This is a genomic window from Mesorhizobium sp. M0437 (assembly GCF_040321335.1).
In the GTDB taxonomy this organism is placed as follows: Bacteria; Pseudomonadota; Alphaproteobacteria; order Rhizobiales; family Rhizobiaceae; genus Mesorhizobium.
The window spans coordinates 108,249-165,919 of sequence record NZ_JAMYRK010000007.1; the positions used below are offsets into that span (position 1 = coordinate 108,249).

50 protein-coding genes and 1 pseudogene (2 of these 51 cut by a window edge) are annotated in these 57,671 nt (G+C 62.5%); 32 read left to right on the forward strand and 19 right to left on the reverse strand.

Annotated features, from left to right (window positions below):
- Nucleotides 1-506, forward strand: the 3' portion of a protein-coding gene (locus tag NKI72_RS07205) for a TIGR01459 family HAD-type hydrolase (protein WP_352503369.1). It extends 355 nt beyond the left edge of the window; only the last 506 of its 861 coding nucleotides appear in the window; the start codon falls outside the window, past its left edge; it ends in the stop codon at nt 504-506.
- 9 nt (nt 507-515) lie between these two features.
- Nucleotides 516-1,499 carry a bifunctional riboflavin kinase/FAD synthetase gene (locus tag NKI72_RS07210; protein ID WP_352569769.1) on the forward strand — a complete coding sequence of 328 codons (984 nt, stop codon included), beginning with the start codon at nt 516-518 and terminating at the stop codon, nt 1,497-1,499.
- Nucleotides 1,500-1,577: 78 nt separating this feature from the next.
- Here NKI72_RS07210 and NKI72_RS07215 read toward each other — a convergent pair whose 3' ends face one another.
- The gene (locus NKI72_RS07215) at nt 1,578-2,132 is read right to left on the reverse strand and encodes an HdeD family acid-resistance protein (RefSeq protein ID WP_352474525.1); all 555 of its coding nucleotides are present in this window, start codon (nt 2,130-2,132) and stop codon (nt 1,578-1,580) included.
- 340 nt (nt 2,133-2,472) lie between these two features.
- Nucleotides 2,473-3,033: a DUF2165 family protein gene (locus tag NKI72_RS07220; RefSeq protein ID WP_352831792.1), complete on the reverse strand. Its 561-nt coding sequence runs from the start codon at nt 3,031-3,033 to the stop codon at nt 2,473-2,475.
- Between the two features lie 238 nt (nt 3,034-3,271).
- On the opposite strand from NKI72_RS07220, the gene NKI72_RS07225 reads away from it, so the two are divergent.
- Nucleotides 3,272-4,177 carry an alpha/beta hydrolase gene (locus NKI72_RS07225; protein WP_352831790.1) on the forward strand — a complete coding sequence of 302 codons (906 nt, stop codon included), beginning with the start codon at nt 3,272-3,274 and terminating at the stop codon, nt 4,175-4,177.
- Nucleotides 4,178-4,375: 198 nt separating this feature from the next.
- On the forward strand, nt 4,376-5,179 hold the full coding sequence (locus NKI72_RS07230; protein ID WP_352831789.1) for a MipA/OmpV family protein: 804 nt from the start codon (nt 4,376-4,378) through the stop codon (nt 5,177-5,179).
- Between the two features lie 3 nt (nt 5,180-5,182).
- On the opposite strand, the gene NKI72_RS07235 is transcribed toward NKI72_RS07230, so the two are convergent.
- On the reverse strand, nt 5,183-5,617 hold the full coding sequence (locus NKI72_RS07235; RefSeq protein ID WP_352850004.1) for an RES family NAD+ phosphorylase: 435 nt from the start codon (nt 5,615-5,617) through the stop codon (nt 5,183-5,185).
- A gap of 3 nt (nt 5,618-5,620) precedes the next feature.
- On the reverse strand, nt 5,621-6,022 hold the full coding sequence (locus tag NKI72_RS07240; protein ID WP_352831787.1) for an Xre family toxin-antitoxin system antitoxin: 402 nt from the start codon (nt 6,020-6,022) through the stop codon (nt 5,621-5,623).
- A 336-nt stretch (nt 6,023-6,358) separates the two neighbouring features.
- Here NKI72_RS07240 and ileS point away from each other — a divergent pair, with 336 nt between their 5' ends.
- Nucleotides 6,359-9,349, forward strand: coding sequence for an isoleucine--tRNA ligase (gene ileS, locus NKI72_RS07245; RefSeq protein ID WP_352831785.1), 2,991 nt, complete (start codon nt 6,359-6,361; stop codon nt 9,347-9,349).
- A gap of 195 nt (nt 9,350-9,544) precedes the next feature.
- Nucleotides 9,545-10,225, forward strand: coding sequence for a hypothetical protein (locus NKI72_RS07250; protein ID WP_352458053.1), 681 nt, complete (start codon nt 9,545-9,547; stop codon nt 10,223-10,225).
- A gap of 72 nt (nt 10,226-10,297) precedes the next feature.
- On the opposite strand, the gene NKI72_RS07255 is transcribed toward NKI72_RS07250, so the two are convergent.
- A complete protein-coding gene (locus NKI72_RS07255) occupies nt 10,298-10,750 on the reverse strand; it encodes a nucleoside deaminase (RefSeq protein ID WP_352831783.1) in 453 nt (150 codons plus the stop codon).
- A gap of 76 nt (nt 10,751-10,826) precedes the next feature.
- Between NKI72_RS07255 and NKI72_RS07260 the strand changes: the two genes are divergently transcribed.
- From NKI72_RS07260 to NKI72_RS07280, 5 genes are all read left to right on the forward strand, one after another.
- The gene (locus NKI72_RS07260) at nt 10,827-12,728 is read left to right on the forward strand and encodes a pseudouridine synthase (RefSeq protein WP_352831781.1); all 1,902 of its coding nucleotides are present in this window, start codon (nt 10,827-10,829) and stop codon (nt 12,726-12,728) included.
- Nucleotides 12,709-13,263 carry a 16S rRNA (guanine(966)-N(2))-methyltransferase RsmD gene (rsmD, locus tag NKI72_RS07265; RefSeq protein WP_352475003.1) on the forward strand — a complete coding sequence of 185 codons (555 nt, stop codon included), beginning with the start codon at nt 12,709-12,711 and terminating at the stop codon, nt 13,261-13,263. Before NKI72_RS07260 ends, rsmD begins: the two co-directional genes overlap by 20 nt.
- 97 nt (nt 13,264-13,360) lie before the next feature.
- Entirely contained in the window at nt 13,361-14,725 is a 1,365-nt protein-coding gene (locus tag NKI72_RS07270) for a M16 family metallopeptidase (RefSeq protein WP_352850005.1), read from the forward strand.
- Nucleotides 14,726-14,915: 190 nt separating this feature from the next.
- A complete protein-coding gene (locus tag NKI72_RS07275; RefSeq protein WP_352831854.1) occupies nt 14,916-16,274 on the forward strand; it encodes a M16 family metallopeptidase in 1,359 nt (452 codons plus the stop codon).
- Nucleotides 16,271-17,134, forward strand: coding sequence for a patatin-like phospholipase family protein (locus NKI72_RS07280; RefSeq protein WP_352770851.1), 864 nt, complete (start codon nt 16,271-16,273; stop codon nt 17,132-17,134). The genes NKI72_RS07275 and NKI72_RS07280 overlap by 4 nt, the downstream gene beginning before the upstream one ends.
- Before the next feature lie 168 nt (nt 17,135-17,302).
- Here the strand turns inward: NKI72_RS07280 and NKI72_RS07285 are convergent, their stop codons facing one another.
- The 4 genes from NKI72_RS07285 to NKI72_RS07300 form a co-directional block, all read right to left on the reverse strand.
- Nucleotides 17,303-17,839, reverse strand: coding sequence for a dihydrofolate reductase family protein (locus NKI72_RS07285; RefSeq protein ID WP_352831777.1), 537 nt, complete (start codon nt 17,837-17,839; stop codon nt 17,303-17,305).
- 221 nt (nt 17,840-18,060) lie between these two features.
- Nucleotides 18,061-19,791, reverse strand: a complete 1,731-nt coding sequence (locus tag NKI72_RS07290; RefSeq protein ID WP_352850016.1) for an adenylate/guanylate cyclase domain-containing protein — start codon at nt 19,789-19,791, stop codon at nt 18,061-18,063.
- A gap of 195 nt (nt 19,792-19,986) precedes the next feature.
- Nucleotides 19,987-20,199, reverse strand: coding sequence for a dihydrofolate reductase family protein (locus tag NKI72_RS07295; protein WP_352831775.1), 213 nt, complete (start codon nt 20,197-20,199; stop codon nt 19,987-19,989).
- Nucleotides 20,200-20,576: 377 nt separating this feature from the next.
- The gene (locus NKI72_RS07300; protein ID WP_352850006.1) at nt 20,577-25,178 is read right to left on the reverse strand and encodes an NACHT domain-containing protein; all 4,602 of its coding nucleotides are present in this window, start codon (nt 25,176-25,178) and stop codon (nt 20,577-20,579) included.
- Between the two features lie 366 nt (nt 25,179-25,544).
- On the opposite strand from NKI72_RS07300, the pseudogene NKI72_RS07305 reads away from it, so the two are divergent.
- The 7 genes and pseudogenes from NKI72_RS07305 to NKI72_RS07335 form a co-directional block, all read left to right on the forward strand.
- Nucleotides 25,545-25,766 (forward strand): annotated as a pseudogene (locus tag NKI72_RS07305) (LacI family DNA-binding transcriptional regulator); the annotation flags it as partial.
- Between the two features lie 4 nt (nt 25,767-25,770).
- Nucleotides 25,771-27,369, forward strand: coding sequence for a DUF6600 domain-containing protein (locus NKI72_RS07310; protein WP_502898561.1), 1,599 nt, complete (start codon nt 25,771-25,773; stop codon nt 27,367-27,369).
- 328 nt (nt 27,370-27,697) lie between these two features.
- Complete coding sequence (locus NKI72_RS07315) at nt 27,698-28,747, forward strand: LacI family DNA-binding transcriptional regulator (protein WP_352541574.1); 1,050 nt, start codon at nt 27,698-27,700, stop codon at nt 28,745-28,747.
- 83 nt (nt 28,748-28,830) lie between these two features.
- Nucleotides 28,831-30,084, forward strand: coding sequence for an ABC transporter substrate-binding protein (locus NKI72_RS07320; RefSeq protein WP_352831768.1), 1,254 nt, complete (start codon nt 28,831-28,833; stop codon nt 30,082-30,084).
- 291 nt (nt 30,085-30,375) lie between these two features.
- Nucleotides 30,376-31,302: a carbohydrate ABC transporter permease gene (locus NKI72_RS07325; protein WP_023674365.1), complete on the forward strand. Its 927-nt coding sequence runs from the start codon at nt 30,376-30,378 to the stop codon at nt 31,300-31,302.
- Entirely contained in the window at nt 31,302-32,159 is an 858-nt protein-coding gene (locus tag NKI72_RS07330; RefSeq protein ID WP_023674366.1) for a carbohydrate ABC transporter permease, read from the forward strand. Before NKI72_RS07325 ends, NKI72_RS07330 begins: the two co-directional genes overlap by 1 nt.
- Nucleotides 32,160-32,186: 27 nt before the next feature.
- Nucleotides 32,187-34,172, forward strand: a complete 1,986-nt coding sequence (locus NKI72_RS07335) for a glycoside hydrolase family 127 protein (RefSeq protein WP_352831767.1) — start codon at nt 32,187-32,189, stop codon at nt 34,170-34,172.
- Nucleotides 34,173-34,190: 18 nt separating this feature from the next.
- On the opposite strand, the gene NKI72_RS07340 is transcribed toward NKI72_RS07335, so the two are convergent.
- Nucleotides 34,191-34,475: a winged helix-turn-helix domain-containing protein gene (locus tag NKI72_RS07340; protein ID WP_352850007.1), complete on the reverse strand. Its 285-nt coding sequence runs from the start codon at nt 34,473-34,475 to the stop codon at nt 34,191-34,193.
- Nucleotides 34,457-34,969, reverse strand: coding sequence for a response regulator (locus NKI72_RS07345; RefSeq protein WP_352850008.1), 513 nt, complete (start codon nt 34,967-34,969; stop codon nt 34,457-34,459). Before NKI72_RS07345 ends, NKI72_RS07340 begins: the two co-directional genes overlap by 19 nt.
- Nucleotides 34,970-35,202: 233 nt before the next feature.
- On the opposite strand from NKI72_RS07345, the gene NKI72_RS07350 reads away from it, so the two are divergent.
- The 5 genes from NKI72_RS07350 to NKI72_RS07370 all read left to right on the forward strand — a co-directional run bounded on the left by NKI72_RS07350 (nt 35,203) and on the right by NKI72_RS07370 (nt 41,447).
- Nucleotides 35,203-36,117, forward strand: coding sequence for a cytochrome-c peroxidase (locus tag NKI72_RS07350; RefSeq protein WP_352831763.1), 915 nt, complete (start codon nt 35,203-35,205; stop codon nt 36,115-36,117).
- On the forward strand, nt 36,114-38,630 hold the full coding sequence (locus NKI72_RS07355; protein ID WP_352850009.1) for a two-component system VirA-like sensor kinase: 2,517 nt from the start codon (nt 36,114-36,116) through the stop codon (nt 38,628-38,630). Before NKI72_RS07350 ends, NKI72_RS07355 begins: the two co-directional genes overlap by 4 nt.
- A gap of 169 nt (nt 38,631-38,799) precedes the next feature.
- Nucleotides 38,800-39,849: a methyltransferase gene (locus NKI72_RS07360; RefSeq protein WP_352831760.1), complete on the forward strand. Its 1,050-nt coding sequence runs from the start codon at nt 38,800-38,802 to the stop codon at nt 39,847-39,849.
- A 14-nt stretch (nt 39,850-39,863) separates the two neighbouring features.
- Nucleotides 39,864-40,370 carry a hypothetical protein gene (locus tag NKI72_RS07365; RefSeq protein WP_352474406.1) on the forward strand — a complete coding sequence of 169 codons (507 nt, stop codon included), beginning with the start codon at nt 39,864-39,866 and terminating at the stop codon, nt 40,368-40,370.
- A 189-nt stretch (nt 40,371-40,559) separates the two neighbouring features.
- Nucleotides 40,560-41,447 (forward strand): class I SAM-dependent methyltransferase, encoded by an 888-nt coding sequence (locus NKI72_RS07370; RefSeq protein ID WP_352474404.1) that lies wholly within the window; start codon nt 40,560-40,562, stop codon nt 41,445-41,447.
- Nucleotides 41,448-41,559: 112 nt separating this feature from the next.
- Here NKI72_RS07370 and NKI72_RS07375 read toward each other — a convergent pair whose 3' ends face one another.
- The 5 genes from NKI72_RS07375 to NKI72_RS07395 form a co-directional block, all read right to left on the reverse strand.
- Complete coding sequence (locus tag NKI72_RS07375) at nt 41,560-42,300, reverse strand: gamma-glutamylcyclotransferase (protein WP_352850010.1); 741 nt, start codon at nt 42,298-42,300, stop codon at nt 41,560-41,562.
- 113 nt (nt 42,301-42,413) lie between these two features.
- A complete protein-coding gene (locus NKI72_RS07380; RefSeq protein WP_352474401.1) occupies nt 42,414-43,448 on the reverse strand; it encodes a hypothetical protein in 1,035 nt (344 codons plus the stop codon).
- A complete protein-coding gene (locus tag NKI72_RS07385) occupies nt 43,448-44,428 on the reverse strand; it encodes a hypothetical protein (RefSeq protein ID WP_352831756.1) in 981 nt (326 codons plus the stop codon). The genes NKI72_RS07380 and NKI72_RS07385 overlap by 1 nt, the downstream gene beginning before the upstream one ends.
- A gap of 142 nt (nt 44,429-44,570) precedes the next feature.
- Nucleotides 44,571-44,723, reverse strand: coding sequence for a hypothetical protein (locus NKI72_RS07390; protein ID WP_352474399.1), 153 nt, complete (start codon nt 44,721-44,723; stop codon nt 44,571-44,573).
- A 661-nt stretch (nt 44,724-45,384) separates the two neighbouring features.
- The gene (locus NKI72_RS07395; RefSeq protein ID WP_352850011.1) at nt 45,385-46,767 is read right to left on the reverse strand and encodes an FAD-binding oxidoreductase; all 1,383 of its coding nucleotides are present in this window, start codon (nt 46,765-46,767) and stop codon (nt 45,385-45,387) included.
- Between the two features lie 224 nt (nt 46,768-46,991).
- On the opposite strand from NKI72_RS07395, the gene NKI72_RS07400 reads away from it, so the two are divergent.
- Nucleotides 46,992-47,999, forward strand: coding sequence for an AraC family transcriptional regulator (locus NKI72_RS07400; protein WP_352831752.1), 1,008 nt, complete (start codon nt 46,992-46,994; stop codon nt 47,997-47,999).
- Nucleotides 48,000-48,130: 131 nt separating this feature from the next.
- Here the strand turns inward: NKI72_RS07400 and efp are convergent, their stop codons facing one another.
- Nucleotides 48,131-48,697, reverse strand: a complete 567-nt coding sequence (gene efp, locus NKI72_RS07405; RefSeq protein WP_023674374.1) for an elongation factor P — start codon at nt 48,695-48,697, stop codon at nt 48,131-48,133.
- 114 nt (nt 48,698-48,811) lie between these two features.
- Between efp and epmA the strand changes: the two genes are divergently transcribed.
- The 8 genes from epmA (at nt 48,812) to lpxK (ending at nt 56,735) form a co-directional block, all read left to right on the forward strand.
- Nucleotides 48,812-49,858 (forward strand): EF-P lysine aminoacylase EpmA, encoded by a 1,047-nt coding sequence (epmA, locus tag NKI72_RS07410; protein ID WP_352850012.1) that lies wholly within the window; start codon nt 48,812-48,814, stop codon nt 49,856-49,858.
- Between the two features lie 349 nt (nt 49,859-50,207).
- On the forward strand, nt 50,208-50,897 hold the full coding sequence (locus tag NKI72_RS07415; protein ID WP_352685493.1) for a DUF8692 domain-containing protein: 690 nt from the start codon (nt 50,208-50,210) through the stop codon (nt 50,895-50,897).
- Between the two features lie 253 nt (nt 50,898-51,150).
- Nucleotides 51,151-52,494, forward strand: coding sequence for a TldD/PmbA family protein (locus tag NKI72_RS07420; protein ID WP_352831749.1), 1,344 nt, complete (start codon nt 51,151-51,153; stop codon nt 52,492-52,494).
- The gene (locus tag NKI72_RS07425; RefSeq protein ID WP_352831747.1) at nt 52,481-53,287 is read left to right on the forward strand and encodes a 3'(2'),5'-bisphosphate nucleotidase CysQ; all 807 of its coding nucleotides are present in this window, start codon (nt 52,481-52,483) and stop codon (nt 53,285-53,287) included. The genes NKI72_RS07420 and NKI72_RS07425 overlap by 14 nt, the downstream gene beginning before the upstream one ends.
- 74 nt (nt 53,288-53,361) lie before the next feature.
- Nucleotides 53,362-53,607 carry a DUF4170 domain-containing protein gene (locus NKI72_RS07430; protein ID WP_023674378.1) on the forward strand — a complete coding sequence of 82 codons (246 nt, stop codon included), beginning with the start codon at nt 53,362-53,364 and terminating at the stop codon, nt 53,605-53,607.
- Nucleotides 53,608-53,612: 5 nt separating this feature from the next.
- Nucleotides 53,613-54,392, forward strand: coding sequence for a lysophospholipid acyltransferase family protein (locus NKI72_RS07435; RefSeq protein WP_023717166.1), 780 nt, complete (start codon nt 53,613-53,615; stop codon nt 54,390-54,392).
- On the forward strand, nt 54,389-55,705 hold the full coding sequence (gene waaA, locus NKI72_RS07440; protein WP_352474386.1) for a lipid IV(A) 3-deoxy-D-manno-octulosonic acid transferase: 1,317 nt from the start codon (nt 54,389-54,391) through the stop codon (nt 55,703-55,705). Before NKI72_RS07435 ends, waaA begins: the two co-directional genes overlap by 4 nt.
- A gap of 1 nt (nt 55,706) precedes the next feature.
- The gene (gene lpxK, locus NKI72_RS07445) at nt 55,707-56,735 is read left to right on the forward strand and encodes a tetraacyldisaccharide 4'-kinase (protein WP_352831745.1); all 1,029 of its coding nucleotides are present in this window, start codon (nt 55,707-55,709) and stop codon (nt 56,733-56,735) included.
- Nucleotides 56,736-56,984: 249 nt separating this feature from the next.
- Here lpxK and NKI72_RS07450 read toward each other — a convergent pair whose 3' ends face one another.
- Both NKI72_RS07450 and NKI72_RS07455 read right to left on the reverse strand, forming a co-directional pair.
- Entirely contained in the window at nt 56,985-57,218 is a 234-nt protein-coding gene (locus tag NKI72_RS07450) for a DUF2093 domain-containing protein (protein WP_031211156.1), read from the reverse strand.
- A gap of 284 nt (nt 57,219-57,502) precedes the next feature.
- On the reverse strand, nt 57,503-57,671 hold the 3' portion of the coding sequence (locus NKI72_RS07455) for a LysR family transcriptional regulator (protein WP_352685489.1). It continues 758 nt past the right edge of the window; the window shows 169 of its 927 coding nt (coding positions 759-927); its start codon lies beyond the right edge, outside the window; the stop codon is at nt 57,503-57,505.

Sequence of the window (57,671 nt, forward strand, 5' to 3'; positions counted from 1 at the left end):
AACTCGTCGAGGAGTTCGAAGCATCCGGCGTGGTCTGCACTGGCCTGTTCGATGACGAGGTGGAGAAGCCGGAGGATTATGCCGATCTTCTGCTGCGGCTGCGTGCCAGGAACCTGCCCTTCATTTGCGCCAATCCCGACATCGTCGTCGAGCGCGGCGAACGCATGATCTGGTGCGCGGGCGCTTTGGCCCGCGAATACGCACAGCTTGGCGGACGCACGCTGATCGCCGGCAAACCCTACGCGCCGGTCTATGATGTCGCCATGAAGGAGATCGCCGTCATTCTCGGCCGCCCGGTCGAGCGTTCGCAAGTTCTGGCCATCGGCGACGGCATGATGACCGACATCAAGGGCGCGGCCGACAATGGCTTCGACGTGCTCTACGTATCGGGCGGCATCCATGCCCGTGATTACGGTGAGACGCTGCAGCCGGATCCGGCCAGGCTCGCGGCCTTCCTGGAAAAATATGGCTACAGGCCGGTCGCGGTGATTCCCAGGCTGCAATAGGTTCAAGCCATGACGGCCATGTTCGAACGCATTTCCGCAACCGCACCGCTGCCGGCCCATCTGCGCGGCGGCGTGGTGGCTATCGGCAATTTCGACGGCGTCCACCGCGGCCACCAGGCGGTGCTCGAACGCGCGCGCGCCGAAGCGGAGCGTCGAGGCGTACCCGCCCTGGTGCTGACCTTCGTACCGCATCCGCGAAAGGTGTTCAGGCCGGACATGCCGTTGTTCGTGCTGACGCCGCCGCCGATGAAGGCGCGGCTGTTGTCGCATCTGGGCTTTGCGGCGCTGGTCGAGCAGCCGTTCACACGCGAGTTCGCCTCCTTGTCGGCGGAGGCTTTCGTCACCGGCGTGCTCGAGCGCAACCTCGGCATAAGCCACGCCGTCACCGGCTTCGATTTCCATTTCGGCAAGGACCGCCAGGGCGGCCCGGCCTATCTGATGGCTGCCGGCGAGCGCCACGGCTTCGGCGTCACGCTGGTGGATGCGTTTCGCGACGAAAGCGCCGAGGTGGTGTCGTCGAGCCGCATACGCACGCTGCTGTGCGAGGGCAATGTGGCCGAGGCCGCCGGTTTGCTCGGCTACCGTTTCACCGTCGAGGCGGAGGTGATCGGCGGCCAGCAGCTCGGCCGGACACTCGGCTTTCCGACCGCAAACATGAGGCTTTCGCCGGAAGTCACCCTCAATGAAGGGATTTATGCCGTCCGCTTCCGCCGCGCCGACGGTTCGCTACACGATGGCGTCGCCAGCTTCGGCCGCCGGCCGACGGTCGACGACAATGGCGCGCCATTGCTGGAGACCTTCGTCTTCGACTTTTCCGGCGACCTCTACGGCGAGATTTGTGCCGTGTCCTTCTTCGGCTACCTGCGCTCGGAGGTGAAGTTCGACGGGCTTGACGCGCTGGTCGCCCAGATGAAGCGCGACGAGGCCGAGGCGAAGGCACTGCTCGCCGGCGTCAGGCCGCTTTCCGGGCTGGACGCGGCCATAGCTTTTTAGAGCACGGTCCCGAACCGAAGGTCAGCGAAGCAAAAAATGGGAACCGGTTTTCCGATTAAGATCATGCTCAACCAGAATTTATCTCTTCAGCGCCAAGCCAAGGGCGATGAAGCTCCAGCCCTGGAAGATCAGGTCGACGGCCAGGAACAGGCCCAGCACCCACACGCTGTTGACCGGCCAGCCCATGGCGATGACCAGTCCCGCCAGCGCGCTGATGACGCCGGCCGCGACCACCCAGCCCCAGCCCGGCTGCGGCCGGTGGCTGTAGCCTACCCAGGCCCTGAGCACGCCTGAGGCAAGCAGCGCGACCGCCAGGAGGAAGGTCAGCACCGTCGAGGCGAGGACCGGATTGTCGAAGGCGAAGAAGCCGGCGACGGCGTAGAGGAGGCCGCTGAGCAGCCAATAGAAGAAGCGGCCCCATGTCTTCACGCCGAAGGCATGGATGATTTCGACAATGCCGGCCATCAGCATCAGCCAGCCCACGACAAAGACCGAGGCGACGGTTGCGATGAACAGATTGCCGAAGGCAATGCCGCCGAAGACAAGCAGCAGCACCCCGAGCGCGACGAACCATCCCCATTTCGCCCGCGTCTGGCTGATCGCATCTTTCAAGGCATCGCCGTGCAGTGTCATCGCCCTCTCCCTCAAGGCTACTTGGCCTTTTTGTCGGCTTTGAAGGTAACGCCGATAGGCCTTCTCGTAAAGCGAGCAGGCTGTGAGGGTCACACCCATGCTCGGGCGGTACGCCTGCGAGACGTCTGCTTTTGGCAAGAGCAGCCGCTGCGAGTTCATTTCCGTGAAACGTGGGCTTGCGCCCTCAGGCCAAACCGTGGTCACGCCGAGGTTTAGTTGGAGAATAGCTCCTGTCCGTAAAGCGGCCGCAACGTCGAGCTATGATACAGAGCCAAACCTCCAAACGCCGCGCAACGCCGGTCGCATCAGCATCCGCATGTCACAACCTTGCGTCGAGGTCTCAGTAATCGCCGCCCTCGCGATGCAGCGTCGCGAGGATTAGCCCGAGCGCGTTGGGCAAGAAGTAGATTGTTCCGCCGAGCTGGTTCGAGAGCGGCATGGTCTTGGCTTCCCATGACAGGAAATAGTCGCCGGCGATCACCGTGAAGCCGATGCCCCACACCAGGATTGCGCACAGGCAGCCCAACATCATCCATGCCTTGCCATGAGCGAAATCGGCGCTGCTGCCAACCACCTTGCGCAGCATAAGCACAACCCCGATCAGTCCGAATATCCCCGCCAGGATCTCGACGGCCATGATGCCGACGAGTGCCACAGGGGCAGCCCATGGCATGGTGATGGCACGCCATTGCTGCCATGGGTTGCCGTAGGTGTTGGTCATTTCGATCGTCGGCTTCACGGCATTCACCAGAGTGTCTTTGAAGTCGGTTGCATCGTTCAACAGACCGAGAAAACCCCACAGGGTGGGGAACAGCGCCATCACGATCAGCCCCAATCGTCCTACGCTGTGCGGATTGACAAGCCGCTCGGCAGTGGTTCCGGCATACGAATTGTCCGGCATCGGAATTCCCCCTCTTTTGAACCTTGCACCGTCGAGCAAATCGAAAATTGGCTGACACGGCAGCGCACCGCCAAATATGGCACGGACGTCGGGCGATTTCTCGCTGATGCTGATCGGGCTGATCGCAAGATGATCGTGGCGCTGGTTCGTCGCTGTATTTGCAAGCGGGCAATCGTTATCTTGTCGATGACGTTTGGCTGTTCGCCTTTCTCGGCGCTTGGCAAGACTGGGGGAGCAAATGGGCGATGTGGACGAACACCTCGATCTGACAGAGATCAACGCCGTCCGCAGGCTGTTGACGTCAAAACCACGAACGGTCCGCTGGGACGAACGCCGGGCGCGGCTCGACGAAGTCGGTTCGGTCTGGCCGGTCGCGGAGGACATCCGATGCGAGCGCGTGGTTTTCGATGGCCTTGAGGGAGAGTGGTCTCTGGCGCCTGGGAGTGACAGGGATAAGGTTCTGCTCTTTTTCCACGGTGGTGGCTACTGCTCCGGCTCCCTTAAAAGTCATCGTCGAATGGTTACCGAGGCAGGTCGGGCAATGGGAATGCGCACCCTTGCGATCGACTATCGCCGCGCACCGGAACATCCTTTCCCTGCGCAACATGAAGACGCACTCACCGCATGGCGCTTTCTGAGCCGGCAAGGCATCGCGTCGGATCGCATCGTGGTTGGCGGAGACAGTGCGGGCGGCAACCTCACTCTGTGCCTGGTCAGTATATTGCGCACGGCAGGCGAGCCGTTGCCGCGATGTCTTTGGCTGGTTTCGCCCTGGACGGACCTTTCGATGTCCGGCGCGACATTATCAACCAAGGACGCAATCGACCCTATCATCCACCGGGCGTATTTGGAGGAACTGGCAACGGCCTATGTTCCCAATGGCGTTGGTCGGCGCGATCCGCTGATCTCGCCTTTGTTCGCCGATCTGAGCGGATTTCCCCCAATGCTGATACAAGCCGGTTCGGCCGAGACGCTGTTGTCGGACGCAACTCGGCTCGCCGAAGCCGCTGGCGCGGCTGACGTTAAAGTAGGTCTCGAAATTTGGCCGCATATGATTCACGCTTGGCCGGTTTGGAATGCGGGGTTGAGTGCCGGTCGCCGCGCTCTTCACAGCGCAGGCATGTTTGTCCGCGAATGTTTGTAACCCCTGCCGAGGCAACTGCTATCGTATTCCAAACACTTGATCTGGAATCTTGGTGCGCCAAACAATCGACTGCAACGCGGAACAGGCCGGCCAACGCGGCCAATGTTGCGGATATTAAGTCAAATTTTACCGAACTGGCGCCATGGCTTCAGTCAAGGCTGGTTGTATCCGCCAATGCGTTCGACGTATGGAGTAACGATGCGGTCTGTCCCGACGATCTTGGCCGCATTCATGCTCGGCACCTGCGGCGTTGCCAAGGCCGGCGAGGGCACCTTCGGCTGGCTGTCCGGAGACTGGTACCTGACCGTCGGTGCCACCGGCATGGTTGCTCCGAATTTCGAGGGCGGCAAGAAGTACCTGCTCAGTGCCTCGCCGATCATCTCGCTCGGCAAGGCTGGTCCCGCGGCGCGCTTCACCTCGCGCAACGACAATATTTCATTGGCATTGATCGACGATGGCGGCGTCCGCGCCGGCCTGACGGGCAAGTTCCTGTTTTCCCGCGACGGTGGTGACGCCGACGAATTGAAGGGTCTCGACCCGGTGCGCTGGGGCGGCGAGGCTGGCGGCTTCTTCGAATTCTATCCTTTGAATTGGCTGCGTGCCCGCGCCGAATTGCGGCACGGCATTCGCGCCCATAACGGTTTTGTCGCCGACATCGCCGCCGACGCCTTTTACGATGTGACGCCCGACGTCAGGATTTCGGCCGGACCACGCGTTTCGTTCGCCTCATCGGACTATTTCGACGCCTATTACGGCGTTGATGCCGAGGAGTCCCTGGCCTCGGGGCTCAGCGAATATCATCCCGGTGGCGGGGTGAAGTCGGCGGGCCTGGGCGGCGCGGTGACCTGGAAGGTGACCGAGCCGATGACGGCCAGTCTGTTCGGCGAATATTCCCGCCTGATGGGCCCGGCCGCCGATTCCAGCCTGGTCAAGGAGCGCGGCTCTAGGGATCAGTTCATGATCGGCGTGTCGACGACCTATCGCTTCGATTTCTCGATGTGATGTCTACCCCAGCAATCGCGTATCGATGGGATGCGTTGTGACCTCAACGATGTGGATGCCGTCGCGCGTCAGCAAATCTGGGTTGAAGAGAAAGTTCCTTGTAAACGGGACGATCACACAAGGGACTTCCATAACCGCGTGCTTGGCTGTGGCGATAAAGTCCGTGCCGAGCCGCTGCGTCGTGGCCGTATCGTCCTTCCAGTCATCAGATAATTCCGGAGATGCAACGGTAACGCTGTCCGGCACTTCGATTTCCAGAAGCTGATAGGTCTGGGGCAGGTCTTCCGCGTCCACATGCACCAGAATTTCGAGAAGCGCTGTAGCTGGATGATCGGCGCAGTAGACGATCGGCGTCCCCATCACGTGCCAACGGCCGGCGCTGACCATGCCACCAGCGCCGGAGAGATCGGCGTAGCTGGAAATGCGCCACAACCGCATATGTTAGGCGAAAATGCCGTAATCGATGCGATGGAGCTCTTCTTCCACCAGGACGGCACCCGTCTCGGACTGCAAGAGGTTGATCGGTATCTCGTTGAGCACTCTGCTGCGCTTGCGTAACCAACGCTGCGCCTTTTCATGACTGCCGAAAACCCGGTCCGCCATCGCTGAAACCCGCTCAAGTCGCTGGACGCGGTCGGATTCGGCGATCGTCAGAGTCTCGTTTCGCTCTTTACGACGCGCCAAGGTCCGTCGCGGGCCAACGATCTTGTAGATTTCATCACTACTGAAGCCCCGTTGACGGAGCCCTTCGACCCTGGTGACATGAACAAGAAACCGTTCTGTCGCGGTATCGGGGATCGCGGTGTCGGCTTCTGGGCGAACCTTGATATGCAGACTAGACATGGGCTGGCTCCGCTGCCACTTGCCCCTAGACATAGGCGCAAGTGGCACATCGTGCAAGGAAAACCACGACAACAAACTAGCGACCATGATGCCCCCGACAGGAAACCGCCGAGAGTTCGGGCTTTTCAATATCGCCTGTGTCGGTTAAAAGCCCAGCCATGACGAGCTTTTCGCGCCTTCTCGCGACTGCGATACGAATTACAGGCCCGGTGTTCCGGGCGGCCTGACGGCCGCCGGAGCCGCCGGGAATCTTGCGCGCGGCCTCTCGCGCTTTTCCAGATCATGATAGTTCAACGCCCGGGCTCTTTTGCCGCCGGCAACGCATATGGCAGACGAATGACTGATACCGAGACCGCCGAGACGATCGATTATTCCAAAACGCTCTACCTGCCGCAGACGGATTTCCCGATGCGCGCCGGGTTGCCGGAAAAGGAACCGCTGCTGGTCAAGCGCTGGCAGGACATGGACCTTTACCGCAAGTTGCGCGAAGACGCAGTCGGTCGCGAAAAATACGTGCTGCACGACGGCCCGCCCTACGCCAATGGCAACATCCATATCGGCCACGCGCTGAACAAGATCCTCAAGGACGTCATCACCCGCTCGTTCCAGATGCGCGGCTATGACTCGAACTATGTACCCGGCTGGGATTGCCACGGCCTGCCGATCGAATGGAAGATCGAGGAGCAGTACCGCGCCAAGGGCAAGAACAAGGACGAGGTGCCGGTCAACGAGTTCCGGCAGGAATGCCGTGAGTTTGCGGCGCACTGGATCAAGGTGCAGGGTTCCGAATTCCAGCGGCTCGGCGTCGTCGGCGACTTCGACAATCCCTATACGACGATGGCTTTCCACGCCGAGGCGCGGATCGCCGGCGAACTGCTGAAATTCGCCATGTCCGGCCAGCTCTATCGCGGCTCCAAGCCGGTGATGTGGAGTGTGGTCGAGCGCACCGCGCTGGCCGAGGCGGAGGTCGAATACCAGGACTATGAGTCGGACACGATCTGGGCGAAGTTTCCGGTCGTCACCCTCGCTCGCCAGGTCATCAACATCGAGGATGGGCAGCCAGCCCTGGACCCCAAGCTGACGCAGACGTCGCTAGATCTGCTTGATGCCAACGTCGTCATCTGGACGACGACGCCGTGGACGATCCCCGGCAACCGCGCCGTCAACTACTCGCCGCGCATCAACTATGGTCTCTACGAGGTTACGGCGGCCGAGAACGCCTTTGGTCCTCAGCCCGGCGAAAAGCTGATCTTTGCCGAGAAGCTTGCGGACGACGCTGCCGCGAAGGCCAAGGTCACTCTGAATCGGCTTCGCAGCGTTGGCGCCGAAGAGCTTGAAAACCTTACGCTTGCCCATCCCCTCAAAGCTCTGGGTGGCGGTTACGATTTTCCCGTGCCGATGCTCGCCGGCGATCACGTCACCGACGATGCCGGCACCGGTTTCGTCCACACCGCGCCGGGACATGGCCGCGAAGACTTCGACGCCTGGATGGATGCTGCCTCTGATCTTCGCCAGTGTGGCATCGACACCGCGATCCCCTTCACCGTCGACGATGCCGGCTTCTTCACAAAGGACGCGCCGGGCTTTGGCCCGGACCGCGAGGGTGGAGCGGCGCGCGTCATCGACGACAATGGCAAGAAGGGCAACGCCAACCAGGCTGTCATCGACGAGCTGATCAAGCGCAACGCGCTGTTCGCGCGCGGCCGCCTGAAGCACTCCTATCCGCATTCCTGGCGCTCGAAGAAGCCGATCATCTTCCGCAACACGCCGCAATGGTTCGTCTATATGGACAAGGAACTTGGCGACGGCACGACGCTGCGCAGCCGCGCCCTGAAAGCCATCGACGATACCCGCTTCGTGCCCGCCGCCGGCCAGAACCGCATCCGCGCCATGATCGAGGAGCGCCCCGACTGGGTGCTGTCGCGCCAGCGCGCCTGGGGTGTGCCGATCGCCGTCTTTGCCGATGCCGACGGCAATGTGCTGCGCGACGAGGCAGTCAACCGGCGCATCATGGACGCCTTCGAGAAAGAAGGCGCCGACGCCTGGTTCGCCGCCGGCGCCAAGGAGCGGTTCCTCGGCAATCACGATGCCTCGAAATGGCAGCAGGTCATGGACATCCTCGATGTCTGGTTCGATTCAGGCTCGACGCATGCCTTCACGCTTGAGGACCGGCCCGACCTGAAATGGCCGGCCGACGTCTATCTCGAAGGCTCCGATCAGCATCGCGGCTGGTTCCACTCCTCGCTGCTCGAAAGCTGCGGCACCAGGGGCAGGGCGCCCTACGACACCGTCGTCACCCATGGCTTCACCATGGATGAGGAGGGGCGGAAAATGTCGAAGTCGCTCGGCAACACCGTCGTGCCGCAGGACGTCATCAGGCAGTCCGGCGCCGACATCTTGCGGCTGTGGGTGGTGACGACCGATTATTGGGAAGACCAGCGGCTCGGCAAGAACGTGCTGCAGACCAATATCGACGCCTACCGCAAGCTGCGCAACACCATCCGCTGGATGCTGGGCACGCTCGCCCACGACGATGGCGAGGAGGTGCCGCTGGATAAGATGCCTGAACTGGAGCGGCTGATGCTGCACCGGCTCGCTGAACTCGATGAGGTCGTACGCTCGGGCTACGACGCGTTCGAATTCAAGCGCATCACCCGCGCGCTGCTCGACTTCATGGTGGTAGAGCTGTCGGCCTTCTATTTCGACATCCGCAAGGATGCGCTTTACTGCGAAGCGCCTTCCAGCGTGAAGCGCAAGGCTTCCGTGCAGGTGGTACGCCATCTCTTCGACTGCCTGGTGAAATGGCTGGCGCCGATGCTGCCCTTCACCATGGAAGAGGCTTGGCTCGACCGTCATCCGGATGCGGTCTCCCTGCATCTCGACCAGTTCCCGGAAATCCCGGCGGACTGGAGGAACGAGGCGCTGGCGGAGAAGTGGCGTAAGGTGCGGCAGGTCCGCCGTGTCGTCACCGGCGCGCTGGAAATCGCCCGTGCGCAGAAGGTCATCGGCTCTTCGCTGGAAGCGGTGCCGGTCGTCACCCTCGACGATGCCGTGCTCGAAGCGGCGATCGCCGATGTCGACATGGCCGAGATGGCGATCACCAGCGATCTGGTTATCATGCACGGCAAAGCGCCGGCGGGCAGCTTTACCCTCGACGACGTCAAGGGCGTCGCCGTGGTCATCGAGAAGGCGGAGGACCGTGGCCTGGTGAAGTGCGCGCGCTCCTGGCGCTACACCGCCGATGTCGGCTCAGATCCGGAATTCCCGGATGTTTCGGCCCGTGACGCCGCTGTTCTGCATGAGCTGAAGGCTTTGAGCCGTCTTTAAGGCGGTGCACAAATGCCACGGCGGGCGGCCGATCGGCCCCCGCGCGTTGCCCTTAACGAGTGGTTGAGGTAAACACGCGAAACTCCGGACGACAAATTGTCGCCGGAATTCCGTCGGAAGAGCATAGGCGATGGGGACCGGACCTTTCTTTGGCCGGCGGCAATCGAGAGGCTGTCTACAGTGGGACTTTTTGGCATGACCGAGAGAACTTACGCGCGCGTTGCGCTGCTGGCGCCGCTTGTCGTATCGGGCCTCGCTTTGTCCGGCTGCATGGGCTCGCCCACTTACGGGACCGACAAGACCGCGGGCGCGCAGCTTGCCGGCGACCTCACCGGGGCTTTTTCCTTCGCACCCAAGCGCAAGGATAGTATCGACTACAAGCCGCGCCCCACGCTGGTGAAGCCAGGGCCGGGGCAGAAGGAAGTCTTGCCGCCGCCGCAGGAAAGCATCGAGACGGCGAGTGCCGAATGGCCCGAATCGCCGGAGCAGCGCCGTGCCCGCCTGCGCGCCGATGCCACCCTGCATCAGGACGACCCGGCCTACCAGGCGCAGGTCATCGATGACGTGCAGACGGATCCGGCGTCGGTCAAGGCCGCGCTGAAGCAGTCGGGCTCGAGCCACCCGCCAGCCTGGACTCCGGCCGATTCGGACAAGAGCCGCGCCGCGGAAATCATGCGCCGCCGGGCTGAAGGCAAACAGGGCGACCCGACCACCCGCAGATATCTGAGCGAGCCGCCGGTGCAATACCGCGCTGCCGCCGCCACCGCGCCGCAGGGTGACCTCGGCGAGGACGAGTACAAGAAGGAACGCCGCCTCAAGAGGGAGGCGGCCGCCAAGAGCAAGAGCGGCGGCATGTTCGACTGGCTGCCCTGGTAGACTGACGGCCCCAGAGACTTTCTGGCGTGGATTGCCTGGCTGGATTTGGATCTTCGGCCCCGACCAGAAAAATCACGGTCCGCGTCTCTCGCGAAAAAAGTCTTTCAGCAGTGCTGCTGCGTCATTCTCGGCCATGCCCGGATAGATGTCGGGTACATGGTGGCAGGTCGGTGACGTGAAGAAGCGAACGCCGTTGACCACTGCGCCGCCCTTCTCGTCGGCAGCACCGAAATAGAGCCGGCGCAGCCTGGCGAAGGAGATGGCGCCGGCGCACATGGCGCACGGCTCCAGCGTCACATAGAGATCGTGGCCGCTGAGCCGCTCGCTGGAAAGCTTGCGGCAGGCCTCGCGGATCGCCAGCATCTCGGCATGGGCGGTGGGATCGACGAACTCGCGGGTGCGGTTGCCGGCACTCGCAACGACCGTATCGCCGCCGACGACGACCGCGCCAACCGGCACCTCGCCACGCAGGGCGGCGGCTTCGGCTTCTTTAAGCGCCAGCGCCATGAAATCCCGCCGCTTCACGCGGTTTCCATTCCGATTATCTCCTCGCCACTAGAGCGCGATCCTGTTACTACCCGCGCAAACGAGCAAAGGCCACATGGACGACAAAAACAAGAAATTCCCGCGCAAGGCCGGCCCGAAGCCGGCGGGGCCGCGTGGTCGCGATGGCGCTCCCGGCAAGGGCGGCAAGCTGCCCTTCGGCGCCAAAAAACCTTACGCTCCGCGCGGCGACCGGCCGGCGGCGGCCGAAGGCGAACGGCCGAAGCGCGACTTCAAAGGCGGCGACAGGCCGTTCAGCAAAGGGCCGCGTCCAGAAGGCAAGCCTTATGAACAGCGCGAGGGTCCACGCAAGCCTTATGCGCCGCGCGGCGACCGGCCGGCAGCTGCCGAAGGCGAGCGGCCGAAGCGCGACTTCAAAGGCGGCGACAGGCCGTTCAGCAAAGGGCCGCGTCCGGAGGGCACGCCTTATGAAAAGCGCGAAGGTCCGCGCAAGCCTTACGCACCGCGCGGCGACCGGCCAGCAGCTGCCGAAAGCGAGCGCGGCGAGAGGCGTTTCGACCGTCCCAAGCGTGATTTTGGCGATCGACCGCAAGGGGCACAAAGGGCACAGGCGGCATCGGAAGGCGGCTTCAAGCCGCGCCCGCGTCGCGTCGAGGCAACGGAAGAAGCCGGCGAACGCATTGCCAAGCGGCTGGCGCGTGCCGGCCTGGCCTCGCGCCGCGACGCCGAGGAACTGATTGCGGCCGGCCGCGTCAAGGTCAATGGCAAGGTGTTGTCCTCGCCGGCCTTCAACGTCATGCCCGGCGACATCATCCATCTCGACGGCATGGAGATCCCGCCGATCGAGCGCACCAGGCTGTTCCTGTTCCACAAGCCGGCCGGCGTGGTCACGACAAACCGCGATCCCGAAGGCCGCAAGACCGTCTTCGATGTGCTGCCGCCCGGGCTGCCGCGGCTGATGACCATCGGCCGGCTCGACATCAACACCGAAGGCCTGCTGCTGCTCACCAATGATGGCGGCCTGTCGCGCGTGCTCGAACTGCCGGCGACCGGCTGGTTGCGACGCTACCGCGTGCGCGTTCACGGCAAGGTCGAGGAAAGCGCGCTTGCAGGGCTGCGCGAAGGCATTGCCGTCGACGGTGTCTTTTATGGCGCCATCGAGGCGACGCTCGACCGCGAGCAGGGTTCGAACGCCTGGCTGACACTCGGCCTGCGCGAAGGCAAGAACCGCGAGGTCAGGAACATCCTGGGCGCGCTCGGTCTCGACGTGACGCGGCTGATCCGCATTTCCTACGGGCCGTTCCAGCTCGACGATTTGCCGGAAGGCCATGTGCTGGAGATCAAGGGCCGCGTGCTGCGCGACCAGCTCGGCGAGCGCCTGGTCGAAGAGTCCGGCGCCAATTTCGATGCCGATATCGCCAAGCCGTTTTCCAACAAGCCGGTCAGGCGTGAGCGCGAAGAGGAGCCCGAGCGGCCGAAATTCACCCGCGACGGCGAACGCCGGCCGATCGGCGAGGGCGGCCTGATCAAGAACCGCAAGCGGCGCGAGGGCAGCCGCGACGAAGCGCTCGGCAAGCTGTCGACAAGCCCTGACAGGAGCTTTGGGCCAAAAAAGAGCTTTGGCGAGCGTGGCCCCAGACCTGAACGCAGCGACTTCGGGGACAAACCCCGCGGCGACAAGCCTCGTGGCGGCTTCGGTGGGAAAAAATCCGAACGCGAGCAGCGGCCGATCGAGCCGCCGGGCCAGCGCAAGGCCAATGTCTGGATGGCGCCGGGCGCACGGCCGATCGGCAAGGGCAGGGCGGAGGCAGACGCCGCCAAGGCGGCGGAAAACAAGGCGCGCAAGGCATCGTTCAAGCCGTCTTACGGCAAGCCCGGCGGCAAGCCGCAAGGCGGCGGTGCAAAGCCGTTCGGCAAACCGCGCGGCGAGCGCCCGGATGGCGGTGGCGACCGGCCGCGCGGCGGCCCGAAGGGAAGCAATGCGGATCGTCGGCGGTGAGTTTCGCGGGCGTCCGCTGGCGACGCCCCGCACCTTTGCCATCCGCCCGACCACCGACCGCACGCGTGAGGCGGTCTTCAACGTGCTGGCGCATCGCTTTCCTGAAAAACTGGACGGCGCGCGCGTGCTCGACCTGTTCGCCGGCACCGGCGCGCTCGGCCTCGAAGCGCTTTCGCGCGGCGCCTCCTACGCTGTCTTCATCGAAGAATCCGCCGAAGGGCGCGGCCTGATCCGCACCAATGTCGAGGCCTTCGGCCTCACCGGCCGCACCAAGATATTCCGCCGCGACGCGACGGGCTTGGGCGAGGCAGGCACCATCGCCGCATTCGGCCTTGTCTTCGCCGATCCGCCCTATGGCAAAGGCCTTGGCGAACGTGCGTTGCGCTCGGCCAAGGCCGGTGGTTGGCTCGCCCCTGGCGCGCTCTGCGTCGTCGAGGAAGCGGCGGCGGCGCCGTTCGAGGCAGGGCCGGGCTTTTCGGTTGTCGACGAGCGCAACTATGGCGAGACGGTCATCCGGTTCATCGAGGCCGCCTGAGTTCGGCTTCCACGGTGGCGCCTTCAAAATGACGAACAATTCGCTTTGCCTCGACCAGCAACCCCGCCTATCGTCCCACCACAAACCGGAGCCATCTATGACATTTCAGGCTGAATGGCTGCGCGGAACGCTCTTGGGACTGGCTCTGGTGATGGCCGCGCCGGCTCTGGCGGATAACAATCCTGACGATGGCGTGGTGACCGATTTCCTGCTCGACAACGGCATGGAGGTCGTCGTCGTCCCCGATCACCGCGCCCCCATCGTCACCCATATGGTCTGGTACAAGATCGGCAGCGCCGACGAGCCGCCGGGCAAGTCCGGCATTGCCCATTTCTTCGAGCATCTGATGTTCAAGGCGACCAGCACCCATGCGGCGGGCGAGCTCGACCGTGCCGTCGCCGCCATCGGCGGCTCGGACAACGCCTTCACCTCATACGACTACACCGCCTTTCACGAGACGGTGGTGCCGCAGGCGCTCGGTGAGATGATGGGCTTCGAGGCCGACCGCATGCGCAATCTCATCCTCAACGACGACGTCATCAAGACCGAGCGCGACGTCATCCTCGAGGAGCGCCGCTCCCGCATCGATAGCAATCCGCAGGCGGTGCTCGACGAGGAGATCGACGCCACGCTGTGGCAGAACCAGCCCTACCGCATTCCGGTCATCGGCTGGATGCAGGAGATGGAGAAGCTGAACCGCACCGACGCGATGGCTTTCTACAACAAATATTATACACCCAATAACGCCGTGCTGGTGGTGGCCGGCGATGTCGAGCCGGAAACGGTTAAGGCGCTGGCCGAAAAGACCTTTGGCAAGATCGCGCGCGGCCCGGATCTGCCACCGCGCATCCGCCCGGTCGAGCCGGAGCAGAACACCAGGCGCACGGTGACGCTGACCGACGGGCGTGTCAGCGTGCCGAGCTTCACCACGCAATGGGTGGTCGCGTCCTATCACACGGCAAAGCCCGGCGAAGCCGAAGCGCTCGACGTGCTGTCCGAAATCCTCGGCGGCGGCAACCGCAGCCGGCTCTACCAGGAGCTTGTCGTCAGGCAAGGCATCGCCGCCGAGGCCGGCGCCTTCTTCCAGGGCACCATGCTCGACGACACCAATTTCACCGTCTACGGCGCGCCGCGCGGCGATGCCAAGCTTGCCGACATCGAGGCCGCGGTCGACGCCGAGATCGCCCGCATCGCGAAAGACGGCGTCACCAGCGACGAGCTGGAAAAATCCAAGGACCGTTTCGTACGTTCGATGATCTTTGCCCGCGACAAGCAGGAGGACATGGCCAACATCTACGGCTCGACGCTCGCCACAGGCGGTAACGTCCAGGACGTCCAGCAATGGCCGGACCGCATCCGCAAGGTCACCGCCGACCAGGTCAAGGAAGTCGCTGCCCGCTATCTCAATCTCGACCACGCAACGACCGGCTATCTTCTGCCGCAAACCCAGGCTGGGAATTGATTTGATGATGAGTTTGAGCGTCGGCGCCGCCCCTCACCTGCCTGCCGGCATCCTCTCCCCGTATACGGACGGGGAGAGGGGCGCCGTCATCGACGGTTTCGCTAATCTTCAGCGTTTGCAGAGCGAGCGCCGGGACAGCGGCCAGCCCCTTCTCCCCGTCACTATACGGGGAGAAGTGCCCGGCAGGGCGATGAGGGGCGGCGCCGACCTTGGCAATTGGCGCGCCGGCCCTCTTCTGGCCACCCTCATTCTCTCCCTCGTCTTTCTCCTCCTGCCGGCGCTTTCCGCTCGCGCCGCCATGAACATCCAGGAGGTGACCTCGTCGAAGGGCATCACCGCCTGGCTGGTGGAGGATTATTCGGTGCCGATCGTCGCTATCCGCTTCGTTTTCGATGGCGGCGCGACGCAGGACCCGCCCGGCAAGGAAGGGCTTGCCAATCTGATGAGCGGCCTGTTCGACGAAGGTGCCGGCAACCTCGACAGCGAGGCCTTCCAGATCAAGCTCGACGACGTCGGTGCAGAGATGAGCTTCGAGGCGCAACGCGACGGCATCTACGGCTCGATGCGCATGCTGGCCGAGCAGCGCGACGGCGCCTTCGACCTGTTGCGCGTGGCGGTCAACCAGCCGCGCTTCGACCAGGTGCCGATCGACCGCATCCGCGCGCAGATCCTGTCCGGCATCATCGCCAACGAGCGTGATCCCGACACGCTCGCCCAACGTAAATGGCTGGAAGCGATCTACGGCAGGCATCCCTATGCGCGGCCCGACCAGGGCACCAGGCAAAGCATCGCGACGATCACGCCGGCCGATCTCGCCGCCTTCCACAAGGCGAATTTCGCCCGCGACGGCCTGCATGTCGCGGTGGTCGGCGCCATCGACGCCGAGACGCTGAAGCAGAAGCTCGACCTGGTGTTCGGCAGCCTGCCGGAAAAGCAGGCGCTGACGCCCGTTCCCGACATCGAGCTGAAGCTCGGCCAGCAGCTCGAGGTCGTTTACGACCAGCCGCAGGCCTCGCTGCAACTCGCCTATCCCGGCGTGAAGCGGAATGCGCCGCATTTTTTCGCCGCGGTGCTGATGAACGAGATCCTCGGCGGCGGCACCTTCACCTCGCGGCTGTTCGACGAGGTGCGCGAGAAGCGCGGTCTGGCCTACAGCGTCAGCTCCGACCTCGTCGACCACCAGCATTCCGAGGCGCTGTCCATCACCACCTCGACCCGCGCCGACAGGGCGGCCGAGACGCTGGCCGTGGTGCGCGACGTGGTCAAGCGCATGGCCGAGGAGGGGCCGACCGAAGCCGAGCTGGCGGCGACCAAGAAATACATGATCGGCGCTTATGCCATAAACAATCTGAATTCCTCCGGCGCGATCGCCTCAACGCTGGTCGAGATCCAGCTCGGCAAGCTCGGCATCGACTACATGCAGCGCCGCGCCGCCCTGATAAACGCGGTGACGCTGGACCAGGTGAAAGCGGTGGCGAAAAAGCTGCTCTCCGCCGAGCCGGCCGTCATGGTGGTCGGGCCGAAGCTCGGCGCGGCCAACAAGGGATGAGCCCTAGCTTCGGCATCGCCTTTGGCGGCGGCGGCGCGCGTGGGCTGGCGCATATCCATGTCATCGAGGCTCTGGACGAGCTGGGCATAAGGCCGGCAGCAATAGCCGGCTCGTCGATCGGCGCCATCATGGGCGCCGGCATGGCCTCGGGCATGACCGGCAAGGACATCCACGACTATACGCGCTCGATCCTCGGCCGCCGCGCCGAAGTGGCGACGCGCATGTGGCGGGCGCGGCCCGGCACTTTTGCCGAGGCGATGCAGGCCGGCCTACGGGTCAGCCAGTTCAATGTCGAGCGCATCCTCAAGGCGTTCCTGCCCGACGCCATTCCCGAGACCTTCGCCGAATTGAAGATACCGCTGAAGGTGACGGCAACGGACTTTTATGGCCACAAGCTCGCCGTGTTCGACGAAGGCGAGCTGCATTCGGCGCTGGCCGCCTCGGCGGCGATCCCGGCGGTGTTCCGCCCGGTGATGCGCGACGGCAGGCTGCTGATCGACGGCGGCATCTACAATCCCGTGCCGTTCGACCTGATCGAGCTCGACGCCGACATCATCATCGCCGTCGACGTGGTCGGCGCGCCGACCGAGGCCGGCCGCAAATTCCCGACCTCCGTCGACCTGATGTTCGGCGCCACGCAGCTGATGATGCAGTCGATCATCGCCAGCAAGCTGAACCAGAGCCGGCCCGACATTCTGATCCGGCCGGCCGTTTCGAAATACCGGGTGCTCGATTTCATGAAGGTCGAGGCGCTGATGGCAGAGACGGTGGCGATCAAGGACGAGCTGAAGCGCGAGATCGAGAAGGCGCTGAAGGCGCGGGAAGACGCTGCGGTCGAGGGCAGGCAGCGGACGGTGTAGGGGCGCTGCCAATCTCCCCCCTTGAGGGGGAGCGCCGAAGGCGACAGAGGGGGTCGTCTCGCGTAATGCGCCAACCACCCCACTGCCGCAAGAGAGGAGCCGAGCCCGGTCGAACCGCCCCCCTCTGCCCTGCCGGGCATCTCCCCCTCGAGGGGGGAGATTGGCTCATCACGCCATCCCAGCCGCATACTCCAGCGCCACCACGCCGTTGCTGAATTGCCTGGCCGAGATCAGCTCGAGCGGCAATTGCGCGCCGGGCGGGAACAGCAGCTTGCCCTGGCCGACGGCACCGGGGTAGCTGAGCAGGCGGATGCGGTCGGCCAGGCCGTGGCGCAGCAATTCCTGCGCGACGCTGAGGCTGCCATGCACATAGATGTTGCCGCCGCTGCCTTGCTTCAGCCCTCTGACCGCTTCCGGCAACGCGCCCTGCAGCAGCTCCGCCGGCTGCCAGTCGAGCGCCTGCAAGCTGGTCGAGGCGATATATTTCGGCAGCGCGTTGAAGCGGTCGGCGAAGTCTCCGGTCTCCTTGGGCCACGAGCCGGCAAAGATCTCATAGGTCGTGCGCCCCAACAGCATGGCGCCGCTATCGGCAAGCTCGTCGTCCTTGAACTTCTGCATCTCATCGTTCCAGGCCACGCTCGGCAGCTTCTCGACCTCGGCAATGCCATCGACGCTGATGAATTCGGTGATGATGAGTTTTCTCATGGCGGGTTCCTTTCTGGCAGGGCGGGCCTTACGCGACATGCGCCGTCAACTAGCGCAGCGCTTTTTCAGGGGGAGGGTTTTCCCTGTTCGCTTCCAAAGACCGATAGCGTGGGAAAAGCTTCTCCGACCGGCCCGTCGTTCGGTCATGCCACAAGGTCCGCATCGGGGGCCGGTCTTTTTTACCTGTCCGCGATTGGATCTGGGTCGTAGCTACCGGCTGCCTACAGGTGGGCAATACCGGCTTTCAGCAGTCCTTCGCGGACGTGCTGCACATCAGACTCCTGGGCAAAGTGCAGGGTGGCAATAAATGAATCGAGGTCGAATTGGGGATCGAGCGTTCTGATCTTGCCTAGATGCGCCGCGGCCGCGATTTCGTCGCCGAGCCAGCCGTAGCAGGCAGCGGCGAAAGCGTGCTGAGCCGAGTCCATGGTTGACAGATGCATGAAAGCTTCGATCGCCTCGCCATACTGGCGCGCGGCGAAATGCGCCTTTCCCAGATGGCTCCAGAACCTCTCCGGGTGGTGCGGGTTCAACTGCATTGCCTTGCGGATCCATTCAATTCCCTCTTCCGGCCTCCCGAGCCACGTCAATAACTCGCCTTGCTGCACCACCACGAGGTCGTAATTGGGATTGAGGGCCAGCGCCCGCTCTTGATGGTAGCGCGCAGTGGTCAGCTCATTGTTGTTCACGTTCACTGCCGCGAGGATGCGGTGGACATCGGCATCGTTGTTGTCCAGCGCCAGCGCCCTGTCCAGCGCCGTCATAATGTTGTTCCAGATGGCATCCCTGTCTTCGCACCAGTTATGGACCCAGGCTTGGCCAAGAATGCAGGCCCGCCAGGCATGGGCATGGGCATAATCGGGGTCGAGCGTGACGGCCCTTTCTATCAAGGTTTGCGCGCGTTCATTATCCGCAATCGTGCTTCGGTGGTGCAGCACCTTGGCAGCAAGCACACATTCATACGCGGCCATGTTTGCAGGTTTCGCCCGCGCGAGCTGGTCCCGCTGAGCCGCCTCGACACGACCGGGCAGCGTGGCTGCGATCGCCGCGGTCACCTCATCCTGAATCGCGAATATGTCGTCCAGCTTCCGGTCATATTTGTCTGCCCAAATATGAGCGTCGTTCGCCGTGTCGATGAGCTGAACCGTCACGCGCACCCTGTCGCCGATCTTGCGGACGCTTCCCTCCACCAGGTATTGGACGGTGAGGTTCTCGGCCACCTCGCGCACGTTCACGGCGCGGTTCTTGTAGACGAAGCTGGAATTGCGCGAGATGACGAACAGCTCATGGTGGCGGGACAGTTCGGTGATGATGTCCTCGGTCAGTCCGTCCGCGAAAAATTCCTGCTCGGGGTCGCCGCTCATGTTGGTGAATGGCAGCACCACTATCGAAGGTTTCGAGATGGATCGCTTTGCCTCGACTTCTGGCAGGGCAGGACTGTCAAACCCAACGCGATAGAGGCGAACCGGGCGGCTGATGTTCTTTAACGTCTTCTCGCCCAGGTCCTCCATGGCAATTTCGAGACGGTCGGCAATTTGGGTCGCCACCGCTGCGGTCACGCAGATACCGCCGACGTCGGCGAGTTGCTCGATGCGCGAGGCAATATTGACGCCGTCGCCGAAAATATCCTCATCGTCGAAAATGATGTCGCCGAGATTTATGCCGATCCTGAATTCGATGCGCCGTTCTTGCGGCACATCCGAATTGCGCCGTTTCATACGCTGTTGGATTTCCACGGCGCATTTCACGGCATCGGTCACGCTCTGGAACTCAACGAGCATGCCGTCTCCGGTGGTCTTGATGATCCGGCCCTTGTTCTTCGCGATGGCGGGATCGACCAGTTCTATGCGATGGGTCCGAAGGCGTGCGAGCGTGCCGGATTCGTCGGCCTCCATTAGCCGACTGTAGCCCGCCATATCGGCAGCCAGAATTGCGGCTAGTCTCTGTTCCATCGCTGAACCAAAAACCAACCTTATCCTTCCTGGGCTGCCAAATCCAGCAATTTGGGCTTGTGGCTGGATCAAGACGTCTTCCACCGCCGCAGCAAGAAAGGGCGGATCAGAACCTTCCGCCAGGTGGCTGCGAACTCGATCGCATCGATGGCGGGAGGGATCCGCGCGGCGTCAAGCTCGTCGGGGCGATATATTTCAGCAGCGCGTTGAAGCAGTCGGCGAAGTCTCCGGTCTCCTTGGGCCGGCAAAGATCTGATAGGTCATGCGCCCCAAAAGCATGGCGGCGCTGTCGGCAAGCTCGTCGTCCTTGAACTTTTGCATTTCATCGTTCCAGGTCACGCTCGCCAGCTTCTCGACCTCGGCGATCCCATCGACGCTGATGAATTCGGTGACGATCAGTTTTCTCATGGCGGGTTCCTTCTGTCAGAGGACGGATGGCGAAGGCTTTGTGCGACATGCGCTGTGAAAAATGGCGGTGCTCTGTCGTTTTTAGTCGATGTCAGCAACAAGCGGCGATCTGCGTCGACCTGATGCAATGTGGTCGATCGTCGCCAATAGCTGAAACAGTGCCGCTCCGACAGCGGCGGTGTCGAAATATCGCGCGCTCGATTTTCAGGAGACGGCGGAGATCAAGCACGAACTGAAGCGGGAGGAAGGTGTGGAGACGAGGGCTGGTGCTACTGTGGAGGGGAGGCTGAGGTAAAGGCTGCGGTGAGGCGGTCGCGTTTATGTGAAACCGTCCTACGATGGCAGCTTTTGACCCAGCAGACTTGGCTGCCAATTGACTAGGTTCGAAATGGTATCAATTTTCCTTGCCACTTTCCGCTCTCCTGGAAGAAGAAACCAATAAAATCGTTACGTGCAAACTGATCGTGGCGTTCGCTGAAATGGTTGGTTCCCTGACCGCCGTCCTTTTCGACCCAGACCCTCCAAACAATTGTCAAATTGTTGTTGTTTGCGAATTCCTCGATGAGGTCGCGTCGAACAATTGTGATGCCAGCTAAGAATTCGGGACTGTCAGAAAATGCGGGATCGCCATCAGATGTCACAAAGAAATTCGACCATCCATCCTTGGGGCGGAGCTTCAACTCTGCCAACAATGCGGGATGAGGCGTCGAGAATCCTGTCTCTTCTGTAACGCCACTTCGATCAAACTCACTATATTTAGGTGAAAAACTCTCGGCAATTCGCCCAAATTTGAAATTGGCTGCGTCGCATGACAGGGAAAAAGTTGGGGTCGAGGCTTGGTGCCTAAAGCTCCGCTGGCCGAAGAGGGAGGGCGAAGACCAGCCGTTCTCGAACACATCGTGGCTGTTTTGATTTATTATTTCGGTCGTCAGGCTTCCCAATTTGCCCAAGTCCTCGCGATTGACGAGAATGAGTTCTATTCCATATTGGGCGCTTCTAAATGGATCGCTCGACTCAAAACCTCTCATGTAGTCGGAACTTCTGCAAAAGCTACGATGTAAACACCATTGGTGCCCGTCCATATCTGGTTGGATGAGAAACGGTGTTGGGACCGGAATATCGTCCAAAGTTTTCGTCCAGGCCATGTTACTTTTGGGGCTGCTAGGGACAAAGGCCATTTCCGGTACGCGTATTGCTGCCGGCATATACGTCCCAGCTGGCTTGCTGAATGAACCGCTTAAATACGTCGCATCGATATCGGCACGTTCGAAATCTTCAAGCTGGATCAGAACGCTCGGTATCTTTCCCCAATCCACGTACCAATGATGGTCAGCCAGATAGCCGATTAGCTCGGCGAACGCGATGTGCTGGTATTTTTTTCCAATTCTCTCCACCTGGTGGTCATGCCTGCCATGGGAATATCTCAGCTGGTTTTTTTCGATTTCCTCGTGCAAGGATTGTTGCCATCCAAGTTCCAGCGTCCGATTGAAAACCCAGCATTGACCCTTCGAAAGCGGAAACATCGGGATTCCGTTTTCTCGGAATCTGTTTAGCGGTTGAAGGCGCTGGTATTCTTCTTTCAATTCATCGGGCAACAACCCCAAAAGCGAATTCTCGGTTTCCGCATAACGCTCTTCGACCACCTTCCCACCAATTTCTTGATTGGCGTTGTCGCTTTTCAATGAACTGTCATGTCGACCGACAGATTCCATAAGATCAAAGAGCCTGCTCTTTTCCTGCAGCTCAGATAGTCGGGTGAGTTCGCCATGGGCGTCTTGAGCATTTAGACCGAGTGCAGCAACCTTGTCCCAAAAGAGGCCTATCTCCTCTTTGCGAGTTAGTGGAGGTTGACCTCCCCGAACAGCCAGCGAAAAACTGTTGTCGATTCCGCCCATGGTATAGCGACCGAAGTCTCCTGCCATCATGGGCGCCTTTCCATCAAAAGGCGTGCTGATGTAGCCGACGACCGAACTGAAGATGGATCCGGTGCTTTTATGATGCGTTGCGATCTGCTCCAGAGTCGGCCAGTCCGATATCAAGTCAGACGAATAAGGTGGAGCAGACCTGGCTATGAGTTCTTTGCTAATCCCGACGTTGTTAAATGCGGCATGATTAACGATGATCTGAGCGTAGCGTCTTGTCCACGCATGCCGCTCCACCGGGTGTTTATCGAAGACCATGCGATCGGCCGCGAGTGCGGCAGCTTTCAAAATATCTTTGTCAACGCAGTATAGCGCGCCGGCCGAAGCGGAGGCCAAGATGCGCTCTCGGACGTACGAATCATCCCACTCGGCAAACTCGTCTATCAATATCGGAATTTCTTCGGGAAACTTAACGAGTAGGCTGGCCAGAGCCTTGGTCGCGCAATCCCGCAACTCTCTGTCCATGGTGGAGGTCATCAAGGCTAGTGCTGTTGCTACCTGATGGATCTTTTCTGCTTCAATTTCGGACCTTGGCGCAACCCAGGCCCAGTCGATCAGTTGTTGTACAGCGGGCCAGTCATCGTCATGTGCCTCGGTTCTTCCGACAAGATAGACTGACCATTTCGCATCACGTTCACCGAGTGGTAACGATGCCAGTTCTTTCTTCAAATAAGACGCGTTGAGGGGGCAATCTGATAGTGGGGCCATCGCAAGAAGTAAGTCGAACCATTCAGAGTCGCCAATCAACGAATCTTTTTTCCCCCTCTTTTGTCTTTGCCGTTCAAGCAAGTTTACCGTTTCATCTGAGATGTCTGGACCGTGTCTCCACGACATTGATGACACAAATTCGTCCACTGATATTTTCACGTGTTCAAAGAAATTATCTTCTATCAGCGGAAGTTCTCGCTTAAGCCTAGTCGGAGTCAGAGCAAGGAGTGCAATTCGTGGTCCCGCGAATTGATGGTACCGCTCTTCTGAAAAAAGATATCCGTATTTTCCATCGCCCCTCAGCTCTTTAGCGAGGGTTTCAAGGTCTTTGCAATCGCGAATTATCGCATCGGCGACGAAGTAATCACTGAATTTCTGAAATGCAAATGATACGCGCTTTCCCGTCTCAGAATCGCCAGACGGAAAGTCAAGCAACAAGCCCTCATCTATTAAGCGCGGCAAAAGCCGATCGCTGTCTTTTGTCGGCAGAGCCAGATTAACTGCGTCTTCGCAAATCTTGTAGGCTATCTCATAAGAAACGTATTCGCTTCCGCTTATCGCCATCTCCGACGCAAGCTTCTTCATTATCTTTGGAATCGTCCTATCGTTCAGTGAAATACGATCAAAACCTCGTGTGATCAAGTTTTGCTCAACCGCGCCGAGCCAGAATGATATCAGCGTAGCGATAGAGTCCAAGCCGCGTGGAAACGAGACTAGGCCCTTAGCTTTCATGAAATCCACAGCAGTCGAAAGAAATAGGGGATTGTAGAGGATTTCGTTCAAGCCAAAAATTGGTGCCGAAGGGCGTTCGATTCCGTTTCGGTCGAGATATTCTTTTGCTGCCTCTCCAAGTTGCCCTCTAAATCCACGATGCGAAATCTGGTTTAAATCCAGCCCCGGGCGGATACAAAGTTCTCGGTAAGAAGAGCGAATGGTGACGCAAAGCGCAATGCGGCTGAATTTCTTGATTTGCGCGATGAGGCTTGGCAGTCCGGATTCCCACCCCCTAGCAAACAAGCTTTCATTTAAACCATCGATCACAAAGAGAACTGGATTGCCGTCCGCGAGTGCAGCGCTATGGAGCGCGGCTAAGAAAGTCTCGAATCGGAGATCACCGATATCCAGGTAGCGCAACAAATCCTGTTCCGGTCTGTCGCCATGGTCCAGAACCCTTGCGGGAACGAATAGCGCAGGATTGCCGCTTTTTACGTGGGTTTCGACTTCGCTGGCGAGTAGGTGGGATTTGCCTATTCCTGCTTCTCCGTCCACCAGTAGTATGGGTTGTCGCAGCAGTTCAATTTCCCGTGACGACAACTCTGATGATGCCTCTCCGATCTTCGTGGCGAGATCTCTTATTTTGTCTCGGACCCCGTCAGAGAACACATATGAGGATTTCGTCTCGCCTGTTTCCGGATGGGTTTCTTCATGTTGCTCGTATTGGGCGTCAATCAGGGCTCGATAAGACGGATTTTCACGTCTAGTTGCAGAAATTTTGCGCAAAGTCTCCGACAACAGACGTGCGTATAGATCTCCGTGATCGCAACCCGTCAAAGAGCCGCTACTTTCCTCAAGAAATTTCGTTAGGCTCGCGCAATGCTCTTTCAGGGGACCGATTTCACCATCCATATTTGCGAGCGATTGAAGGGTGGCTATCGCGCCAGTCACGTTTTGCGAAAGACGCAAAAAGCGATGTTCGAAGCTACTGTCTCGGCGCAATACGCGGATCGTATTGCCTATTCTGACCTCCACGTGATCATTAGGGCGATAGCGCTTTCCGATATAGGCAAATGACCTAGCCAACTGATTTTGAAACCACTCAAGGTCCAGAGCTTTTTCGTCAAACCAATAAAGCCGCATACCAGCGTAGATTGCATCATTGCGCTGCAACCTAGCGACGAAATAGCTTTCATCCCAAAGCTCAATTGAAACCGACCGGCCGAGCTTGGCAGCTTCATTGCCGCACCACTCTTTGAAGCCGTTCCAATTTTTCGTCTGAGTGTCGTTGTTCCCTTCAGCATGCCCTGAGAAATTCCTGGGAACGGCGACATAGTAACGTTCCAGCTTGGGAAAATTCGCTAGCGCTGAGCTGAACGATTTCTTGAGCTGAGCAACCTCAGACGCCGCAAATGAATCAGGGAAATATTTGCTTTGCCAGCCCCAAACACGACCATCGGGAAATTTGACCAGTATCTCAACCCCGCCGTCAGCTCCAGGCCCGCGACTTTCGATCGCTTCATAATTCTCCGGAGGGTCTGCGAGCACCAATTGGCGGGTAAGTTCCTCAAACCCATCGTTCTGGGAGCTCCGATGTTTTCGGATGTTGCGAAAATTTATGTCTGGGGTGGTCAAGGTATGCTGATTCCAGGTTCGGTCGATTCAACCATTACGTTAATTCTTCCTCTAGTTATCAAGATTCTTCTCTACCTAGCTACGATTTTCCATTTCGCAGTTTATGCGGAGCGCGCGCAAAGAATCGTCTGGCGTTCTAACGTTTGTGCCCATGGCGCAGAACGGTGGTCGATGACAGCGCTGAGCCTGAAATCGGCCACGCCCGTAACCAAGTTATGCCCTTGCCTTCCCATCCACCTTCCCCTAATCTCTCCTCTGAGAAAACCTTTTCCCAAATCGCCCAGCACCCGCTGACATCATCAATCAGCACCCCGCCGGGCCATAAGAGAAAAGCTTTTCCCACCTGGGAGGATCGATACCCAAATCATGCCGTCCGACACCTCGCCAGCCCCCGCCAAGACCCCGTCACCCTGCGTGAGGTGGCCGCCATCGCCGGCGTCAGCATTGCCACCGCCTCAAAAGCACTGAACGGGCAGGGGCGAATGACCGCCGAAACGCGGACCCGGATTCGCGAGACGGCGCAGCGGCTTGGCTTTCGCCCGAACAGCCAGGCGCAGAGCCTGTTGCGGCGGCTCCTTTACCGTTGGGCCCGCTGGCCAACGAGCTATCGCCGCGCATTTGTGACGGTCACCGCCCTCATGAAGCAACTCTGATCCCAAATATCATCGTGCGATGCCAAGCCGTTGCGGGAGGGGGTGCGGGTAACGTCAGCAAAGTGGAACAATCCGGCAGCCGGCGGGTTTGTACGATGAAGGGCGATCTGTTTCGGAGGAAGACTACGATGAAACGCGTCCTTGCCCAACATGCGGTGCGACTGATGCTCGGCGGTGTAACCGCCTGCCTGCTCACGATCGTCGAGATTCCCAACCCAATTGCGCCATTGTCGCTCGTGTCCGAGGCAAGGGCTGCCACCACCGTTTCGATCAACACGTTCTACGAAGACCTGTCTTCCTATGGTGATTGGGTCTCGTATCACGGAGCGACCGTTTTCGTGCCGGTTGACGTGCCTGACGATTGGCGTCCGTATACGCTTGGACACTGGGTCTATACCGAGCAGTATGGCTGGCTCTGGGTGTCCGACGAGCCATTCGGCTGGGCGACGTACCATTACGGCCGGTGGGGCTATGCCGACGATATCGGCTGGTACTGGGTTCCGGGCACTCGCTGGGCGCCAGCATGGGTGAGTTGGCGTCGTGACAGAGAGCACATCATTTGGGCGCCGCTGCCGCCCCGCCGCGATCCGGATTTGATTTCAATCGAGGTGACCTTCGACACGACGCCGGATTATTACTGGGTTGTGGTCCCCACCCGCGAATTCCTTGCCGCGGACATTTCTGTGGTCGTTATTCGTGATGAGCCGGAGTTTGTGCGCATTGTCGAGGCGGCCGAACCGGCCGGCGACGTGACGATCCAGAACAATTTGGTGATCAACAAAGTCATTGATGTCGATGTAATCGAAAAGGAGACGAACCAGAAGGTGACTGCCGTCAAGGTCAGCAAGACCGACGCGCCCGAGCAGTCCGGCAAACTGGAAAACGATACGGTCGCTGTCTTTGAGGGCGAGGTGAAAGCCGACCCTAAGGCCAAACCAGCTAAGCTCAAAGACATCGAGGAGGTGAAGCAGGTTCAGGCTGGCCGGAAATCGAAGCCGACCGAAGGCGCTGCAACGACCGAGCAGGCCAAGCCCGAAGAAACCGCCAAGCCTGAGAAGCCGAAGGTCGGCAAGCAGCCAGCCGCCGAGCAGCAGCAGGCCGAGCCCGAAAAGGCGGCCAAGCCTGAGAAGCCGAAGGCCAAGGAGCAGCCGGCGACCGAGCAGCAGCAGGCCGAGCCCGGCAAGGCGGCCAAGCCTGAGAAGCGGAAGGCCAAGGAGCAGCCCGCCGCCAAGCAGCAGCAGGCCGAGCCGGAACAGGCGGCCAAGCCTGAGAAGCCGAAGGCCAAGAAGCAGCCCGCCGCCGAGCAGCAGCAGGCCGAACCGGAACAGGCGGCCAAGCCTGAGAAGCGGAAGGCCAAGAAGCAGCCCGCTGCCGAGCAGCAGCAAGCTGAGCCGGAGCAGGCTGCCAAGCCTGAGAAGCCGAAGGCCAAGAAGCAGCCCGCCGCCGAGCCGCAGCAGGCCGAGCCCGAGCAGGCGGCCAAGCCCAAGCCACAGAAACAGAAAAACAAGGCGTGCGATCCACAGACTGAGAACTGCTAGCCGTGCGGGAAGACTGCGGCACCGCGATTATTCCATCGCGGTGCCCGCTGAAAGGCAATGCACGCCAAAGCTGCTCGCCCTCTTTCCTTCGGGCCGCCATGGCAGATCCTGGACCCAGGGCAGCGAGTCGTAGTTGACTGCCGAACATGCCTGTAACCAGGCCATTCCCTCTTGCCATCCTTGCATCCTTCCCCTAATCTTCCTTTTGAGAAAACCTTTTCCCAACTCTGCCGGCATCCGCTGACTTCACCATTCAGCGCCTCGCAGGCCGGTAAGAGAGCCGGTAAGAGAAAAGCTTTTCTCAAATGGGAGGATCGATATTCAAATCATGGCGTCCGATGCGCAGCCAACGCCTGTCAAGCAGCCAGTCACCCTCCGCGAGGTGGCGGCCCTTGCCGGCGTCAGCGTCGCGACGGCCTCGAAAGCGCTGAACGGGCAGGGGCGGATGACGGCCGAGACGCGTACGCGGATTCGCGAGACGGCGCAGCGGCTTGGCTTTCGCCCGAACAGCCTGGCGCAGAGCCTGTTGCGGCGGCGCTCCTTTACCGTCGGGCTTTTGACCAACGACACCTATGGCCGCTTTTCGCTGCCGCTGATGGCCGGCGTTTCCGACGCGCTGGTCGATGCCGGCGTCTCGGTGTTTTTGTGCAATGTCGAGGACGACCCGCGCCTTGCCCAGCTGCATGTCGATGCCATGCTCGACAAGCGCGTCGACGGCATCATCGCCACTGGCAAGCGCATCGACCGCCACCTGCCGGTCGATCTCGCCAATCTCGGCATTCCGGCGATCTACGCCTTCACCGAGCCCGATCCCGGCTCCATCGCCTTCGTCTCCGATGATGCCGGCGGGGCGCGGCTGGCGGTCGAGCATTTTTGCCGGCTCGGACGGCGGCGCATCGCGCATGTCAGCGGTCCCGCAAGCTTTGCCGTGGTGCATGCGCGGGCCGAGGCCTATCGCGCGGTGCTGGCCGAGAACGGCCTGCCGGTCATGGAGCCGCTGCTCGGCCCGTGGTCGGAGGCCTGGGGCCATGAGGCGGTCAAGACGCTGTTCGACGGCAAGGGACGCGATGGCGAAAAACCCGATGCCGTCTTCTGCGGCAACGACCAGATCGCGCGCGGCGTCATCGACGCCTTGCGCGAGCGCGGTATCGGCGTGCCGGACGAGGTCGGCGTCATCGGTTTCGACAATTGGCAGATCGTCGCCGAGGCGACCCGCCCGCCGTTGACCTCCGTCGACATGAACCTTTCAGCACTTGGCCGCGAGGCCGGCCTTGCCTTGCTTTCGCTCGTCGGCGGCGAACCCGCCGAGCCGGGCATCAGAAAACTGCCGTGCCGGCTGGTGGTGCGTCAGTCATGCGGCCGTCCGCCGGACGGCTGAACGAAACGGGCCGTGTCGATAGTCACCCGCTTGGGGGCGCGGCTAAATTAAGACGCTAAATTAAAACCATGTGGAGGAGAAGCATGAGAACCACCATTACCGGGCTCGCCGTCGCCGCGAGCATATTGGGCACGCTGGCAACGGCCGGCTCGGCCGCCGCCGACACCGCCAACATCTGGGTTCGCGCCGACGGCTCGAACTTCATGCCGCGCATCGTCGATGCCTTCAACAAGGGGCATCAGAACCAGATCAAGCTCGACATCATTCCCAACGCCGAAATCATCCCGAAATACGGTGCCGCCGCCGCCGGCGGCACGGCGCCCGATGCGCTGTCGCTAGACCTGATCTACACGCCGTCCTTCGCCGCCGCCGGCCAGCTGGAAGACATCACCGACTGGGCGAAATCGCTGCCCTATTTCGCCAGCCTGTCGCCGGCGCATGTCAAGACCGGCACCTATAAGGGCCGCATCTACGGGCTGCCGTTCTCGGCGGATTCCTCGGTGCTCATCTGGAACAAGAAGCTGTTCAAGCAGGCCGGCCTCGACCCGGAAAAGGGCCCGACCAACTGGGCCGAGATCGAAGCCGACGCCGAAAAGGTCAATGCGCTCGGCGGCGACATCAAGGGCTTCTACTTCTCCGGCAATTGCGGCGGCTGCAACATCTTCACCTTCACGCCGCTGATCTGGGCCTCGGGCGGCGACATCCTGACCGAGGACGGCTCCAAGGCGACGCTGGACACGCCGCAGATGCGCGGCGCCATCGACCTCTACCGTTCGATGGTCAAGAAGGACCTGGTGCCATCAGGCGCGCAGACCGACACCGGCTCCAACTTCTTTGCCGCCTTCGCCACCGGCAATATCGGCATCTCGCCGTCCGGCGCCTTCGCCATCGGCGCGTTGAACACGCAATATCCCGACATCGACTACGGCATCACCTTCCTGCCGGGCAAGGATGGCGGCTGGTCGTCGTTTGCCGGCGGCGACAATTTCGTCGTCACCAAGGGCACCACCAAGGTCGCGGTGGTGAAGGAGTTCCTCGACTTCGCCTATTCGCTCGAGGGCCAGACCATCCTGGCGAAATACGGCAGCCTGCCGGTGCGCGGCGACATCGCCAACGAGGCGCTGAAAGACCTCGACCCGCGCTACAAGGTCGCCGCCGAAGCGATGGCCAAGGGCCGCACGCCCTATTCGGTGGTGTTCAACGACCTGATCAACTCGGCCAACGGTCCGTGGAACCAGATGATGAACGAGGTCTTCTTCGGCGAAGACGTCGACGGCGCCATCGCCAACGCGCAGGAAACGATGCAGTCGATCATCGATTCGGCGCCGCAGAAGTAAGGCGCCGGCTCCACCTCCCCCTCGAGGGGAGGTCGGACCAAAGGTCCGGGTGGGGTCGTTGCGGCAGTACTCGACGTTTCTGTCGGCGCACTTCGCAGGCGACCCCACCCCCGCAGCCCCTTAACCTCCCCCTTGAGGGGAGGTCGGACCGCAGGTCCGGGTGGGGTCATCGCGGCAGTGCTCGACGCTCTTTTGATGTCGGCGCACTTCGCAGAGGACCCCACCCCCGGCCTTCGGCCGGACCCTCCCCTCAAGGGGGAGGGGGACGTAGCGCTAACGGAAGACCACGGCATGACCACCATCACAGCAATCTCCGCGCCAGCGCGCGCATACAAACTGGTCGGCGCCGGCCGCCGGCAGTGGATCGGCCTGCTCTATGTCGCGCCCGCCGTTGCGCTTGTCGTCGTCTTCTTCATCGTGCCGCTTTGCATGACCGCCTGGATGTCGCTGCACAACTGGCCGCTGATGGGCGCGCACAGCTTCATCGGGCTCGACAATTACTGGGCGATCCTGCGCGATACCCGCTTCTGGAACGCGCTGAAGTTCACCGGCTACTACACGGTGGTGGTGACGATCGCGATCTTCGCCGTCGCCTTTCCGCTGGCGCTGTTCATCGAAAGGCCGCGGCAGCTGACCGGCTTCTACCGCACGTCCTTCTTCATGCCGGCGGTCATCGGCTTCGCCTCGGCCAGCCTTTTGTGGTCGTGGCTGCTCAATGTCGATTCCGGCCTGTTCAGCCCGGCCGCCTTCGAGCTTGGCCTGACCGAGAAGAAATTCAACCTGCTGGCGACCTTCCAGCCGGCCTTCTGGTCGATCATCGCCATGGTCGTGTGGAAGGTGGCGGGCTTCACCATGATCATCCTGATGACCGGCCTGCAGTCGATCCCGCCGGACCTGCAGGAGGCGGCGATGATCGACGGGGCGGGGCCATTCGCGCGGTTCCGGGCGATTACCTTGCCCTTGATGCGCCGCACGCTGGCGCTGGCGCTGATCCTGTCGGTTGCCGGCTCGATCCTCGCCTTCGACCAGTTCTACATCATTCTGCGCGGCGGCCCGCGCAACCAGACGCTGACCGCCGTCTACTGGATCTTCAACCAGTCCTTCGTGTCGTTCAAGCTCGGCTATGGCGCAGCACTGTCGATGGTCCTGCTGGTCATCCTGGTAGCGCTCAGCCTTATCCAGCTGCGGCTGCTGCGCAATCCCGAGGGGGTCGACTGATGGCGCAGGCTCGCACCCGCAAACGCCGCATCGGCATGCAGATCGCCGAGCACTCGACCGGCATCATCGCGTCGATACTGTTCCTGGCGCCGATCGCCTGGACGGTGCTTTCGGCCTTCAAGCCGGCGCAGGAGGCGCGCCAGCCGCCGCTGCCGCCGTGGCCGACCAGCGGCATCTCGCTCGAGAACTACGCCACGCTCAACACCTTCGGCGATGGCCTCTGGCTGCCGGCGCAAAACAGCATCTATGTCTCGGTGATGACCGTGGTGCTGTCGGTGATCGTCAGCGTGCTCGCCGGCTACGGCTTCTCGCGCTTCCGCTTTCCGCTGAAGAACCTGCTCTTCGTCGTCATCCTGTCGACGATCATGATCCCGTTCCAGTCGATCCTGACGCCGATCTTCCTGGTACTGACCAAGATCGGCCTGCACAACACGCTGACCGGGCTGGTCTGCGTCTACGTCACGCTGCAGCTGCCGTTCTCGATCTTCATGATGCGCAACGCCTTCGACGCGGTGCCGCGCGAGATCGAGGAGGCCGCGCGCATGGACGGCGCCAACAACGTCACCATGCTGCTGAGGGTGATGCTGCCGCTGGTCTGGCCGGGAATCGTCACCATCGCGCTGTTCGCCTTCCTCGGCGCCTGGAACGAGTTTCTGGCGGCGCTGGTGCTGATGACCGACCAGTCCAAATTCACGCTGCCGATCATGATGACCGCACTGCAGTCCGGCCGCTTCGGCGCCATCGACTGGGGCGCCGTGCAGGCCGGCGTCACCGTCATGATGGTGCCGTGCCTGGTGCTCTTCCTGCTGCTGCAGCGCTTCTACATCCGCGGCCTGATGGCAGGGGCCGTGAAGTGACCAATCGAACCGAACCGGAGTAAATTGATGACCGCATCGCAATCCGCCAGTCAGGGCGCCAAGCCGAAACTCGCCTTCCGCCCGCTGCCGGTGCCGCAGGTCGACGTGCGCGGCTTCTGGGGCGACCGCGTCGATGCCGTCGCCTCAAAAACCGCCGGCATCCTCTATGACCGCTGCGTCGAGGCGCGCATGCTCGAGCAGATCGACCCGGACCGGCCGTCGCCCGGCGTCGTCATTCCGTTCCACTCACCCTCGCCGGACGAGGCGGCCACCGCCGGCAACGAGTTCACCGGATCGACGGTGACCACCCAGATGTTCTGGGACTCCGATTGGGGCAAGACCATCGAGACCGCCGCCTATTCGCTCTACCGCCGCCGCAACGACGAGCTGGAGAAGAAGATCGATGCCGTCATCGACATGTACGGCAAGCTGCAGCAGCCCGACGGCTATCTGTCGAGCTGGTACCAGCGCATCCAGCCCGGCCTGCGCTGGACCAATCTGCGCGACTGCCACGAGCTCTATTGCGCCGGCCACCTGATCGAAGGCGCGGTCGCCTATTACCAGGCCACGGGAAAACGCAAGCTGCTCGACATCATGTGCCGCTATGTCGATCACATTGCCGAGACGTTCGGTCCCGAGCCCGGCAAGAAGAAGGGCTATTGCGGCCATGAGGAGATCGAGCTGGCGCTGGTCAAGCTGGCGCGGGTGACCGGCGAGCGCAAATACATGGAGCTAGCCAGATACTTCATCGACCAGCGCGGGCTTGAGCCGCATTATTTCGACGAGGAGGCGCGCGCCCGCGGCGCCGACCCCAAGGCCTATCATTTCAAGACTTACGAATACAACCAGTCGCACAAACCGGTGCGCGAGCAGGACAAGGTCGTCGGCCATGCGGTGCGGGCGATGTATCTCTATTCGGGCATGGCCGACATCGCCACCGAATACGGCGACGACACGCTGCGGGTAGCGCTCGACCGGCTGTGGGACGACCTCATGACCAAGAACCTCTACGTCACCGGCGGCCTCGGGCCGTCCTCGCACAATGAGGGTTTCACCGCCGATTACGACCTGCCCAACGACACCGCCTATGCCGAGACCTGTGCTTCGGTCGGCCTGGTGTTCTGGGCAAACCGCATGCTCGGCATGGGCCCCAATGCGCGCTACGCTGACATCATGGAGCGGGCGCTATACAACGGCTCGATCTCCGGCCTGTCGCTCGACGGCTCGCTGTTCTTCTACGAGAATCCGCTCGAAAGCCGCGGCGCCCACCACCGCTGGAAATGGCACCGCTGCCCGTGCTGCCCGCCCAATGTCGGGCGCATGGTCGCCTCGATCGGCAGCTATTTCTACGGCCTGTCGGACGACGCACTCGCCGTTCACCTCTATGGAAACGGCACGGCTCGTTTCGATATCGCCGGGACGCAGATAGAGTTCACCCAGACCAGCAATTATCCCTGGGACGGCGCGGTCTCGATTTCCGTCGAACCGGAAGTTCCGACCGCGTTCACTTTGCACCTGCGCCTGCCGGCCTGGTGCCGCAAGGCAGCGCTCAAGGTCAACGGCGCAGATGTCGATCTGGCTGCTGTCAGCAGCGACGGCTATGCCGCGATCCGCCGCGAATGGCGCAAGGGCGACCGCGTCGAGCTCGACCTCGAAATGGCCGTGGACCGCCTCTACGCCAACCCGCAGGTGCGGCAGGATATCGGCCGCGTCGCACTGGCGCGCGGCCCGCTGATCTATTGCGTCGAGGAGACCGACAATTCCAGCCAGCTGCACCGCATCGCTCTGCCGCGCACGGCCGACATCGAGGCGCATCAGCAGCCGAACCTTCTGGGCGGCGTTGTGACACTTTCGGCGATTGCCAAAAAGGAGGCTTTCGAAAACTGGGAAGAGGGGCTCTACCGCACCGAACCGCCGGCGCTCGAGGACGCGAAAATCACCGCCGTGCCGTACTTTGCCTGGGACAACCGCGACCCCGGCGAGATGCTGGTCTGGCTCAGAAGCGCGGGGTAGGCTGGGCGCGGCAGCGGCTCAAAGTACCTCGACCGCAGTCGCGAATATGTAGCCGGCGCCACGCTCCGTAACAATGAGCTTCGGCTCGCTCGGATTGACCTCGAGCTTGCGGCGCAGCCGCAATATCTGCACGTCGATGCTGCGGTCGAACACCTCTTCGTCGTGCACGCGGCTGGCAGCGAGAAGCTGCTCGCGGCTCAGGATCTGTTGCGGCGATTTCAGGAACGCCGTCAGCAGGTTGAACTCGCCGGCGGTCAGCGGCGTCGTCTCGCCCGCCGCCGACCTCAGGCGCCGCATCCGCATGTCGAGCTCCCAGCCGGCAAAACGATAGCGTATGGGTTTCTTACTGCGCGGCTGCGGCTGCGTCGACCGCGATCGCCGCAGCACGGCGCGAATGCGCGCCAGCAGCTCCCTGAGGCGAAGGGCTTGGTGATGTAGTCGTCGGCGCCGAGTTCCAGGCCGACGACGCGATCCACCTCGTCGCACCTGTGGCCGGTGATGATGATGATGGGCGCTTCTGGCGGACTGCCGAGTTGCCGCATGATGTCGAACCCGTCCTCATCGGCAAGCCGCATGTCGAGGATCGTCAGGTCTACGGGCTTTTCATTGAGGACGCGCGACATGGCCCGGCTGTCGGCGACCGCGCTAACCCTGAAGTTTTGGCTCTCCAGGTAATTGGTGAGCATATCGCGAATTTCGGGGTCGTCGTCGACGACAAGGATATGCTTCGGCGCCGCTGGCTGCTCGGTACTGCCTTTCGACTGCTGTTCGTGGCGAATGTTTTGTTCGGCTGACATCTCGCACCGTCCGCAAGCATGGAACTCATGACCGAGCCGTTGCTTTATTAAACGTCGATTTTCGGCGATTTATTGGTGAACGCCGATGATCTACGTGATCGCACACCCTGCCGCAGGCTCGCTCGATGGCACATCAGCAGATTGGTAAGGTTCGGGCGGGGCTTTTTGTTCCGCTTTGCCTGGCAATGGCGGCACCTTTTGCGTTGGCCCAGAGCAATCAGCCGGCCCCGCCGATGGGCGAGCCGATTGCACCGATCACGGCCAGCGGCCCCTCCGACCGGGCGAAGATCGCGCTTGGCGAGAGCCTGTTCAACGATGCCCGCCTGTCGCATGGCGATGTCGTCGCCTGCAGTTCCTGTCACAGGCTCGATCTCAGCGGCGACGACGGTCTGGCCCGTTCCGTGGCGGCGGATGGCAAGCCGCTCGATTTCAACACGCCGACCGTCTTCAACGCGGCGCTCGATTTCCGGCTGAACTGGCGCGGCAATTTCCGCACGTTCGAGGAGCAGAACGAGGCAGCCCTGCTCGATGACAGGCTGATGAATACGAGTTGGGAGGAATTGCTGACCAAGCTTCGCTCGAATGCTGAGTATTCGCAGCGGTTCGCGAGGGTCTACGGCGCCATTCCCGACCGGACAAACGTGCTCGACGCGCTTGTTGTCTTTCAACGGTCGCTGATCACGCCCGATGCCCGTTTCGACCGCTATCTCAAGGGCGAACGCGACGCCATCACGACCGACGAAGAGCACGGCTATCAACTGTTCAAAGCGTATGGCTGCGTCGCCTGCCACCAGGGCGCCAACGTAGGCGGCAATCTGTTTCAGAAATTCGGCATCTTCCGGGATCCCTTCGCTCGCCAGAAGACCCTGACCAAGGCGGATCTCGGCCGCTTCGCCGTTACCGGCGCCGAGAGCGACCGCCATGTGTTCCGCGTTCCCAGCCTGCGCAACGTCGCGGTGACGGCGCCGTATTTTCACGATGGCCGCACCGCATCGCTCGCAGACGCGGTGAAGATCATGGCGCGCAACCAACTCGGCCGGGAGCTCGACCAGCGCGATGCCGATCTCATCGTCGAATTCCTCGGGACACTGACGGGCGAGTATCGCGGCCGGCCGTTGACCAGCGCAGCCGATCGTCTGCAGCAATGAAGTCGCTACGCATCCTGGCGCCGATCGTTGCCTGCCTGCTCATCGCCCTGACCTACCTCCTGGTGCAGGGCACGGCTCCCGATGCGGCGCGCCACGAGCGCACGCTCGATGCGCTCAGGACCGTCATCCTCTATAACGCCGCACTCCAACGCGATGTTTTAAGGGCACGCGCGGGGCTGCTGCGCAGCTACGATCCGCTTGTGCGGTCGATCGAGAACCTGGATGAGGCGACGCAGACGCTGCCGGCTGCCCGCGACGCAGCAAGCGGCGAAACACGGGCGGACATCGACAAGCGGATCGCCGAAGTCATCGCCGCGATCCGCGACGAGGAAGCGCTCGTCGAGAGGTTCAAGTCCGATAACGCGCTGCTGCAGAACTCGCTGAACTTTTTCAACTATATGAGCGGTCGTCTCACGAGCGAGGGTGACGGCCTTCGAGCGGTCGAGATAGGGGCCCTGATGGTCGCAATGTCGCGGTTTATCAGCGATCCCCAGCCGGACGCGGCAAAAGCCGTAACCGCCGCACTCGACCGGCTGGCAAGGCCCTCCGTCGATGCCGTGCCTGCAAGCGATGTACTCTCGCTCGTCTCCCACGGCCGGCTTATCGTCACCAGGCTTCCGGCGGTCGACGATCTCGTCGCCCGCCTGCAGACCGCGCCGACGAGCGAGCGGGCTCGCGCGCTGCAGGACGTCTATCTCGGTGCGCATGGGCGGGCCGCGGCGCGGGCCGAACTGTTCCAGACGCTGCTTTATGTCGCCGCGTTGGGCCTCGTCGGCTATGTCGCCTACCTGTTCGCCCGCCTGCGCCGCAACGCGCGGATCCTGCGCGAGCGGCTGGAATTCGAGGGCCTGATCGCCTCGATCTCCACGCAGTTCATCAATCTGCCGCGTGACCGCATCCGCGCCGGCATCAGCAAGGGCCTCGCGCGCCTGGTCGAACATGCCGGGCTCGACGGCGCCCAGATTTTCGTCAGCCACATCGCCGATCCTTCCGGCGGCTACTTCTATCGCCGTCCGGGCGGGAGCAGGCCGCCCCATCTGTCGAAGGACATGATCGAGCTGGCTTCACGCTGGACGCCGGCCGACCACGAGCGGCAGGGCTGCATCGACGTTCCCCGCGTCGGCGAGCTTCCCGAGGGGCGGGAGAAGGCATCCCTGCAGGCGCACCAGTTTCGATCGTGGCTGTGCATACCGATGTGGCATGCCGGCGAGCGGTTGGGTTTTCTAGCTCTCGATACCGTCACGCACGAAAAGCATTGGGCCGACGACGACATTGCACTGCTGCGCACCGCAGCCGAGATTTTCGCCAATGCCATCGTGCGCGAGCACAACGAACGCGAGCGTGAGGCACTGCAGGCGCGGCTCAATCAGTCGCAACGGCTGGAAGCGATCGGGACGCTCGCCGGCGGCATAGCGCACGAGTTCAACAACATCCTCGGTGCCGTCCTTGGTTACAGCGAGATGGCGCTGGCGGTGCTGCTGAAGGAGTCGCGCGCGCGGCGCTACGTCCAGCAGATCATGCAGGCCGGCAGGCGGGCGCAGGACGTCACCGAGCAGATCCTCGCCTTCGGCCGTCGTCACGAGCGGCAGCATCACGCGCTGCGGGCGGAAGCCGTGGTTGCCGAAGCGATCGACCTGCTGCGCGCCTCGTTCCCCGCCACGCTTTCAGTGCAGACGCGTCTTGCAGCCGCGGATGCGGCGATGATGGGCGATCCGACCGAGCTTCAGCAGGTGGTGATGAACCTCGGCACCAACGCGGCGCAGGCGATGAACAACCGCGGCGCATTGGAAATCGGTCTCGACACGACGGAATTCGTCGAGGCGCGGATGCTATCGCACGGCAACCTGCCTGCCGGGCGCTACCTCCGCCTTGCCGTCAGGGACACCGGCAGCGGCATGGATCAGGCGACGCTCGAGCGTATCTTCGAGCCGTTCTTCACGACCAAGCCGGCAGGGCAAGGCACCGGGCTCGGCCTGTCGACGGTGCACGGCATCGTCATGGCGCATAGAGGCGCGGTCGACGTGAACAGCAAGCCCGGCGAAGGCACGACCTTCGAGATCTATTTTCCGCGGATCGAGGCCGCCGAAGCAACCCAGAACGAGGACGAGAGCGACGCCGCCGAGGTGCCGGTCAAGCATGGCAACGGCGAGACGATCCTCGTCGTCGACGACGACACGCCGCTGATGCAACTTGCGGAGGAAATGCTCGCCGCGCTCGGCTACGAGCCGGTCGGGTTCGACCGCAGCCCCGCGGCTCTCAGCGCATTCCGCACCGATCCGGAACGCTTCGACCTGGTGCTGACGGACGAGGTCATGCCCGACATGACAGGGATCGAATTCTCCGGCCGGTTGCACAAGATCCGGCCCGACCTTCCGGTCGTGCTGATGACCGGTTACGGCCGTCAGCTGCGGTCGCGCCAACTGACGGCGGCCGGCATAAGCGAAGTCATCAAGAAGCCGCTGCTGTCGGCCGCCGTCGCACAATGCCTTGCCCGCCATCTGCATTCAGGCTGATCACGGCCGGCCGGATTTCTTCGTTACAACCGTAACCAAAATCCCACCTGGCTGAAATCGACCAGTAGCCGGGCCAGTCGATGGTCCTCCCGCGCCCAGACCATGATCCCGAAAAACCGGGAACCGATTTTTTGGAAAGGTCATGGTCTCTTGAGGAAGGAGAAATCTTATGGACGCAAACATCACCGAGGTAACGAAACAGGCGAATGACGTCGCAGAACTGTCGCCCGAAAGCCTTATGCAACTCGGCCTCGGCTTCTGGGCATCGAAGACGTTGCTGAGCGCCGTCGAACTTGACCTTTTCACGGAGTTGGCGGCCGGACCCCTCGACGGGGAAACGCTGAGAAACCGGCTCGGACTGCATGAGCGGGGAGCGCAGGATTTCTTCGACGCGCTGGTTGCGCTGCGCATGCTTGAGCGCGAGGGCAGCGTCTACTGCAACACGCCCGTGACTGACCGCTACCTTGACCGCAACAAGTCGACCTATGTTGGCGGGATGCTCGCCAGGGCCGGTCAGCTGCTTTACGCGAACTGGGGCTCGCTCACCGACGCGCTCAGGACGGGCAAACCGCAAAACGGCACCCAGGACGGCGAAGATCTGTTCGACATGCTGTTTTCGGACCCGGACAAGGTAAAGATGTTTGCGCAGGCGATGACCGGCGGCAGCCTCCAGGTGGCGGAGGCGCTCGCCCGGCATTTTCCCTGGGCGGACTATTGTACCTTCATCGATATCGGCACAGCCGAAGGCAGGCTTCCGGTCGAGGTCGGCCGCGCCCATCCGCATCTCACCGGCGGCGGTTTCGACCTGCCGCCGATGCGGCCGGTGTTCGAGGCCTATGTGGAGCGGCACGCACTTGCAGACCGGCTTCGGTTTTATCCCGGCGACTTCCTTGCCGAGCCGCTGCCTTCTGCCGACGTGCTGGTGATGGGTCATATCCTGCACGACTGGAGCCTGGAGGTGAAGCGCGCGCTGCTGGCAAAGGCCCATTCCGCGCTGCCGAAGCAAGGCGTGCTCATCGTCTACGACCAGATCATCGATGACGAGCGACGGGACAACGCTGCGGGTCTGCTGATGAGCCTCAACATGCTGGTCAACACCAATGGCGGGTTCGACTACACGCGCGCCGACGGCATGGGCTGGATGCGGGAGGCGGGCTTTGCGGAGGTCCGCTGCGAGCATCTCGCCGGGCCTCACTCGATGATCGTCGGCATCAAATAGCAGCGGAGAAGCTGATGACACGAAGAGCTCTCATCGCAATTGCCGCCCTTGGCCTGGCCGCAGCATTCACCGCCGCAACGCTCAACCAGGGTGAAGTCGGCGCGGCGTCCGCGACCGCTTCGATCGAGCACGGTCGATACCTGGTGAAAATCGGCGGCTGCAACGATTGCCACACGCCAGGGTACCTGGAGAAGGCCGGCAACGTTCCGCAGGATCGATGGCTGATCGGCGACTCGCTCGGCTTCAACGGGCCCTGGGGTACGACTTACCCGACCAATCTTCGCCAATTTTTGCGGACCATGGACGAGGACGACTGGGTACAGTTCGCGCGCACGATCGAGACGCGCCCGCCCATGCCATGGTTCAACCTGCGCGCCATGAGCGAGCCCGACCTGCGCGCCATCCACCGATATGTGCTTTCGCTCCCGGCAGACGATACGCCGGTTCCGGACTATGTGCCGCCCGGTCGTCCGCCGAAGACGCCGCATATCGTGTTCGTTCCGCGGGCGCCGAAATCATAGTGGCGTCCGAACGCCGGGCGCAGGGTGGTTCTCCGCTTGCGTGGTATGCCAGGCACGGGCGCCTGTTTCAGTCGTAACGCAATTCCCGATTCCGGAAATCAGGTTGTAGCACCGATCTCCGATGGTGACGGTCGGGCCCCGGGCGGTCATCAGGCTGCCCAGCGGTCACAAATCCCGGATAAATCGATCATGGAGTCAAACATGTACAATCTGCTTGCCGAACATGCGCCGAAGACCGGCCGTGATCAGAGCCCCATGGATCCGCGTCCCTATGCGTTGGGTTACACGCAAAGCGAATTCAAGCGCCTGGAGCTGCAGGGAGCGCTCATTCACGACCTTACCGAGCATGTCCTGCGCAGTGCGGGCATAGGACCCGGCATGCGCGTGCTCGACATTGGCTGCGGCGTAGGCGATGTCTCCTTGCTGGCCGGAAGGCTGGTCGGACCGGCGGGAAGCGTGCTTGGTGTCGATCGCTCGGCAGAGGCTGTGGACATTGCCGAGCGGCGCGCCACTGAATCCGGCCAGTGTTACTGGACACGTTTCACGACGGCCGAGCTTGATACATTCTCGCCCGACGGGAGCTTCGATGCGGTGATCGGCAGGCTTGTCCTAATGTATCTGCCCGACCCGGCCGCAACCCTGCGCAGGCTTGCCGGTTTCCTGCGGCCTGGCGGCATCGTCGCCGTCCAGGAAATGGCGATGCCGCTCACCCGCAGTTTTCCAGAGGCGCCGCTGTTCGGCAAATGCCGCGGCTGGATCATCGACACGATCGAGCGCGCGGGTTTCGAGGTCGACATGGGTGGCAGGCTGCCCATGGTGTTCGCCGGCGCAGGGCTGCCGGCGCCGCGGATGAACTCCGCCGGCCTCGCCGGCAGCGGACCCGACTCGCCGATCTACGACTACATTGCCGGCACGTTGCGCAGCCTGTTGCCGATGGCCGAGGCAGTCGGTACCGCAACCGCCGCCGAGGTGGAAGTCGATACCCTCGCCGAGCGGCTGCGCAACGAGGCTGTCGAGCAGCAGACGTGCATCATGCTGCCGCCCTTTGTCGGCGCATGGGCGAACACACTGGCATAGAACCGAAGGAACGACACACGATGCTCGATGCTGCCATCGGCGAGCGCGCGGGACATCTCGTCGACCTGCAACATCGATTTCGCCCGGGAGCCCGACGAGATGCTGGTCTGGCTCAGGGACGAATAAAGTCCGATCGCAGCGCCCGACCGATCTCCTCGGCCACAAGTTCCTGCAACTGCCAGAGATTGCGGTCGCGGATGCCGCAGGCGTCGAGATGGCGAATGGTCTCGAACAGATATTCGGCGCCCGAACCCCAGTGGCCGACGGCCGTGGCCAGGGTCGCCGCTATCGCTCGCTTTTCGAGCTTGCCGGCGTAGCGTGGATTGGCGGGATCGACAACGAAACCAAGCGCTTGGCCCGTGCCGCCGCCCGTCCTGACCTGCAGCCAGCGCGGCACGTTGACGGCCGGCAGGATGGTCATCTCGCGGCGCAGCAGCGTTTCGAGATTGGCCGCCACGGGCTCGGCGACCTCGAACACCATGCCCTGACACTGGCCGCCGCGGTCGAGCGCCATCATCAGGCCGGGCTGCTCGACGGTGCCCCTGAAGCGCTGCACCGTAAAACAGAACGAACGGTGCCAGCCCGTCGCCTCGGCCCGTTCGCCACCCCTGACCTCGCCGGCCGGCTTCCACAGAAGCGAGCCATAGGCGAACAGCTTCACCGGCCCGCCCGGCGCGCCGGCCAGCACCTCGTCGCGAATGCGCGCGTAATCGGCATCGGTCATGTAGACCATGCCCGGCGTCGGCCCGGCATCCTCGACCGCACGCAAGGTGCGGGCGACCAGCGCCTCGGTCAGCGCCATCGATGTCTTGCGCGGCGAACGCCGTGATGCGGCGGAAATGACCTTGCTCATCCTCATGCTCTCAGCCTTGCCGCCATGTTGCCGAAGGCTGAAGGATTCTCAAGGGCCGAGTACACCAGCGCGGTATCGGGATTCGAACTATCGTGTCCAACAGCCTGACTGGCTTAGTGCGGAGGCTGATCTGGCCGGACGGTGTCGTTGCAGCCGTCAACATAGGGATGGACCGACCACCGGGAGCCGGGCCGGGCCTGTTGCGCCTTGGTGAGCGGATCCTGAGACTGCGCGTAGCCGTCCTGGTAGCCCCGAACGATTTCGTCGATATCGTCGGGCCAGTCGCCGTCCCATGGCCGTCCCAGAATCTGGGCCTGCTGGACCGGATGCAGTTCGTTGTGGCCTTCATGAAAGCTGTCGTGGATGTGTCCGGCATCATAGACCCACCGGCCGGTCACCCCCAGGATTGTCGCTCCGGTTCCGTCGCCCTTGTTGGTCTCGATGCTCGGCAGGCCGGCATCGCTCGGACTGGCGGTGTCCGAACTGCTGAAGGCCGCGCCGAGCAGCGAAGCGAGCAAGGCGAGAAGCGCCAATACGTAGGCGACGACCGCGCCGACGCCCGACATGCATACCGCCAGCGCAATCAATGCCGCGGCTAGGGCGAGGATGTTGACGGTCTGCAGGTCATGGATCGATGCCCCTTCTAACTCCACATGCAGCGCCTCTGACTTTACTCCGGTCACCTTGTCCTCCGCCGGGTTCCCCGTGAACAGAAAGCCGTGCGAGGAGGTGATTGCGTTTTCGGCCATCAGATAGCCGAACGGGGCACTGGCGGCGGCAACGGCCTGGGAGACGCCCACCGGGTTGTTCGGCAGCAGCAAATTGAGGCTGTAGTCGGAGTCCAGGCTTCCTGGCCAGGTCTTTTCCGACGGCGGCTCGATGCTGATGACCATGCCGACGATACTCACCGGCTCGCCCAGGCAAACCAGCCGTTTGTTGAGCCACCAGTCGCAATAAGCGAGAATCCACACAATCTCAGTCACCACCAGCGCGATCGGTATGCACCACGGCTCGCCCATCGCGACCACCACCACGACCATCACGGCTGCGAATATGCCGCTGGTAATCGCCGCGCTGATGTACTGGTTGACCGAAATCACCTCGTCGGCGGTCGTGCACTTGGTCCAGGATTTGTCGTCGGTGGCCATCACGGCTCCAAGCTGCTGAGGACGGTCAAGGTGACGCCGCCGCTGGCGCGGTCACCCTCGTCAAACGCATTCAGAGTGAGGGCCTGCCGGCCGGTCCAGCCGTCCGGCGGCGTAGCGACCGCCGTGATCGTCACCTGTTCGCCCGGCGCCAGCGACGGCAGGTCAGGCGAAATCTCGACCTTCCAGCCCGGCGGCAGGGGATGAGCCGACGGCAAGTGTGCCGCCAGCCGGCGCTTTTGCTCCGCCTTGGCGCTTTCTTCCGTTGGCTGCCGGTCGTCGCGACAGGGGCCGAGCGGCGGAATGGTGTAGGCATCGACGGTGAACCGGTACCGATGCGGCCGACGGGTAGCGTTGCGCAACTCGAATTGAAATGTTGCTGGCGACTGCGCCAGTCCGACATCGGTATTTTCTTGCCCGAGATTGTTGGCGAAGTTGGCGTCATCGGCGGGGTCGAGCAAAGCTTGCAGGCAATAGTGACCTGCTTGCCGCGGCGTATGCCAGTCGAAGGAGACGAACCCAGGCTGGCTGGCGGATCCGATCACCCCGACCGAGACCGGCCTGGTGGCTATCGGATTCGACACGGTTCCGATGCCAAACGACAGATAGGACAGATGGACCGGCATCTTGACGACGACGGCATCCGGGGAGGCGTTCCAGACGCGAACCCGCACCTCGTAGTCGGTGTCCGCCTGCAACCTGCCGGCGGGAACGGGCACACCACCCTGGCGTAGCTCGATATCGGGATTATCCCAGGTGACCGCGAGACCAAGGCCGATCAGGTAATACTGATCGTAGATCAGCGGGTCAGGCCGGCAGAAAGCAGGGTGATCGATCGGTACGCAATGCGCCCGGGACCCTTTCTGGTCGACCCGGCGGTCACCCCCTAGCCGCCACCGGCGACAGAAACGGCGAGCCATCTCGATCAGTGCCGGAATCCAGGCGGAGAACAGTGCTCGCAGGATTGCCGCTATTCCTCGCATCGACTTCCCCTCTGAAGCTAACGCAGGGCAACGCTCTGATAACAACGGGATTCGCGCGGCAACAGTGAATTGGCGTGTCAGACGACTGGTGCCGTTTGTACTCTGGTCAGACGAATAAAGCTGGGCTCGAACGGTACGCGGGCTATTTCCGCGCGAAGAAACCGCGCGCGAATTGCACGATGTGCTTGTGGAATGCGAGCGCCAATATTGCGACAACGGCAAGTATGTAGAGAGCTTCGGTCGATCCGTCGCCGCCGTCAGGGGAAATACCAAACCAACTCTCGATGAAATCCATGAACAGATTCCCTCCGCGCAAACTTGCGACCGATGTTCAGCATAGCTCTTCAGCTTGTCCCGGTGTCAAGTAGGGATGCATTGCCATCCACATAAATCCAGTAAAGACCGTTGTGCCGAATTGTCTGCTGCCGAATTGTCTGCTGTTTGTCGATAAACCTGAGAATTTGCCTAAAGATTGCTAAAAAATTGTCGCGGCTTATTGATGCACAACTGAAGGAAAGCTTTGTATCTCGGTCATTTCCGGGTCATTTTGTCGATCATGTGCGAACGATCCAGTCAATGATGGTGTCGCCAAACAGGTCCGGACTTGTGCATGGACAGTACGCGGCCCACCACGATCAGAAGCGCGGGGTAGCCTGAAAAGCAGCCCGGCATGGCTCATTGGACGCCACTCGGCGGTCGTCTGGCCTGGTTTCAAATGTAGTCAGCTCTCGAACGTGCCCGGCGGCGTCACGCTGTCGGCTGTTGACAGGAAAGAGGCGTTTGAAAAATCACCGGCGGTCGAGGCAGCAAAAGTCACCGTGCCGTATTTCGCCCGGGACACCACGATTCCGGCGAGATGCTGGTCTGGATCAGAGCGTCCTGACCGGCAAGCTATCGTACCGGCCGAGCCTTAGCTGGGCCGGCCGGTACGCTTGCCGGCCTGACAAGAGCCGCCGTCAAGCAGCCGGTCGAATGTTTTGGTTCACCCGGAAGAGGTTGTTCGGGTCGTATTTCTTCTTCAGCGTAGCCAGGCGCTCATAGTTGTCGCCATAAGCCGCCTTGAGCCTTGCATCGCCCTCGTCATCCATCATGAAGTTCAGGTAGGCGCCACCCAGATCGAACGGATGCACGGCCTCCCAGTAGACCTTGGTCCAGCGCGTCACCGGCCCCGCTTTCTGTGGGTCCGGATCGATCCCGGCGATGACCATCGACCAGGTCGCATCACGGTAATTCCAGGGTGTCTCGTCTTTGCCGACGCGATGGACCGCACCATCGATCGGGTAGAGATGCATGAGCGATAGCTCGCTCGGCGTCTTCGCCGCCTGCTCGAGATGGGCGTCGATCGCCTCGTCGGACAGCGTCTTGACGAAATCGCCCCGCCAGTACCAGTGCATTCCCTTCGGGTAGAGCCCATCGAACATGCTCTGCACCGCGGGATAGGGCATCGTTCCCATCCAGTTGAACCAGGGCGCGGGCAGCGCATCGAGCAGCGGGGCCAGCGCCTCTCTGCCCTTTTCCTCCGGGCCGTTGTAGCAGCACATCAGCAGACACATCCGCTTTCCCCAAAACTCTTCCGGGAAGGGTGCGCTCGACAGGACGGTCTTGAGCCCGAGGAAGATCCCGAGTTCTTCGGGCGCGTTCGGCAGGAACTCGCGATAATGCTGCATGATGGTGCGGGCGTGGCGCTGATCCCATGCGATCGGCCCCGCAAAGACCATGCTGACCCGGTGGAGCCTGAACACAAAGCTGGTAACGATGCCGAAATTGCCGCCGCCGCCGCGAAGCGCCCAGAACAGGTTGGGGTTCCGTTCCTTGCTGGCGGTGACGAAGCTTCCGTCGGCAAGCACGACATCGGCCTCGACCAGATTATCGATGGTCAGGCCATATTTGCGCGTCAGATAGCCATGGCCGCCGCTCAGCGTCAGTCCGGCGACCCCAGTGGTCGAGATGATGCCCGCCGGTACGGCCAGGCCAAAGGCATGGGTGGCATGGTCGAGGTCGCCCTGAGTGCAGCCCGGGCCTACCCGCGCCGTGCGGGCATCCGGATCGACGCGCACGCCGTTCATCGCCGACAGGTCGATCACCAGACCGTCGTCGCAGCTCCCCAATCCTGGTCCATTATGGCCGCCGCCACGTACCGCAACCAGCAAATTGTTGTCGCGGCCGAAATTCACCGCTGTGATTACGTCGGCGACGTCGACACAGCGGGCGATGATCAGCGGCCGCTTGTCGATCATGCCGTTGTAGAGCTTGCGGGCCTCGTCATAGCGGGCGTCGCCGGCGCGGATGACTTCGCCTCGCAGGCTTGCTGCGAATTTGGTGATGTCTTCATCGTGCATGACATTCCTCCCTGTTATTGGACCTGTCGGCCGGCCGATGAAACGCTAATCCCGTCCGCTGTTCCCGGAAATGTCACATCGTCCATTTCTGTTGCCCGATCGTTCAGAGTAGGATTAGACCGGATGGATGGTTGCTCGGGCGGCAATATTGCCGGATAGTTCGAGATGCCTGGCCGAAAAACTCGTTGTCAAAGGGAGTAGCCGATCGTTTCCGGAGGTGTTGCATGGATGTCCTTTCCGATGTGCTCCGAGCCGTTCGCCTCACCGGTGCGATCTATTTCGACGTCAACGCCAGTTCTCCCTGGGTTGGCGAGTCGCCGGGCACTGCCGACATTGCCGCCGCCGTCATGCCGGAGGCAGAGCACATCATTTCCTTTCATGCCGTGATGTCGGGATCGTGCTGGGCCGCGCTGGCAGACGATTCCGTCCCCCCGGTGCTCGTGAACGCCGGTGATGTCGTTGTCTTCCCCGGTGGTGTTCCGAACGTGTTGAGCTCCTCGCCGGGGGTGCGGGGCGAACCCAATATGGCGATGTATTATCGGCCGATAGACGAGAGCCTGCCGTTCGCGGTGATCCATGGTGGCGGCGGAGACGAGCGGACCCGGTTCATTTGCGGGTATCTTGGCTGCGATGCACGTCCCTTCAATCCTCTCCTGGCCGCATTGCCGGCCATCCTGTGCGCCCGCAAGCCCGCCGATGGAAGCAGCTGGGTTATCGACCTTTTTCGGCTGGCGCTGGCAGAAGGTGGCAGTGGGCGGGCGGGCTGTGAGACGATACTCGCCAAGCTGAGCGAGCTGATGTTTGTCGAGATCATCCGCCGCCATCTCGAGACCCTGCCCGACGATTCGCGCGGCTGGCTGTCAGGCCTACGGGATCCACATGTCGGCGAGGCGCTCCGGCTCATCCACGCTCGCCCCAGGGAGGAATGGACATTGGACCGGCTCGCCCGCGAAGTAGGGCTCTCGCGCACGGCGTTTGCGAGCCGCTTTACCCACTATGTCGAGGTCTCGCCCATGCACTATCTTGCTCGCTGGCGTCTGCAACTGGCAGGACGCTTGCTCGAACGCCCCGAAATGAGCATCGCGCAAGCGGGTGCCGAGGTCGGCTACGAGTCGGAAGCCGCCTTCAATCGCGCCTTCAAAAAGTTCGTCGGCATTCCACCTGGCACCTGGCGAAAGGGACGGTCGGCGTTGCTCGAGGCTCAGAGATTGCCCGCTGGCGTCGTGCAATAGGAAAGAACTGGCAGGGCGTTGACGCTTCGGTCCGGGTGCAGCGTCCCAATGCTCGAAAGCCCCTGGCACAAAGCGGTAGACGATGACCGGCCGCCGCGACGCCTTCGGCGAGGCGTGTCAGACTTCGCGCCTTAATCTTTCGCGCGCTCGACATAGGCGCCATCGGCGGTCATCACCACCACGCGGGTGCCGGCGCTGATGTGTGGCGGCACCAGGGTACGCACGCCGTTGGACAGCGTTGCCGGCTTGTAGGACGAGGACGCCGTCTGGCCCTTGGTCACCGGCTCGGTCTCGACCACCTCGAAAGTGGCGCGCTGCGGCAGTACCAGCGAGATGGCGATGTTGTTGTATTGCGAGATCTGCACCGGCATGCCTTCCACCAGATAGGGCGCCATGTCGCCGACCACGCTTTCCGGCACCGCGACCTGGTCGTAAGTCTCCGGATTCATGAAGTGAAAGCCTTCGCCGTCACGGTAGAGGAACGTGTGCTCGCGCTCCTCGACATAGGCGCGCTCGACCTGCTCGGTGGTGCGGTAACGCTCGGAAACCTTTACCCCGTCGGAGATACGCCGCATGTCGAGCTGGGTGACCGGCGTACCCTTGCCAGGATGAATGTTTTCGGCAAAGAGGATCACATAAAGCTTGCCGTCCTTTTCGACGACGTTGCCTTTGCGTAAGGAGCTGGCGATGACCTTCACGGGTTTCCATCCTGATAAAATTTGTTGGCGCAAATCGGCTGGAGAGGCCGTTGCGTGCGGCCTAGCGCATCTTGGCCGCAATCGCCAGCCCTCTGTGCAATTCCCCTGAAGCCGATGACCGCCGCCTCGCCGTGGTGGACGCCGCATGTCCACGCCGACCGCCGGCCGCGGCTGATCCTGCGCAATGCCATTGCCGCCGGGATGCGCGACTGGTTCGCCCGCCGCGACTTCGTCGAGGTGGATACATCGGCCCTGCAGGTCTCGCCCGGCAATGAAGCGCACCTGTCGGCCTTTGCCACCGAGGCGATCGGGCCGGACGGGCAGCGCCAGCCGCTCTACCTCCACACGTCGCCGGAATTCGCCTGCAAGAAGCTGCTTGCCGCCGGCGAGGAGCGCATCTTCAGCCTCGGGGCTGTCTGGCGCAACCGCGAGCGCGGCCCCTTGCACCATCCTGAGTTCACCATGCTCGAATGGTACCGTGTCGGCGAGACCTATGAGAGCCTGATGCGCGATTGCGCCGAGCTCGTAGCGCTGGCGGCCGAACGGGCCGCAGCGAAGCGTTTTAGCTTCCGCGGCCGTGAGGCCGATCCGTTCGCCGGGCCGGAACGGTTGAGCGTCGCCGAAGCCTTCATGCGCCATGCCGGCATCGATCTGCTGGCGACGGTTGCGGCCGATGGCAACACCGACCGCGCGGGGTTGCATGCCGCCCTGGTCCAGGCCGGATTGCGGACCGCGCCCGACGATAATTGGGCCGACCTGTTCAGCCGGGTGATGGTCGAAAAAATCGAGCCAGCGCTGGGGCAGGGGCGCGCTACCATTCTTTTCGGATATCCGATCTCGGAGGCGGCATTGGCCCGGCCGAGCGCCGACGATCCACGCACCGCCGAGCGTTTCGAGCTCTATTGCTGCGGCGTCGAGCTCGCCAACGCCTTTGGCGAATTGACCGATCCGGCCGAGCAGCGCCGGCGCTTTGCCGCCGAAATGGATGAGAAGCAGCGCGTCTATGGCGAACGCTACCCGATCGACGAGGATTTCCTCGCCGCGCTCGCCATCATGCCGCAGGCGAGCGGCGCGGCGCTCGGCTTCGACCGGCTGGTGATGCTCGCCACCGGCGCGCTCAGGATCGACGACGTGATCTGGACGCCGGTGGCTGGTCCCTGAGGAAGGTTGGAGAAGCCGATCTCGCCCGGCTTGAAAGCCAGGATCAGATGGTCGGTCCAGGCCGCCGCCGGCTCCGTCGAGCCAGAAGATTGGCGACGACCAGGAGGATTATCGACAGCCCCATCATCAGCGTGGCGGCGGCGCTATTGCCGGGGAGAGCTTTCGCGCAAGCCGATGAACATTTCGAGCGGCATGGTGCGTTGGTTGGCGCTGGCCAGGAACTGCACCGCGACGACCTCGTCATGTGCGAGACGCTGCAACCGTTCCGTGTGTTGCCACGATCATGGTGGGCCGGCATAGTGCTGGCGGGGTTCTCGGCGCCGCGGAGCTATCGGCCGTCGTACTCAGAATGGCCTTCGGCACAATGCCAGACAAAAACGCGCTGAACGCAAAACATAGCAGCGAATGGACAATGTCCTGGCGCCTAGTCATACTTGCGGCCGTGGCGATTAATGTTGTGATGCTCTTGGCCGCGCTGTTCGTCGCGCAAACTCTTGGTCTGGACGCTACAATCTTCTATCGAGATCCATCTGCAGCCGCGGATGTCGGCTTCTATACGGGGTGGATTTCGTCCCTAGGTGCTTCACTGTGGATCGGCACCGGCGCGGCGACCCTGTTTGCCGGTCTGCTCACGCACCGATGGGATTGCACGTTTCTCGGCGGCCTTACCTTGGTCATGGGCCTCGATGACCTGTTGTTGATCCATGAGGACGTGCTGCCGTTTGTCGCGATACCAGAGATTGTTACGATGATTGCCTACGCCGTCGCCGGGTTGTTCTGGTTCTTTCGGCTGCGACGGAAGACATTCGACGGCTCGATCGTATTTGTGGCCGCAGGCTTCCTACTCGCGATGTCAGCAGCGATCGACCAGCTGGGAGAGCTGTTTCCTAGCCCGGGTTCGGCGGTCGACATCGCCGAAGACGCTGTCAAAGAGCTTGGCATCTTCCTTTGGGCGGCAGGTGCCGTCGGGTACGCGGCGATGGTGACACGGTTGGGCCGCCCGTGGGTGGATCCAGCCGATCCCAACTCTACAGGCTGACGGTCGCACACGCCGCATCTTCGACTCGTCGCCGGCAGCGGTGCCGCCGTCGCGGCTTTCGGTCACGGCCACCTCGGATCTAAGCCGTCCTTTGTGCGTCTGGAAGGACGCACCATCTCTGGGTCGGTCGCGCCGACCTGGGGCTAGATGCCTCCTGATTGTCCGCTTCTCCCATTGCAGAAGCGGCATCGGGACAATAGATGGTGCAGCAGCGGCTGCCCTTCAGCCGGCCGGAAATAACGGGATCATGCGCATGACCGATACGCTCGACGCAGCGAAACTGACCGATCGCGTCGCGGCCCTGGTCGAGGCTGCCAAACGGGCCGGCGCCGATGCCGCCGATGCCGTTGCGGTACGTGGCCGCTCGACCGGCGTGTCGGTGCGGCTTGGCAAGGTCGAAGGCACAGAGGCGTCCGAGAGCGAGAACGTCTCGCTGCGCGTCTTCGTCGGCAAGCGGGTAGCCAGCGTTTCGGCAACAGCGGCATCCGACCCCAATATGCTGGCCGAGCGCGCGGTCGCCATGGCCAAGGTGTCCCCCGAGGATCCCTATCAGGGCCTCGCCGACCCGGCCTTGCTGGTCAAGAAACCGCGCGACCTCGATCTGTTCGACGCCACCGAGGTGTCGGCGGACCAGTTGAAGGAAGCAGCGCTTGCCGCCGAAGCGGCGGCGCTTGCCGTCAAGGGCGTCACCAATTCGGCCGGCAGTGGCGCCAGTGCCGGGCTTGGCGGCCTGGTGCTCGCCACCTCGCACGGCTTCGTCGGCCACTACGTCGCCTCGCGTTTTTCGCGCTCGACCAGCGTGATCGCCGGCGAGGGCACCGGCATGGAGCGCGACTACGAATTCTCCTCGCGCCAGCATTTTTCCGATCTCGACGCGCCGGAAGACATCGGCCGCAAGGCCGGTGAGCGCGCTGTACGCCGCATTGGCGCGCGCAAGGCGGCGACCGGGCCTGTCGACGTGGTGTTCGATCCGCGTGTGGCGCGCGGCATTGCCGGCCACCTTGCCGGTGCCATCAATGGCGCCGCGGTGGCGCGCAAGACCAGCTTTCTCCGCGACATGATGGGCAAGAAGGTGGCTTCGGCCGCAATCACCGTCACCGACGAGCCGCTCCGGCGCCGTGGACAGGCCTCGCGCCCGTTCGACGGCGAAGGCGTCGAGGGCGAAAAACTGTTCATGGTCGACAAGGGCGTGCTCAACCACTGGTTCCTGTCGACTTCGGCGGCTCGGGAACTCGGCCTCGTCACCAATGGGCGCGGCTCGCGCAGCGGCTCGTCGGTCTCGCCGTCGTCGACCAATCTCGCCATCGAGCCCGGGGAAAATACGCCGGAAGAGCTGATCAAGTCGCTCAAGACCGGCTTCTACGTCACCGAAGTGTTCGGCCAGGGCGTCGACATGGTGACCGGCGAATATAGCCGCGGCGCTTCCGGCTTCTGGATCGAAAATGGCGAGCTGGCCTATCCCGTCGCCGAGGTGACCATCGCCTCCAATCTGAAGACGATGTTCCTCAACATGGTTCCGGCGAGCGATCTCGACCGCAATTTCGGCACCGCCGCGCCCACGCTTTTGATCGAAGGAATGACCCTTGCCGGAGCTTGACCCGGCCGTCTCAGCCGGCGCTACTGAAGACCTGCAGCTGTTGCGCGATGCCGCCCGCGAGGCGGGGCTCATCGCCATGCAATACTTCAACAACAATCCGCAAGTGTGGATGAAGGGCGGCACCTCGCCGGTCAGCGAAGCCGATCACGCCGCCGACAAATATCTGCGCGAGACCTTGCTGGCGGCCCGGCCGGATTATGGCTGGCTGTCGGAGGAAACCGTCGACGACCCGGTAAGGCTTGTCGCGCGCCGCACCTTCGTCGTCGATCCGATCGACGGCACGCGCGGCTTCCTCGAGGGCCTGCCCACATGGTGCGTCAGCGTCGCTGTGGTCGAGAACGGCCGAACGCTTGCCGGCGTACTCGACTGCCCGGCGAAGGGCGAAATCTATTGGGCGCTGCCGGGCGAGGGCGCGTTCCTGAACGGCAGGCGCATCAGCGTGCGTCCGCCGGCGGAAACGGCCGAAATCGCCGGACCGAAGGCGATGATCGACCTGCTGCCGGCGAAATGGCACAAACGGCTGAAGCGCGTGCCCTATATTCCTTCGCTCGCCTACCGGCTGGCGATGATCGCCGGCGGCCAGCTCGATGCCACCTTCGTCAAGGCCAACGCACATGACTGGGACATCGCCGCGGCCGATCTCATCCTGCGCGAGGCAGGCGGAGCCTTGCTCGATCGGCATGGCCGCGCGCCGCTCTATGCCGGCGAAGTGATCCGTCACGGACCGCTCGCCGCCGGCAGCGGCGAACTCCTCGCCGTGCTCGCCGGCGTCATCGCCGGGCTGGACAATTGACCACTATCAATAGTTCCAAAGTCGGCGGCTTTGGTCTAGACCTGTCCCAAACTCACGATATGTGAAGGATCGACATGGCCGCTGAAGACGGAAAGAAGCAGCTTTTGCACCTGGTGTTCGGCGGCGAACTCAAGAAGCTGGGCGGCACCGAATTCCGCGATCTCGACGCGCTCGATATTGTCGGCATTTATCCGGACTACCAATCGGCGCACGCCGTCTGGAAGGCCAAGGCGCAAGCTAGCGTCGACAATGCCCATATGCGCTATTTCGTCGTTCACCTGCACCGCCTCCTCGACCCCGAAAACAAGGCTGTCGGTTGACATCGATGAACCATGAAGCGGTCAAGCGATCAGCCCCGCGGTCGGCGGTCAGACGTCGCAAGCCGAAGACGTTCTGGCGCAAGATCCGCGAACCGCTGGCGCAGTCGCGATTCGTCAAGAATGCGCTTGCCGCGCTGTTTGCGTATTTCGTCCGCCTTGTCCGCTTGACCAACCGCATGGTCGACGGATCGGCCAAGTTTTCCGGCGGCGCCTATGCGCAGCTCGAGCCTGGCATCATCGCGCTCTGGCACGGCCAGCACCTGCTGACCCCGGCCTACTATCCCAAGGGACGGCCGCTGGTTGCCATGGTATCGCGCAGCGCCGATGCCGAGCTCAACGCGCTGATGGTCGAGAAATTCGGCATCGAGGCGGTGCGCGGCTCTGGCGGGCGCGAAAGCGCAAGGCATCTCGACAAGGGCGGGGCCAAGGCGCTCATCGCCCTCAAAAAGTCGCTCGCCACCGGCAAGAATGTCGCCATGATTGCTGATATTCCCCACGGCACGCCGCGCGATGCGGGGCTCGGCGTCGTCCTTCTGGCGCGGCTGTCCGGCCGGCCGATCCTGCCTGCCGCGATAGCCACCAGCCGCCGCAAGGTGATCGAGGGCAGCTGGGACAAGACGACGATCAACCTGCCCTTCGGCCGCTCCTCGATCGTCGTCGGCACGCCTGTCTTCGTGCCGGCCAACGCCGACGCCGCCGAAATGGAACGCAAGCGCCAGGAGGTCACGGCCTCGCTTAATGCCGCGACCGCCGAGGCCTATCGCCTTGTGGACGGTTCGAAATGAGTGTGCGCTGGGCGCGCGCCTTCCTGACCGCATACCGTTTCGCGGGGGCGGCCGCCTACCCGTTGGCCGGGCCTTATGTCGCCTGGCGCACTTCCAGAGGCAAGGAGGATCGCATTCGCCGGCGCGAACGCTACGGCGTCGCCGGACGCGAGCGCCCCGAAGGCCCGGTGATCTGGATCCATGCAGCCAGCGTCGGCGAGACCATCGCCGTCGTGCCGCTGGTCGAGAGCATTCTCGATTACGGCGTCAACATCGTGCTGACGACGGGCACGGTCACCTCGGCGCAGGTCGCCGAAGAACGGCTGGGCGACCGCATCATCCACCAATATGTGCCGCTCGACCTCAAGCCGGCGGTCAGCCGCTTCCTCGACCATTGGCAGCCGGACCTGGCGATCATCGCCGAATCGGAGATCTGGCCGATGACCATCCTGGAACTCGGCGCCCGCCGCGTGCCGCAGGTTCTGGTCAACGGCAGGCTGTCCGACCGCTCCTTCAAGTCGTGGAAGAAGCGCGCCAACATTGCCGAAGCATTGTTCGAAAATCTCGCCCATGTCGTTGCCCAGTCGGACCTCGATGGCGAGCGCTTCCTTTCGCTCGGCGCCAGGCCGGTCACTGTATCCGGCAATCTCAAGGTCGACACCGCGCCGCCGCCGGCCGACGAGCGGGCACTGGCGGCGCTGAAACGCCAGATCGGCGGCCGCCCGACCTGGGCGGCGATCTCGACCCATGACGGCGAAGAGGCGGTCGCCGCCGAAGTTCACGCCATGCTGCACAAGCGCCACCACGGGCTTTTAACGATCATCGTGCCGCGCCATCCCGATCGCGCCGGGCAGCTGGCCGCCCAGATTTCCGGCATGGGCCTGAAGCTGGCGCAGCGCAGCAAGGGCGACAGGATCACCGCCGACACCGATATTCTGCTCGGCGACACGATCGGCGAGATGGGGCTTTATCTGAGGCTGACGGAAATTGCCTTTGTCGGCCGTTCGCTGACTTCCGAGGGCGGCCAGAACCCGCTGGAACCAGCCATGCTGGAGACGGCAGTGCTTGCCGGCCGCAACGTCCAGAATTTTCGCGAGGCCTATCAGCGCCTGCTCGATAGCGGCGGCGCCAAGCTGGTGCGCGACCGCGATATGCTGGCCGGCGCCGTTAATTTCCTTTTGACCAACGAGGCGGCCCGCCATGAGATGATGGCGGCGGGTGCGGCGACGGTCGACGAGATGCGCGGTGCGCTGGCGCATACGCTCAGGTCGCTTGAGCCCTATATCCAGCCGCTGGTCGTCAAGTCGCGCCTGAAGGGCGCGAACGGGCGCTGACGTGACCTCGGAAGCGCCGCCCTTCTGGTGGGAAGAGCCGGACTGGCGGGTCACGGCGCTGTCGCCGCTCTCCGCCGTCTATGCGCTTGTCGCCGGTCGCCGCATGCGGCACGCGCCGCGTGAAAAGGTCGAGGCGCCGGTGCTCTGCGTCGGCAACTTCACCGTCGGCGGCACCGGCAAGACGCCGGTGGCGATCGCGCTGGCCGAGCAGGCCAGGCGCATGCAGCTTAATCCGGGTTTCCTGTCGCGCGGCCATGGCGGCTCCTTCGCGCGGCCGCATATCGTCGATCCGCACCACGATGCCGCCAAGCATGTCGGCGACGAGCCGCTGCTTCTGGCCGAACACGCCCCGGTCGCGGTGACGCCGAACCGGGCCGCCGGCGCCAGGCTTCTGCTGGAGAAGCTCGGCTGCGATTTCCTGATCATGGATGACGGTTTTCAGAGCGCGCGCATCCACATCGACTATGCGCTCGTCGTCGTCGACGCGCGACATGGCATCGGCAATGGCCGCGTCATCCCCGGCGGGCCGCTGCGGGCAAAGATCGTCGACCAATTGGTCTTCACCAGCGCCTTGCTGAAGATGGGCGAGGGCACCGCGGCCGATACGGTCGTGCGCCAGGCAGCGCGCGCCGGCAGGCCGATCTTCGAGGCGCACACTGCCCCGAGCAGCAAGGTGACGCTGGCCGGCAGGCGGTTCCTGGCGTTCGCCGGCATTGGCCATCCCGACAGGTTTTTCGACACCGTAGCCGAGGCCGGCGGCGAGCTTGCGCTGACCCGACCGTTTCCTGACCATCATTTCTACAGTGCGGACGAGCTTGCCGAATTGGCGGCGACAGCACGTAAAGCCGGGCTTGGTCTCATTACCACCGCCAAGGACGCTGCCCGCCTGCGTCACGGCGCGGCACCGCCGGAATTCCTCGACGGGCTCGATGTGCTGGAGATCGACACCGTCTTCGAGCTCGACCATGTGCCGCAACGCATCATCGACGAGACGCTGGATGCCTGGCGGCAGCGCCGGCTTAAAGGCTGACCAGAAGCGTGAGCACCGAGGCAATGCGGGACTGGAATTTGCGGCTTTCCGCCGGTCGAACGTATTTTGTTCTTGCTTTGTGCCGGCAGCTATGCTAGTAATTTGGGTATGGTGATGATTCGCCGGTGGCCCGCCCTCGAACTTGAGGCGGGTTTTTTATTTCATGGCCTCTAAGGTTTCGGTGTTGCCGGCCTGACGCCGCGGCAGAGGGCGCAGGATCGCAACGGGGCTGCTTCCATTTGCGCTGGACTAGCGTCGGCGGCGCAGTTCCGGATGCGCTTCGATCTCGCGGCGCAGCGAGGCAGCGGCGTTCACATAGGGTTCCTGCCTGGCGACACTCCAGTATTTAAGCTCGTCGAGCGGGATGCTCTCGCCGGTCACCGCGCAGCGTACGAAGGCGCCGGGGCTGGTCACCTGGAAGTCGCCGTCGAGATAGCGGATGCGGGCTTCCTTGCCGCCGGGTCCTTCGAAACGGTTCATCATGGGGTGGTGCCGAAATTCATGACGATGTCATCGCCACAAATTGCGGCGAGGTCAAGCTTGACGTTGATGACGGCCGATCTCTCCCCTTGTGGGGGAGATGTCCGGCAGGACAGAGGGGGGCGCTGTCCCGCGGACCTCTCAATCGATTGCGATTGCGTCCTCAGCTTGTTCTCGGCTGGTCTCAAAGTTAGCGAGCTAGCGATCCTTCGCGCCCCTCTCTGCCCTGCCGGGCATCTCCCCCACAAGGGCCCACAAGGGGGGAGATCAGCGCTTGTCCGTCGCTCCTAGCTCTCTACCTCAAGGAACTCTTCGATCTTCTCCGCTGGCAGCCCGGCCTGGACCGCGATGCGCCGGGCGAGTTCGGCGGCGGCGGCGCGCGGGCGCCCCAGCGGCCGGTCGAGCCAGTAAGATATCGGGCTTAGCGCACTGCGCTCGTCTACGGCGACGATGCGG

Excerpts from the sequence above, each read along its gene's own strand:
- NKI72_RS07210 (WP_352569769.1), top strand. The coding sequence starts at position 516 with ATGACGGCCATGTTCGAACGCATTTCCGCAACCGCACCGCTGCCGGCC.
- NKI72_RS07215 (WP_352474525.1), bottom strand. The coding sequence starts at position 2,132 with ATGACACTGCACGGCGATGCCTTGAAAGATGCGATCAGCCAGACGCGG.
- NKI72_RS07220 (WP_352831792.1), bottom strand. The coding sequence starts at position 3,033 with ATGCCGGACAATTCGTATGCCGGAACCACTGCCGAGCGGCTTGTCAAT.
- NKI72_RS07225 (WP_352831790.1), top strand. The coding sequence starts at position 3,272 with ATGGGCGATGTGGACGAACACCTCGATCTGACAGAGATCAACGCCGTC.
- NKI72_RS07230 (WP_352831789.1), top strand. The coding sequence starts at position 4,376 with ATGCGGTCTGTCCCGACGATCTTGGCCGCATTCATGCTCGGCACCTGC.
- NKI72_RS07235 (WP_352850004.1), bottom strand. The coding sequence starts at position 5,617 with ATGCGGTTGTGGCGCATTTCCAGCTACGCCGATCTCTCCGGCGCTGGT.
- NKI72_RS07240 (WP_352831787.1), bottom strand. The coding sequence starts at position 6,022 with ATGTCTAGTCTGCATATCAAGGTTCGCCCAGAAGCCGACACCGCGATC.
- ileS (WP_352831785.1), top strand. The coding sequence starts at position 6,359 with ATGACTGATACCGAGACCGCCGAGACGATCGATTATTCCAAAACGCTC.
- NKI72_RS07250 (WP_352458053.1), top strand. The coding sequence starts at position 9,545 with ATGACCGAGAGAACTTACGCGCGCGTTGCGCTGCTGGCGCCGCTTGTC.
- NKI72_RS07260 (WP_352831781.1), top strand. The coding sequence starts at position 10,827 with ATGGACGACAAAAACAAGAAATTCCCGCGCAAGGCCGGCCCGAAGCCG.
- rsmD (WP_352475003.1), top strand. The coding sequence starts at position 12,709 with ATGCGGATCGTCGGCGGTGAGTTTCGCGGGCGTCCGCTGGCGACGCCC.
- NKI72_RS07270 (WP_352850005.1), top strand. The coding sequence starts at position 13,361 with ATGACATTTCAGGCTGAATGGCTGCGCGGAACGCTCTTGGGACTGGCT.
- NKI72_RS07275 (WP_352831854.1), top strand. The coding sequence starts at position 14,916 with ATGAGGGGCGGCGCCGACCTTGGCAATTGGCGCGCCGGCCCTCTTCTG.
- NKI72_RS07280 (WP_352770851.1), top strand. The coding sequence starts at position 16,271 with ATGAGCCCTAGCTTCGGCATCGCCTTTGGCGGCGGCGGCGCGCGTGGG.
- NKI72_RS07285 (WP_352831777.1), bottom strand. The coding sequence starts at position 17,839 with ATGAGAAAACTCATCATCACCGAATTCATCAGCGTCGATGGCATTGCC.
- NKI72_RS07290 (WP_352850016.1), bottom strand. The coding sequence starts at position 19,791 with ATGGAACAGAGACTAGCCGCAATTCTGGCTGCCGATATGGCGGGCTAC.
- NKI72_RS07295 (WP_352831775.1), bottom strand. The coding sequence starts at position 20,199 with ATGAGAAAACTGATCGTCACCGAATTCATCAGCGTCGATGGGATCGCC.
- NKI72_RS07315 (WP_352541574.1), top strand. The coding sequence starts at position 27,698 with ATGGCGTCCGATGCGCAGCCAACGCCTGTCAAGCAGCCAGTCACCCTC.
- NKI72_RS07320 (WP_352831768.1), top strand. The coding sequence starts at position 28,831 with ATGAGAACCACCATTACCGGGCTCGCCGTCGCCGCGAGCATATTGGGC.
- NKI72_RS07325 (WP_023674365.1), top strand. The coding sequence starts at position 30,376 with ATGACCACCATCACAGCAATCTCCGCGCCAGCGCGCGCATACAAACTG.
- NKI72_RS07330 (WP_023674366.1), top strand. The coding sequence starts at position 31,302 with ATGGCGCAGGCTCGCACCCGCAAACGCCGCATCGGCATGCAGATCGCC.
- NKI72_RS07335 (WP_352831767.1), top strand. The coding sequence starts at position 32,187 with ATGACCGCATCGCAATCCGCCAGTCAGGGCGCCAAGCCGAAACTCGCC.
- NKI72_RS07340 (WP_352850007.1), bottom strand. The coding sequence starts at position 34,475 with ATGCGGATGCGGCGCCTGAGGTCGGCGGCGGGCGAGACGACGCCGCTG.
- NKI72_RS07345 (WP_352850008.1), bottom strand. The coding sequence starts at position 34,969 with ATGTCAGCCGAACAAAACATTCGCCACGAACAGCAGTCGAAAGGCAGT.
- NKI72_RS07350 (WP_352831763.1), top strand. The coding sequence starts at position 35,203 with ATGGGCGAGCCGATTGCACCGATCACGGCCAGCGGCCCCTCCGACCGG.
- NKI72_RS07355 (WP_352850009.1), top strand. The coding sequence starts at position 36,114 with ATGAAGTCGCTACGCATCCTGGCGCCGATCGTTGCCTGCCTGCTCATC.
- NKI72_RS07360 (WP_352831760.1), top strand. The coding sequence starts at position 38,800 with ATGGACGCAAACATCACCGAGGTAACGAAACAGGCGAATGACGTCGCA.
- NKI72_RS07365 (WP_352474406.1), top strand. The coding sequence starts at position 39,864 with ATGACACGAAGAGCTCTCATCGCAATTGCCGCCCTTGGCCTGGCCGCA.
- NKI72_RS07370 (WP_352474404.1), top strand. The coding sequence starts at position 40,560 with ATGGAGTCAAACATGTACAATCTGCTTGCCGAACATGCGCCGAAGACC.
- NKI72_RS07375 (WP_352850010.1), bottom strand. The coding sequence starts at position 42,300 with ATGAGCAAGGTCATTTCCGCCGCATCACGGCGTTCGCCGCGCAAGACA.
- NKI72_RS07380 (WP_352474401.1), bottom strand. The coding sequence starts at position 43,448 with ATGGCCACCGACGACAAATCCTGGACCAAGTGCACGACCGCCGACGAG.
- NKI72_RS07385 (WP_352831756.1), bottom strand. The coding sequence starts at position 44,428 with ATGCGAGGAATAGCGGCAATCCTGCGAGCACTGTTCTCCGCCTGGATT.
- NKI72_RS07390 (WP_352474399.1), bottom strand. The coding sequence starts at position 44,723 with ATGGATTTCATCGAGAGTTGGTTTGGTATTTCCCCTGACGGCGGCGAC.
- NKI72_RS07395 (WP_352850011.1), bottom strand. The coding sequence starts at position 46,767 with ATGCACGATGAAGACATCACCAAATTCGCAGCAAGCCTGCGAGGCGAA.
- NKI72_RS07400 (WP_352831752.1), top strand. The coding sequence starts at position 46,992 with ATGGATGTCCTTTCCGATGTGCTCCGAGCCGTTCGCCTCACCGGTGCG.
- epmA (WP_352850012.1), top strand. The coding sequence starts at position 48,812 with ATGACCGCCGCCTCGCCGTGGTGGACGCCGCATGTCCACGCCGACCGC.
- NKI72_RS07415 (WP_352685493.1), top strand. The coding sequence starts at position 50,208 with ATGGCCTTCGGCACAATGCCAGACAAAAACGCGCTGAACGCAAAACAT.
- NKI72_RS07420 (WP_352831749.1), top strand. The coding sequence starts at position 51,151 with ATGACCGATACGCTCGACGCAGCGAAACTGACCGATCGCGTCGCGGCC.
- NKI72_RS07430 (WP_023674378.1), top strand. The coding sequence starts at position 53,362 with ATGGCCGCTGAAGACGGAAAGAAGCAGCTTTTGCACCTGGTGTTCGGC.
- NKI72_RS07435 (WP_023717166.1), top strand. The coding sequence starts at position 53,613 with ATGAACCATGAAGCGGTCAAGCGATCAGCCCCGCGGTCGGCGGTCAGA.
- waaA (WP_352474386.1), top strand. The coding sequence starts at position 54,389 with ATGAGTGTGCGCTGGGCGCGCGCCTTCCTGACCGCATACCGTTTCGCG.
- NKI72_RS07450 (WP_031211156.1), bottom strand. The coding sequence starts at position 57,218 with ATGATGAACCGTTTCGAAGGACCCGGCGGCAAGGAAGCCCGCATCCGC.